We start from the raw sequence: 57671 nt of genomic DNA, 5'->3' as shown, positions 1-57671 counted from the left end.
GGCGTAGACGAAGCCGCTGCCTGCCGCGGTGATCTCGGCGAGGCGCGCGTCCCTGCTGCTGGGCGCGACCACGAAGACCGTGGCGAGCCCGTGCTTCTCGGCGTGCTCCCGCCACAGCGCCGACTCCTGCACCGGCAGGTCGGGCAGGATGCAGCCCGCGCCCCCGGCGTGGGCGAGTTCGGCGGTGAAGCGCTCGACGCCGTAGCGGTCGATGGGGTTCCAGTACGTCATCACGAGCACCGGCTTCCCGGTGGCCTCGTGGGCCTCCTTGACCGTGCGCATGACGTCCGCGATCTTGACGCCGCCGCGCAGGGCGATGTCGTCGGCGGTCTGGATGACGGGACCGTCGAGGACGGGGTCGCTGTGCGGCAGACCGACCTCCACGATGTCCGCGCCGCCGTCGAAGACGGCCTTGATCGCCTCGATGCCCCCGTCCACGGTCGGGAACCCGGCCGGGAGGTAGGCGATGAGCGCGGAGCGGCCCTCGGCCCTGGCGGCGGCGAGGGTGTCCGACAGCAGTTGGATGTTCCCGCTCACTTGGCGTCCCCCTCGATCTCCGCGCCGGTGCCGGCCTCGTCCGCGGCGACGGCCGCGTCGGTGTCGTAGAGCCCGAAGTAGCGTGCGGCGGTGTCCATGTCCTTGTCGCCGCGCCCTGACAGGTTGACGACGATCAGCCCGTCCTTGCCGAGCTCCCGGCCGACCTCCAGGGCACCGGCCAGCGCGTGCGCGCTCTCGATGGCCGGGATGATGCCCTCGGTGCGGGACAGCAGGCGCAGTGCCTGCATGGCCGCGTCGTCGGTGACCGCGCGGTACTCACCGCGCCCGGAGTCCTTGAGGTAGGAGTGCTCGGGGCCGATGCCGGGGTAGTCCAGACCGGCCGAGATGGAGTACGGCTCGGTGATCTGGCCCTCCTCGTCCTGGAGGACGTAGGAGCGGGAGCCGTGCAGGATGCCGGGCTCGCCCGCGGTGAGGGTGGCCGCGTGCTCGCCGGTCTCCACACCGTGCCCGGCGGGCTCGCAGCCGATGAGGCGTACGGCGGTGTCGGGGATGAAGGCGTGGAAGAGGCCGATGGCGTTGGAGCCGCCGCCGACGCAGGCGATGGCGGCGTCGGGCAGTCGGCCGGCCCGCTCCAGGAGCTGGCGGCGGGCCTCGACGCCGATCACGCGGTGGAAGTCGCGGACCATGGCGGGGAAGGGGTGCGGTCCCGCGACGGTGCCGAACAGGTAGTGGGTGCGGTCGACGTTGGCGACCCAGTCACGGAAGGCCTCGTTGATCGCGTCCTTGAGGGTGCGCGATCCCGACTTCACGGCGATGACCTCGGCGCCGAGCATCCGCATCCGGGCCACGTTGAGGGCCTGGCGCTGGGTGTCGATCTCGCCCATGTAGATCGTGCACTCGAGCCCGAACAGCGCGCAGGCCGTCGCGGTCGCGACGCCGTGCTGGCCGGCGCCGGTCTCGGCGATCACGCGGGTCTTGCCCATGCGCTGGGTGAGCAGGGCCTGACCGAGCACGTTGTTGATCTTGTGGGAGCCGGTGTGGTTGAGGTCCTCCCGCTTGAGGAAGATCCTCGCGCCGCCCGCGTGCTCCGCGAAGCGCGGGACCTCGGTGAGGGAGCTGGGGCGGCCGGTGTAGTTCACCAGCAGGTCGTCGAGTTCGCGCGCGAACTCGGGGTCGTGCTTGGCCTTGTCGTACTCGACGGCGACCTCGTCCACGGCGGCGACGAGGGCCTCCGGGATGAACTTGCCGCCGAAGGCGCCGAAGTAGCCTTCGGGGCTCGGGACCTGACCCTCCGGGTCGGGGATGAAGAACTCGCTGGGCATGACTGAACCTCACGGTGAGTGCGTATGAAAGACACTGAGCGCCGTGGGGGCCAGGGATTGACTGATCGACTGCGGGCCGTCAGTGGCTGGTCGCGCAGTTCCCCGCGCCCCTCACGGGGCGCTGCCATCGCATGCCGTTCACCTGGCCGGGTTCGTCTCCGATGACGTACCTCACCCTGCGGCCGTGCACCCTTCGCGCGGGCGCGCGACAACCACGGGGGCGGCAGCCGCGCGCGAGGCGGGCGTACCTGTCCGTGGTCGTCGTCGTGAGCGTCATCGGGGCAAGCCTACCGAAAGATCATCCGCGCCCGTGGCGCAGAGCCGGGTGCTCCCCCGCCGCCACCAGGTCGGCGACCGCCGTCTTCGGGTCCTTGCCGGTCACCAGGGACTCGCCGACCAGGACCGCGTCGGCGCCGGCGTTGGCGTAGGCGATCAGGTCGTGGGGGCCGCGGACGCCGGACTCGGCGATCTTGACCAGGTTGGCCGGGATCTCGGGGGCGACGCGCTCGAAGGTGCCGCGGTCGACCTCGAGGGTCTTGAGGTTACGCGCGTTGACGCCGATGATCTTCGCTCCGGCGTCCACCGCGCGCTCGACCTCGTCCTCGTCGTGGACCTCGACGAGCGGGGTGAGCCCGATGGACTCGGCACGCTCGATCAGGGACTCCAGAGCGGGCTGCTCCAGGGCCGCGACGATGAGCAGCGCGAGGTCGGCGCCGTAGGCCCGGGCCTCCCACAGCTGGTACGAGGTGACGATGAAGTCCTTGCGCAGGACCGGGATGTCCACGCGCGCGCGGACGGCCTCCAGGTCGGCAAGCGAGCCGCCGAAGCGGCGCTGTTCGGTGAGGACGGAGATGACGGCCGCGCCGCCCGCCTCGTAGTCGGCGGCGAGCCCGGCCGGGTCGGCGATCGCGGCCAGCGCGCCCTTGGAGGGGCTGGAACGCTTGACCTCGCAGATGACCTTGACGCCGTCGCCGCGCAGGGCGGCCACGCCGTCCTTGGCGGCGGGAGCCTTCGCCGCGCGCTCCTTGAGCTCGTCGAGGCTGACGCGCGCCTGCCGTTCCGCGAGGTCGGCACGGACTCCGTCGATGATCTCGTCGAGCACACTCACGCGAGCGGCCCCCTTCCAGACGGTTGGCGGTTCCATCGACCGATGAAAACAGTGGTCACTGCGATGGTATCCGCAGGAGGGCGTAGGCCTCGCATCCGGTTGACGTCGTTCCCACTACCTGGACATTCACCCGTTGATCAAGGATGAAGCCAGCCACCGAACGGCAGGTTCCGGACAACGGTGAAGACCAGCGCCAATGTCCCCACGGTCCACAGCTGGACGGGCCCGAGGGCGAGCCGCAGCGGCCGTCCGCGCGCCGCGCGGACCACCCAGACGGTCCACAGCACGGCGAAGCCCAGATAGCCCACGACGGCCATCGCGTTGTCCTGGAGCGCGGCGAGGAAGTCGCCGTGGATGAAGGCGTGCGCGCTGCGCAGTCCGCCGCAGCCGGGGCAGTACAGGCCGGTGAACCGGTAGAGCGGGCAGACCGGGTAGTGGCCGGGCTGGTTGGGGTCGACGGTCCCCACGTACGCGAAGGCCCCGGCGACGGCCGTGAGGATCCCGGCCGGGACGGCCAGCCGCCCCAGGAGTCCTTCGGGGGGCAGCGCTCGCTGCGTGTCGGCGTTCACGTCCGGCATTGTCCCCCGTCCGCTCCTCGAACGCGCGAGGGGCGGCCCCGGCGGTTTCCGCCGGGCCGCCCCATCACGCGGTGCGTGTCAGCTCTTGGCGTCCGCCGTCTCGGCCTTGGTGGTGACGAGCGGCTTGTGGGCGTCCTTGGGCATGCCCATCCCCATCGCGCTCATGATCCAGCCGATGATCCCGCCGATGACCACGATCGCCATACCGGCCCAGAACCCCGCCGGCTGGGCCATCACCATGAAGACGCCCGCGACGCAGAAACCGATGAAGGCGATAGTGACACCGGTCCAGGCGGCCGGGGTGTGACCGTGGCTGCTGCCCGCCATTGCTTGCTCCTAGGTGCTGAAGTACGTGATGTCGGGCCCATTCTTCCGTACGCGGGGGCCCGGTGTGTTCGGGGGTCGCTTTGGTGCGACGCTACGCCCCCGTCGGATCCTCTCCCCTGTCAAGCGCCTTCCAGATGTCCTCGGGCCGGTCGGGATCGACGGCGACAGCCTTGCGACGTGCCCGAGGCGCCCCGTCCCGCTCGTACCGCCCCGACATCGCGGGCCACAACCGCCCGTACCGCAGCGCCAGCAACCCGGCGACGAGAATCAGCACGCCGCCCACCACGGCCACATAGGGCCAGGCGGTGTGGCTGAGCGCGGCGACCGTCGCCGAGGTGTCGCCGGAGGCCTTCGCCGCCTGCTCGTCCAGTGCGGAGGAGTCCCCCGCACCGATCAGCGCCGCCGTCACGATGCCGGCTCCGGAGAGCGCGAGCACCCCGGCGACCAGCAGCCGCCCCGCCTTGCGTACGGCGAAGACGGCGACGAGCGCGGCGAGGCCCACTATGGCGAGCGCGGCCGGGACACCGGTCACGTCGCTGCCCTTGGCGGTCAGCGGAAACGCGCCGCCGGCCACCGTCGCGGTGCCCTCCGACCATCGCTGACGGGTCGCGAGCAGCGCCACGGCCGCGCCGAGGGCACCGGCGAGCAGCGCTACGGCAAGACTGAGGCGGCCGGCCCTGGCGGGTCCTGCGGCTTCGGAACGGGGGTGAGGTACGGCAGTCACGTACCCCACTATCACCCGAACCCCGGGCGAACGGTTACCCGGGGTTCCGTGAGAATCGCCCTACTTGCCCAAGCGGTTCGCGGTGTGTACGGCTCTGAGGACCGCCGCCGCCTTGTTGCGGCACTCGGTGTCCTCGGCGACCGGGTCGGAGTCGGCGACGATTCCGGCGCCTGCCTGGACGTAGGCCGTGCCGTTCCTCAGCAGTGCCGTACGGATGGCGATCGCGGTGTCGGAGTCGCCCGCGAAGTCGAGGTAGCCGACGCAGCCGCCGTACAACCCCCGCCGGGACGGCTCGAGTTCGTCGATGATCTGCATCGCGCGGGGCTTCGGCGCGCCGGAGAGGGTGCCGGCCGGGAAGCAGGCCGTGAGGACGTCGAAGGCGGTGCGGCCCTCGGCGACCTTGCCGGTGACCGTGGAGACGATGTGCATGACGTGGGAGTACCGCTCGACGGACATGAAGTCGACGACCTCGACCGAACCGGGCTCGCAGACCCGGCCGAGGTCGTTGCGCCCGAGGTCGACGAGCATGAGGTGCTCGGCGCGCTCCTTGGGGTCGGCGAGCAGCTCGTCGGCGAGGGCCTGGTCCTCCTGCGGGGTGGCCCCGCGCCAGCGGGTGCCGGCGATGGGGTGGACCAGGGCGTGCCCGTCCTCGACCTTGACCAGGGCCTCGGGGGAGGAACCGACGACGTCGAAGCCGTCGAAGCGGAAGAGGTACATGTACGGCGACGGGTTCGTGGCCCTGAGGACCCGGTAGACGTCCAGCGCGCCGGCCGTGCACGGCGTCTCGAAGCGCTGGGAGGGGACGACCTGGAAGGCCTCGCCTGCCCGGATGCGCTCCTTGATGTCCTCGACGGCCGCCTGGAAGTCGGGGCCGCCCCACAGTGCGGTGTACTCGGGCAGCTCGGAGGGCGGCAGGACGGCCGGGGGCTGCGCGACCGCGCGGGTGAGGTCGGCCTCCATGGCGTCGAGGCGGGCCACGGCGTCGGCGTAGGCCTCGTCGACGCCGGTGTCGAGGTCGTTGTGGTTGATCGCGTTGGCGATCAGCAGGACCGAGCCCTCCCAGTGGTCCATGACGGCGAGGTCGCTGGTCAGGAGCATGGTGAGCTCGGGGAGCTTCAGGTCGTCGCGCTCGCCGGGGCCGATCTTCTCCAGGCGGCGGACGATGTCGTAGCCGAGGTAGCCGACCATGCCGCCGGTGAAGGGCGGCAGGCCCTCCTGGTGGGGGGTGTGCAGGGTCTCGATGGTGGCGCGCAGGGCGGCGAGCGGGTCGCCCTCGACGGGGACGCCGACGGGTGGGGTGCCGAGCCAGTGGGCCTGGCCGTCGCGGGCGGTGAGGGTGGCGGCGGAGCGGACGCCCACGAAGGAGTACCGGGACCAGGAGCGGCCGTTCTCCGCGGACTCCAGCAGGAAGGTGCCGGGGCGCTCGGCGGCGAGCTTGCGGTAGAGCGCGACGGGGGTGTCGCCGTCGGCGAGGAGCTTGCGCGTGACCGGGATGACGCGCCGGTCGGTGGCGAGCTTGCGGAAGGTCTCGAGGTCCATGGCGGCTGACCTTACTGATCCGAGGTGGCGGTACCGGAACCGGCGCCGTCCTTGAGGAGTACGTCGGCGTCGAAGCAGGTGCGTGCGCCGGTGTGGCAGGCGGCGCCGACCTGGTCCACCTTCACCAGCACGGTGTCGGCGTCGCAGTCCAGGGCGACGGACTTGACCCACTGGAAGTGGCCGGAGGTGTCGCCCTTGACCCAGTACTCGCGGCGGCTGCGTGACCAGTAGGTGCAGCGGCCGGTGGTCAGCGTGCGGTGCAGCGCCTCGTCGTCCATCCAGCCGAGCATGAGCACCTCACCGGTGTCGTACTGCTGGGCGATCGCGGGGACGAGCCCGTCGGCGCTGCGCTTGAGGCGCGCGGCGATCTCCGGGTCGAGACTGCTGCGGGGCGGGGGCGTGCTGGTCATGACTGCCATTGTGCCGCGCGCCACTGACAGTGACCGTGGGGTGTCCACTGTGCGGACCGGTGACGCGGTCGTAGGCTGACTGCATGTCGACTTTCGCCAAGCGTGAACGACTTCTCCTCGCCGACCTGTTGGAGGCCGAGGGCCCGGAGGCCCCCACTCTCTGCGACGGCTGGCTCACCCGCGATCTCGCGGCGCACGTGGTGGTGCGCGAGCGCCGCCCCGACGCGGCCGGGGGCCTGGTGATCAAGCAGCTCGCGTCCCGTCTGGACCGGGTGATGGCCGAGTTCTCCGAGAAGCCCTACGAGGAGCTGATCCAGCTCATCCGCACGGGCCCGCCGCGTTTCTCGCCGTTCCAGCTCAAGCAGGTCGACGAGCTGTCGAACACGGTCGAGTTCTACGTCCACACGGAGGACGTCCGCCGCGCCCGCCCCGACTGGACGCCCCGCGAGCTGGACCCGGTCTTCCAGGACACCCTGTGGTCCCGCCTGGAACGCACGGCCCGCCTCATGGGCCGCAGCGTCCCCACCGGCCTGGTGCTCCGCCGCCCGGACGGCCAGACAGCGGTGGCCCACCGCGGCACCCCGGTGGTGACGGCCACCGGCGAGCCCTCCGAACTCCTCCTGTTCCTCTACGGCCGCCAGAGCGCAGCGAAGGTGGACCTGGAGGGCGACAAGGAAGCAATCGCCAAACTCCACGAGGCAAAGGAACTCGGAATCTGAGGGGGCGGGGCGGGCCAGGAGACCGGAAAGCCCCGGCCACCGAACCCGGCGACCGGGGCCGAAGCCGAGTCCGGTGTCACCTCACCGGGTGGCCCGCTTCCCTCAGCGTGTTCTTCACTTCTCCTATGCGCAGGTCGCCGAAGTGGAAGACCGAGGCTGCCAGGACCGCGTCCGCGCCCGCTTCGATGGCCGGGGGGAAGTGGTTCAGTCGGCCCGCGCCGCCGGAGGCGATCAGGGGGACCGTCACGTGCTTGCGGACGGCCTCGATCATCTCCAGGTCGTAGCCGTCCTTGGTGCCGTCCGCGTCCATCGAGTTGAGCAGGATCTCCCCGGCGCCCAGTTCGGCGGCCCGGTGCGCCCACTCGACGGCGTCGATGCCGGTGCCCTTGCGGCCGCCGTGGGTGGTCACCTCGAAGGAACCCGTCTCGGTGCGCCGCGCGTCCACCGACAGCACCAGCACCTGCCGGCCGAACCGCTCGGCGATCTCGCGGATCAGGTCGGGACGGGCGATGGCGGCGGTGTTCACGCCGACCTTGTCCGCGCCGGCCCGCAGCAGCTTGTCCACGTCCTCGGCCGTACGGACACCGCCGCCGACCGTGAGCGGAATGAAGACCTGCTCGGCGGTGCGGCGCACCACGTCGTACGTGGTCTCGCGGTTGCCCGAGGACGCGGTGATGTCCAGGAACGTCAGCTCGTCGGCGCCCTCGGCGTCGTACACCTTGGCCATCTCGACGGGGTCGCCCGCGTCGCGCAGGTTCTGGAAGTTGACGCCCTTGACGACCCTGCCGTTGTCCACGTCCAGGCAGGGGATCACTCGTACGGCGAGGGTCATGGCGCGCTCTCTCCTCGGAACGCCTCCACCTCGACCTCGACGACCAGGCTGGGGTCCACGAAGCCGGAGACGATGATCATGGATGCGGCGGGCCGGACGGCGTCGAACAGCTCCTTGTGAGCGCGTCCGACCTCCTCGACGTCCCGCGCGTGGGTGATGTACATGCGGGTCCGCACCACGTCGTCCCGGCCGAGCCCCAGCTCCTTCAGCGCCGCGAACGCGACGTTGAAGGCGTTGACGGTCTGCTCGTACGGGTCGCCCGCGACGATCTCGCCGTCGACCACCGAGGTGCAGCCGGAGACCAGCACCAGGCCGTTCGGCAGTTCCACGGCGCGGGAGTACCCGAAGGTCTCCTCCCAGGGCGCACCGGTCGCGACACGTCGCAGATCGCTCACTGAGCCACCGCCTCCAAAGCCTCTTCCAGGGTGAACGCCTTCGCGTACAGCGCCTTCCCGACGATGGAGCCCTCGACACCGAGGGGAACCAGTTCGGCGATGGCCCGCAGGTCGTCCAGCGAGGACACGCCACCGGAGGCCACCACGGGGCGGTCGGTCGCCGCGCAGACGTTGCGCAGCAGCTCCAGGTTGGGGCCCTGGAGGGTGCCGTCCTTGGCGATGTCGGTGACGACGTACCGGGCGCAGCCCTCCTTGTCGAGCCGCTCCAGCGCCTCGTAGAGGTCGCCGCCCTCACTGGTCCAGCCGCGGCCCTTGAGGGTCGTGCCGCGCACGTCGAGACCGACCGCGATCCTGTCGCCGTGCTCGGCGATGACCTTGGCGACCCACTCCGGGCTCTCCAGGGCGGCCGTGCCGAGGTTCACGCGGGTGCAGCCGGTGGCGAGCGCGGCGGCCAGGGAGGCGTCGTCGCGGATGCCGCCGGACAGCTCCACCTTGATGTCCATCGCCTCGGTGACCTGGCGGACCAGCTCCCGGTTGTCGCCGGTGCCGAAGGCCGCGTCCAGGTCGACCAGGTGCAGCCACTCGGCGCCCGACCGCTGCCAGGACAGCGCGGCCTCCAGCGGGGAGCCGTACGAGGTCTCCGTGCCGGACTCGCCGTGCACGAGACGGACGGCCTGGCCGTCACGGACGTCCACGGCGGGCAGGAGTTCGAGCCGTGAGAGCTTCGAAGGCATCAGAGGGTTCCGATCCAGTTGTTCAGCAGCTGCGCACCGGCGTCGCCGGACTTCTCGGGGTGGAACTGGGTGGCCCACAGGGCGCCGTTCTCCACGGCGGCCACGAAGGGCTTGCCGTGCGTCGACCAGGTGACCTTCGGCGCGGTCATCGACTTGTTGTGCGTCTCAAGGGACCAGTCGTGGACGGCGTAGGAGTGCACGAAGTAGAAGCGGGCGTCCGCGTCCAGGCCGGCGAACAGCTGGGAGTCGGCCGGCGCGTCGACGGTGTTCCAGCCCATGTGCGGCACGACGTCGGCCTGGAGCGGCTCGACCGAACCGGGCCACTCGTCGAGGCCCTCGGACTCCACGCCGTGCTCGATGCCGCGCGCGAAGAGGATCTGCATGCCGACGCAGATGCCCATGACGGGGCGCCCGCCGGACAGCCGGCGGTCGATGATCCAGTCGCCGCGCGCCTCGTGCAGGCCCTTGATGCAGGCGGCGAAGGCACCGACGCCCGGCACCAGCAGACCGTCGGCGTTCATGGCCTTGTCGTAGTCGCGGGTGATCTCGACCTCGGCCCCCGCGCGCGCGAGGGCCCGCTCGGCGGACCTCACGTTGCCGAAGCCGTAGTCGAAGACGACGACCTTCTTCGACGGGGAGGCGCTCAACTCCACACCTCCAGCCGCATGACGCCGGCGACCAGGCACATCCCGGCGGCGATGGAGAGCAGGACGATCAGGCTCCTGGGCATCTTCTGCTTGACGAAGGAGTAGATGCCGCCGGCCAGGAAGAGGCCGACGACGATCAGCAGGGTCGACAGGCCGTTCACAGCGCGCCCTTCGTGGAGGGGAGGATGCCGGCCGCGCGCGGGTCGCGCTCGGAGGCGTAGCGCAGGGCCCGGGCGAGCGCCTTGAACTGGCACTCCACGATGTGGTGCGCGTTGCGCCCGTACGGCACGTGCACGTGCAGCGCGATCTGGGCCTGCGCGACGAAGGACTCCAGGATGTGCCGGGTCATCGTGGTGTCGTACTCGCCGATCATCGGCGCCATCTTCTCGGGCTCGGTGTGCACGAGGTACGGGCGGCCGCTGAGGTCCACCGTCACCTGGGCGAGCGACTCGTCCAGCGGGACCGTGCAGTTGCCGAAGCGGTAGATGCCGACCTTGTCGCCGAGCGCCTGCTTGAAGGCGGCGCCGAGGGCGAGGGCGGTGTCCTCGATGGTGTGGTGCGAGTCGATGTGCAGATCGCCCTCGGTCTTCACGGTGAGGTCGAACAGACCGTGCCGGCCGAGCTGGTCGAGCATGTGGTCGTAGAAACCGACGCCTGTCGACACATCGACCTTTCCGCTGCCGTCGAGATCGATCTCGACGAGCACCGAGGTCTCCTTGGTCACTCGCTCCACGCGTCCCACGCGGCTCATGTGCTCTGCTCCTTCTTGACGTCACGGACCGCGTCGAGGAACGCGTCGTTCTCTTCGGGGGTTCCGGCGGACACCCGCAGCCACCCCGGAATGCCGTTGTCCCGGACCAGGACGCCCCGGTCGAGGATCTTCTGCCATGCGGCGTGCGAGCCGCCCTCGTCGTCGAAGCGCCCGAACTGCACGAAGTTCGCGTCCGACTCCACGACCTCGAACCCGAGCGCCCGCAGCTCGCTCACCAGCCGGTCCCGTTCGGCCTTGAGCTGCTCGACGTACTTCAGCAGCGTGTCGGTGTGCTCCAGGGCGGCCAGCGCGGTCGCCTGCGTGACGGCCGACAGGTGGTAGGGCAGCCGTACGAGCTGCACGGCGTCCACGACCGCCGGGTGCGCGGCGAGGTAGCCGAGCCGCAGCCCGGCGGCGCCGAACGCCTTCGACATGGTCCGCGAGACGACGAGATGCGGCCGCCCCTCGATGAGCGGCAGCAGCGAGTCGCCGTGGCTGAACTCGATGTACGCCTCGTCGACCACGACCATGGACGGCTTCGCCGCCTGGGCGGCCTCGTACAGGGCGAGGACCGTCTCGGGCGGGACGGAGTTGCCCGTCGGGTTGTTGGGGGTCGTGATGAAGACGACGTCGGGCCTGTGCTCGGCGATCGCCCGCACGGCCGCCTCGACGTCGATCGTGAAGTCAGCGTTGCGGGGACCCTGGATCCAGCCGGTGCCGGTGCCGCGCGAGATGAGCGCGTGCATCGAGTACGACGGCTCGAAGCCGATCGCCGTACGGCCGGGTCCGCCGAAGGTCTGGAGCAGCTGCTGGAGGACCTCGTTGGAGCCGTTGGCGGCCCACACGTTGGCCAGGCCCACCTCGTGCCCGGAGGTGTCGGTGAGGTACTCGGCGAGCCGTGTACGCAGTTCCACCGCGTCCCGGTCGGGGTAGCGGTTGAGGTCGCGGGCCGCCTCGCGGACGCGCTCGGCGATGCGCTCGACCAGCTCCTCGGGCAGTCGGTAGGGGTTCTCGTTGGTGTTCAGCCGTACGGGGACGTCCAGTTGGGGCGCGCCGTAGGGGGACTTGCCGCGCAGCTCGTCCCGTACGGGGAGATCGTCGATTCCGAAGCTCACTTGCTCGTCGGTACCTTCCAGTCGAACCGCGCCTTGATCGCCGCGCCGTGCGCGGGCAGGTCCTCCGCCTCCGCCAGCGTGACCACGTGCCGGGCGATGTCGGCCAGCGCGTCGCGCGTGTAGTCGACGATGTGGATGCCCCGCAGGAAGGACTGCACGGACAGTCCGGAGGAGTGGCAGGCGCAACCGCCGGTCGGGAGCACGTGGTTGGACCCGGCGGCGTAGTCGCCGAGGGACACCGGGGCCCATGGGCCGATGAAGATCGCGCCCGCGTTGCGCACCCGGTCGGCCACCGCGGCCGCGTCCGCGGTCTGGATCTCCAGGTGCTCGGCGCCGTAGGCGTTGACGACCCGGAGGCCCTCGTCGATGCCGTCGACCAGGACGATCGCGGACTGCCTGCCCTTCAGCGCGGGCACGATCCGGTCCTCGACGTGCCGGGTGGCCGCGACCTGCGGCTCCAGCTCCTTCTCCACCGCGTCCGCGAGTTCGACGGAGTCGGTGACGAGGACGGCGGCGGCCAGCGGGTCGTGCTCGGCCTGGCTGATCAGGTCCGAGGCCACGTGCACCGGGTCGGCGGTGGAGTCCGCGAGGACCGCGATCTCGGTCGGGCCGGCCTCGGCGTCGATGCCGATCTTGCCGGTGAAGTAGCGCTTGGCGGCGGCGACCCAGATGTTGCCGGGGCCGGTGACCATGTCGGCGGGCGGGCAGGACTCGGTACCGTACGCGAACATCGCGACGGCGGTGGCGCCACCGGCGGCGTAGACCTCGTCGACGCCGAGCAGCGCGCAGGCGGCGAGGATCGTGGGGTGCGGGAGGCCGTCGAACTCGGCCTGGGCCGGGGAGGCGAGGGCGATCGACGCGACGCCGGCCTCCTGGGCGGGCACCACGTTCATGATCACGGAGGACGGGTAGACGGAGCGGCCGCCCGGCGCGTACAGCCCGACCCGGTCGACCGGCACCCACTTCTCGGTCACGCTGCCGCCGGGCACGACCTGGGTCGTGTGGGTGGTCCGGCGCTGCTCGCGGTGGACGAGACGGGCGCGGCGGATGGACTCCTCCAGGGCCTCGCGCACGGCGGGGTCGAGCTCTTCGAGCGCCTTTTCGAGCGCCGCCACGGGCACCCGCACCCGCTCCAGGCGCACCCCGTCGAACTTCTCGGCGAAGTCGATCAGCGCCGCGTCGCCCCGATGATGCACGGCCTCGCAGATCGGACGCACCTTCTCCAGGGCGGCCGAGACGTCGAAGTCGGCTCGGGGCAGCAGGTCGCGCAGGGCGGGGCCCTCGGGGAGGGCGTCGCCGCGCAGATCGATTCGGGAGATCACTCGTCAATTCTCTCAGACCCGCATCAGGCCCTGTTCGCGCATTCCAATGGCTGATACGCAACCCGGAAGATCCCCTTCACGTCTAGCGTTCGAGGGGTTACTCACCGGGCATGAACGGTTGTACGAATCCCACGAACCGCAAGGAGCTGGAAGACCGTGACCGAGGGGGCCGGCATCCGGGGCATCCGCGACGGGGACCTGCCGGACGATCTGACCGCCGCCGAGGCCGGCATGTGGCAGGCCTTCCGCAACGGCACCGTGTACGACCTGAGCAGCGGCGACACCGTCGTCGACGATCCGCACGGCGGACATCCCTGGGGGCCCGAACGGACGGTGCGGGCGCGCATCATCTGCTGGCTGCTCCTGGACGGGCCGCCCGCGCTCGCGGGCCGGGTGGCGTCCCTCAAGCTCACCGGCGTGCAGGTCAGCGGCACCCTGGACCTGGCGGGCGGCACGATCGTGCCGTACCTGGAGATGAAGGGCTGCCGCTTCGAGCGGGAGATCCTGCTGCCCGAGGCCCGCTTCACCACCGCGCGGTTCGTGGACTGCTCGGTGCCGCGCCTGGAGGCGGCGCGGGTGCACACCGAGGGCGATCTGCATCTGCCGCGCTGCCGGTTCCACAACGGCGTACGGCTGACCGACGCGCAGATCGGCACCGATCTGCTGATGAACCAGGCGATCGTCTACCGCGACCGCAGCGGCCGTTCGATCGCCGCGGACGGCATGACCGTCGGCCAGGACCTCCAGGCCGAGCTCCTGGAGTCGCACGGCGAGCTGAGCCTGCGCAGCGCCACCATCGGTGTCTCGCTGAGCCTGCGCGGCGCCCGGCTGAACAACCCGTACACCCGGCTCGCGCTGAACGCCCCGCAGCTGACCGTCGAGCGCACCTTGTACCTGACCCCGGCGGGCGTCGGCGCGTCCATGCTGAGCGGGGCGACGCCCGCGCGCGGGACGCGGATCCAGCGCTTCGAGTGCCAGGGCGGGGTCCGCCTTGACGACGGGCGGTTCGGGGACGCGGTCGACCTGGAGCGGGCCCGGTTCACCTTCACCGACGAGCAGGAGCTGTCGCTGCGCCGGATCCAGGCCCCGGAGCTGCGCTTCCTCGGGGAGCGACCGCAGCGCGGCAAGGTGGTCCTGTCGGGGGCCCGGGTCGCCAACCTGGTGGACCGGGCGACCGCCTGGCCGGGGCCCGGCAACCTCCACATGGGCGGCTTCGTCTACGAGAACCTCGTGCCGCACGGCCCCTTCCCGCTGGCCGAGCGCCTGGACTGGGTGGCGGCGGCGACCGCCGAGTACAACCCGGAGCCGTACGAGAGGCTCGCCGCCGTGCTGCGGGCCGGGGGCGAGGACGAGGACGCGCGCGAGGTGCTGCTCGCCAAGCAGCGCCGGCGCCGGGAGACCCTGCCGCCCGCGGCCAAGTTCTGGGGCTATGTGCAGGACTGGACGGTCGCCTACGGCTACCGGCCGGGCCGGGCCGCCGTCTGGATGGCGGTGCTGTGGGCGGCGAGCTCGGTGGCGTTCGCACACGCGAGCCATCCCCCGCTCAAGGGCGGCGACCATCCGGCCTGGAATCCCGCCCTGTTCGCCCTGGACCTGCTGCTTCCGGTGATCGACCTGGGGCAGGTCGGCTTCTGGCAGCTGAGCGGCGGCTGGCAGTGGCTGGCGGCGGTGATGGTCCTCCTGGGCTGGATCCTGGCCACCACGGTCGCGGCCGGTGCGACCCGGCTGTTGCGGCGGAATTGAGGAGGTCCACGGTGCGTAACGTGAACGAGAGTCAGCTCTTTACCTCTCCTTGACCATCCGCCGTACAACTTTCCACGAGTTGCACGTGCGCACTGGCGCAACGCGGAACCGCGGTCTTTCAATGGTCGACACCATGGCTCTGCTGCCCCCCTTCCGCGCGTCGCGGATACCCCCCCACCTCACCGGCGGACTGATCGCCGACGACGAGGTACTGCTCGACGCGCCCGACGACCGGCTCGGACCCGCGCTGGTCGCCGCCGGACAGGGCTCGTACGAACGCGCGTCCGGGCTGCTCGCCGCGACCCGCCAGGACGCCGCCTGGGAGCTGCGCGACCGGTACGTCCGGCGGCTGGCCGCCTTCGCCCGCTCCCGCCCGGAGTGGTACGACACCTGGCGTGCCGAGGCCCCGCACAACGTGGACCAGCTGCTGCTGGGCGCCCAGCTCGCGGTGGACCGGGCCTGGGACTCACCGGCCCGTGCGGAGCTGCTGCGCGAGGTGAGCCCGCTGATCACGGCCGCCGCACGCGGCGAGGACCGCGACCCGGTGCCCTGGCGGCTCGCGCTGGACCACGCCCGGGGATCGCAGGCGGGCCCGACCTACTTCGGCGAGCTGTGGGCGGCCGCCGTGCGCCGCGCCCCGCTCCACTACGGCTGCCACGTGGCCGCCCTGCGCTATCTGGCCACCTCCTGGCGCGGCTCGCACCGGGAGTGCTTCGACTTCGCCGAGCGGGCCGCCCAGGACGCCCCGGCGGGCTCGCTCGTCCAGGCGCTGCCCGCGCGGGCCACGCTGGCCTGTCTGACCGAGGGCGCCGGCACCGCGGTGGCGCGCGAGCGGATGGACGCGGCGGCGGACCGGGCGATCGAACTGTCCGCCACGCTCGCGGCGGCCGACCCGTGGCCGGCCGAGATCCGCAACAAGCTGGTGTTCGTCCTGGTGCGCCTCGGCCGCTGGACGGACGCGCTGGACCAGCTGCGCATGATCGGCCCGTATGCCACCTCGTTCCCGTGGAGCAGGGAGTCCGAGGACCCGCTCGGCCGGTTCCTCGAGGTCCGTGAGGAGGTCCGTCGGCACGCCTTGATCCATCCACGGAGTGAGCACGGGGGACGTGTCCGCTCCGGAGGCCATTAGGCTTTGGCGCCGTGACCACCGTGCGGCTCCCGCTCTTCCCCCTGAACTCAGTGCTGTTCCCGGGGCTGGTGCTTCCTCTCAACGTCTTCGAGGAGCGCTATCGCGCCATGATGCGCGAACTGCTGAAGACGCCCGAGGAGGAGCCGCGCCGGTTCGCCGTCGTGGCGATCCGCGACGGCCACGAGGTGGCGGCCAGCGCACCGGGCATGCCGGACCCGACGGCCGTGCCCGAGCGTGGTCCCGCGTCCGGCTTCGGCGAGGACCCGATCAAGGCGTTCCACTCCACCGGCTGCGTGGCGGACGCGGCGACGGTACGGGAGCGTCCCGACGGCACGTTCGAGGTCCTGGCGACGGGCACGACCCGCGTCCGGCTGGTATCGGTCGACGCCTCGGGGCCGTATCTCACGGCCGAGCTGGAGGAACTGGAGGAGACGGCGGGCGACGAGTCGGGACCGCTGGCCGAAGGGGTGCTCAGGGCCTTCCGGCAGTACCAGAAGCGCCTGGCGGGGGCGCGGGAACGCTCCCTGTCGAGCGGTGCGGACCTGCCCGACGAGCCCTCGGTGCTGTCCTACCTGGTGGCGGCGGCGATGATGCTGGACACGCCCACGAAGCAGCGGCTGCTCCAGGCCCCCGACACCGCGTCCCGCCTCCGCGACGAACTGCGGATCCTGCGCGCGGAGACGGCGATCATCCGTAACCTTCCGTCGTTGCCCGCGTCGGAACTGACGCGCGGTCCGACGAGTCTGAACTGAGCCCGGGGAACCGCGAGATGCCGAAGAAGGCGAAGAAGCAGCAGCAGTCCGGAGGCACGCCCGCGACGGTGGCCCTGACCACCGCGGGAGTCTCCTTCACGGTCCACGCCTACGACCACGACCCCTCCCACCCGTCCTACGGCGAGGAGGCGGCCGAGGCGATGGGGGTCTCCCCCGACCGCGTCTTCAAGACACTGGTCGCGGACGTGGACGGCACCCTCACGGTGGCCGTGGTCCCGGTGGCGGGTTCCCTGGACCTGAAGGCACTGGCGACGGCGGTGTCCGGAAAGCGGGCCGCGATGGCCGACCCGACCCTCGCCGAACGCACCACGGGCTATGTCAGGGGCGGCATCTCCCCGCTAGGCCAGCGCAAGAAGCTCCCCACGGTCCTGGACGCCTCGGCCTCCGCCCACGCCACGATCTGCGTCTCGGCGGGCCGCAGGGGCCTGGAGGTCGAACTCTCCCCCACGGACCTCACCCACCTCACCGACGCCACCCTGGCCCCGATCGCCCGCGCCTGACCGCCCTTTTCAGGTACGGCGGCACTCCCCTACTGCACAGGCGTCCCGTACCCGCCGCCCTCCGGAGCCACCGCCCCGTACCCCGGCTCGGGGTCCCGAGGCCCGAACAGCGCCGTCAGCCCCAGATGCACGACCAGCCCCGCGAACGACCAGACCAGCAACGCCCCCTTCGCGCCCAACCGCAGCGGCGCGGAGAACGTCACCCCCTTGCCCACCGACTTCGCGTGCGCGAGCACGTCCGACGTGGGCCCCAGCCACATCCCCACCCGCCATGCGAGCAGCGACCCCAGCAGCCCGCCGACAGCCAGCCCCACCACCAACGGCACCCCGCCCCGCCGCCGCCAGAGGAACACGGCCAGCGCGCTCAGCAGGCCGAACGCGAGCGCCAGCAGCGTGAACGTTCCGTCCACCCCCACCGCCTGCTCGCCCTCGGTGTCCTTGAGATAGACGACCCAGCTCCCCCGCTCGTCGACGTCCCCCACGAGCGGCACGTGCGGAGCCAGCCACCACCACAGCACCCCGAGCAGCGCCCCGACGACCGCCACGCAGACCGTGATCACCGCGGCCTCCCGCAGCTCGGTCCTCATCCCGGGCCCGCCGTGCCCGTACCCGACGTCGGAAGGAGTCGCGTACCCGGCGTCAGGAGCCTGCCACGCGTCGTGCGAGGAGGGTTCGTGCGGCGGCGGAGGGGGAGTCAATGGTGCGGTCACCCTGACATCGTGCCAGGCCCGCCTGTGCGGCGCGTCACCGGACGGCCGCCCGACGGTAGGCCCAGGTGGCGACGGCCAGCGAGACCACGCCCACGCACCCGCACACCGCGAGGTCCCCGAGCACGAAGGCCCAGTCGGGATGCGGTCCGAAGGTCCGTGCGAAGGCCTCGACGCCGTAGGTCGACGGCAGCAGGTCCCGGGCGAACCGCACCACCTCCGGCATCCGGTCGGCGGGCAGCACCCCGAGCAGCAGCGCGGCGGACATCCCGAGCTGCCCCAGCAGCGTGGCCAGTTCCGGCCGGGGCGCGAGCAGCCCGAGGGCCGCCCCCAGCCCCGCCAGGGCCGCACCGGCCAGCGGGATCACCGCCACCAGCACCCACAGATGCGCCAGCGGCAGCCCGAACAGCACACACCCGAAGACGGCGGTCACCACGGTCCCGGGCACGGTGAAGGAGGCGTACGCGCCCGCGGCACCCAGCACCACGGCCGCGGGCGGCACCGGCAGGGTGGCGTAGTGGTCGAGCCCACCGCTCGCCCGCAGCTGCCCGAAGTACTGCGCGAGCAGGTTGAGCGCAACGAAGGCCACCACGAGCACCGAGGCACCCGCGACCACGGACTGCGCCTCGCCGCCGCCGTCCACGACCCCCCGCATCAGGATCATGATCCCGATGGACTGGAAGGTCGCCACGAACAGCAGCGGGATACGGGCGACCCGCGCACGGGACAGCTGCGCCCGGTACACGGCCGCCAGCGAGGGCCACAGCCGGGCGCGGGGCCCCAGCTCGGCGGCCCCGTCCCGGTCCGTCTCCTCGGCGGCCAGGGCGCCGCCGGACAGGATCCCGGCGGGTACGACACTCACGTGGCTCTGCTCCTCTTCGCTCCGGCGGTCGCCCTGAGACGTACGGATACGGCAGTCCGCGTACTCAACGTGCTCATGCCTTCACCAGCCCCTGCTGCGCGGCCCCGCCCAGCGCGAGGTACACGTCCTCCAGGCTGGGTGTGGCGAGCGTGAAGTCGTCCAGCGCGGCGAACGCGGCCCCTCCGGTGACGGTGGCGACGACCGCGCGGGCCTCCTCGGGGGCGAGCCGCAGGGTCCAGCGGCGTCCGGCGGCCACGGCCCGGTCCTGGAGGGCGGCGACCTCGGGGACGTGCAGCGGGGCCTCCGCGCGCCACACCAGGTCCACGCGGACCTCCCCGGCGACCTGTTCCTTGAGGCCGGAGGGCGTGTCGCAGGCGATCACACGGCCCTGGTCGAGGACGGCGACCCGGTCCAGGACGGTCTCCGCCTCGATGACGTTGTGGGTGACGAGCAGCACGGTGGTGCCGTGCTCGGCCCGCCGCCGGTCCACGGCGGACCACACCGCGCGGCGCGCCACGGGGTCCATCGCGGTGGTCGGCTCGTCGAGGACGAGCAGCGGCCGCTCCCCCACCAGCGCGGCCGCGAAGCACGCGAGCCGGCGCTGCCCGCCGGACAGCTTCTTCAGGGGCCGCCCGGCGATCGGCGTGAGCCCCAGCTCGTCGAGTACGGCGTCCCGCTCGGCCCGCGCCTGCCTGGCCTCCAGGCCCCGCAGCCGTCCGGTGGTCTCGGCGGCGAGGGAGACGGTCAGCTCGTCGAGGGCGCTGGACTCCTGGCCTAGGTAGGCGAGGATCCGTGAGGCCCGGTCGGGGTGGCGCACGATGTCGTGGCCGAGGATCTCGACACTGCCGCTGTCGGGCCGCATCAGCCCCGTGAGCTGCCGTACGAGGGTGGTCTTGCCGGCGCCGTTGGGCCCGAGCAGCCCGAAGATCTCACCGCGGCGGATGTCCAGTCGTACGTCGTCGGTGGCCCGTACCTCGGGTGTTCCCGGGGCCCCGCGCCGCCCGCGCACCGCGGGATAGGTCTTGGTCAGCCCGCGCACCGCGCACACGACATCACCACGGTGTCGAAGTGCCGGGGCAGCGCGCGTACTCACAAGGGACGAGACTACGGGGTCGGGAGCGCTCCGCCGTTCCCGGGGCGCCCCTCATACCGAAATACACCGCAAAACTCACTCACCGGCGGAGGCGTGTTCCGCGGCCGTCCGGGCGTCGATCTCCCGCCAGAACCCGGCCCGGATGGCGTAACGGTCGTGCTCGTCGATCTGGTCGTCCTTGTGCGCGAGCAGCCCGAACCGGGCCGCGTAGCGGAGCAGCTCGCCGTCGATCCGGTGCGGCACCCGCGGGTACATCCCGGACAGCCGCTGGAGGTGCGCCTGGTCGCCCAGCCGCTCCATCCACCGCCGGGCGAAGACCTGCCCGACCTCGAAGGGGTCCCCGCCGACCGTGGTGATGTCCTCCTCCCGGTCGGCCCACCGCTGCTCGGCGGAGGTCAGCTGGGCGAGGGTCGGCATGGACGCGACCTCGGGGGGCTCGGCGGCGGCTCCGGGCCGGTCCACCCAGCCCTTGTCGGAGGACCAGCGCAGGGTCGCGCTCGCGGGGTGCTGGGCGGGCTGGGTGCCGGGGGCCCGCAGCGCGGCGAGGTCCTTGGGGGTGGGCACCCCCTTGGGCGCGGGCACCCGATCCTGCGTGCCGTTCTCCGAAGGGGAGCCCGCCGGGGCGTGCTCGGTCTCCTCGTCGGTCCGCTCGGGGGCCCGGGAGAGAGCGGACTCGGGCAGCGGCGCCGAGAGGATCGCGGCGATCTCGGGGCGCGGCGCGGGCGGCGGCGCGCACACCCCGCCGAGGTCCTTCGCGCGGACGGCCTTGGTGATCCACGTGCGGTCGAGCACCCGCCGCTCGTCCGCCTCGGCGACCAGGTCCTCCGACTGGTTGTAGTCCCCGTCGGCGGCCTGCACGGCCCACAGGTGTACGGCGACCCCGTGCTCCTTGGCCGCCATCATGCCCGGCAGCAGGTCCCCGTCGCCGGTGACGAGGACGACGTCGGAGCAGGCGCGGTTGCGGGCCAGCTCGGTGAGTTCGGCGTGCATGGCGGCGTCCACGCCCTTCTGGGCCCAGCGTCCGTCGCTGCGGGTCAGGGCGCCGAGCCGGACGGTGACCCGGGGCATCACGCGCAGCCTGCGGTGCTCGGGCTGCGGGACGCGGTCGGGGGCGCCGTCGAACCAGTAGATGCGCAGCAGGGGCCGTTCCGTGTCGGACTCGGCCCGGTCGCGCAGCCCTTGGATCAGGGCGGCGTGATCGACGGTGATGCGGGATCGGGAGGGCTCCCCGGCAAGGAGACTGGCGGCGGCCCCCAGCAGATACCCGGCGTCCACCAGGACGATGCAGCGGTCCACGCTTTCCACCCTCTTTCCGGGAGGTTTGCTTCGGGCTTGCTTCGAGTCTGCCCGACCGCACGGGGGTTAACGGCCCGAACTCGATCTTCGGCGTGGCGTTTCGGGGCATCGCCGCGCGACATTCCCTGTCACACACGGTAATTATCCGAAATGCGTCTCTTGTCAGCCTATGTGAATCTGGTCCCGGCCCTGGCCCCTAGATCCCCCTCAGGAGGCAGATCCCCATGGCCAAGAACAAGAAGCAGAACCGCAAGCAGCCGCAGTCCGAGCGTGGCCCGCAGGCACCGCAGCACTCCACGATGGAGCCGCAGGGCGAGCAGCACGCCACGCAGGTGACTCCCGGCGATGTCGCCCGCAAGGGCCGGCAGAAAAGCTTCGGCCACAACTGACATGTGCATAAGGGGTTGTTGAGACCCGGATCCACCAAGGGCCGTTGAGGCCCGGGTACACGAAGGGGCGCACCCGATCGCGGGTGCGCCCCTTCGCACGGTCTCTCAGCCCGCCAGGCAGGACGGGCCCAGCAGCACCTTCAGATCGCCGAACAGCGCCGGATCCGGCTTGACGCGATGCCGGTCGAGCCGCAGGACCGTCGTCTTGCTCGGCCCCTGGAGCCTGATGCGGACCTCGCTCTCGCCCTTGTGGTGGCTGAGGATCTCCCCGAGCCTGCTGACCATCGGCGGGGTGACCTTCAGGGCCGGGATGGTGAGGATCACCGGCGCGTTGGTGCCCGCGTTGGACAGGTCCGGGACCTGGAGCTCCATGGCGACCAGCCGGGGCACGTCCTCCCGCTTGTCGAGGCGGCCCTTGACGAACACCACGGCGTCCTCGACGAGTTGGGTCGACACCAGCTGGTAGGTCGCCGGGAAGAACATGCACTCGATGGACCCGGCGAGGTCCTCGACGGTGGCGATGGCCCAGGCGTTGCCCTGCTTGGTCATCTTGCGCTGGAGGCCCGAGATGATGCCACCGATGGTGACGACCGCGCCGTCCGCGTGCTCACCGCCGGTGAGCTGGGCGATGCCCGCGTCGGCCTTGTCGGAGAGCACGTGCTCCAGACCGAAGAGCGGGTGGTCGGAGACGTAGAGACCGAGCATCTCCCGCTCCTGGGCGAGCAGATAGGTCTTGTCCCACTCGTCGGTGGTGAACTCCACGTCGAGTCCGAAGCCGGGCTCGCTGTTGTCCGCCTCGCCCATCCCGCCGAAGAGGTCGAACTGCCCCTCGGCTTCCTTGCGCTTGACCGCGACCACGTTGTCGATCATGGTGTCGAAGTGCGCGGTGAGGCCCTTGCGGGTGTGCCCCATGGTGTCGAACGCGCCCGCCTTGATCAGCGACTCGGTGGTGCGCTTGTTGCAGGCGACCGCCTCGACCTTGTCGAGGTAGTCGGGGAAGGAGGCGTACTTCCCCTTGGCCTTGCGGCTGCGGATGATCGACTCGACCACGTTGGTGCCGACGTTGCGCACCGCTTCGAGGCCGAAGAGGATCACGTCGTCGCCCTGGGCGGCGAAGTTGTGCTCGGACTCGTTGACGTTCGGCGGGAGCACCTTGATCTTCATGCGCCGGCACTCGTTGAGGTAGACGGCCGACTTGTCCTTGTCGTCCTTGACCGAGGTGAGCAGTGCGGCCATGTACTCGGCCGGGTAGTTGGCCTTGAGGTAGGCGGTCCAGTAGGAGACCAGTCCGTACGCGGCGGAGTGGGCCTTGTTGAAGGCGTAGCCGGCGAAGGGGACCAGGACGTCCCACAGGGCCTGGATGGCCTCGTCGCTGTAGCCGTTCTTCTGGGCGCCGGCCTGGAAGATGGTGAAGTTCTTGGCCAGTTCGTCGGGCTTCTTCTTGCCCATCACGCGGCGCAGGATGTCGGCCTCGCCGAGCGAGTACCCGGCGATGATCTGGGCGGCCTTCTGGACCTGCTCCTGGTAGACGATCAGGCCGTAGGTGACCGCGAGGACCTCCTCGAGCGGCTCCTCGAGCTCCTTGTGGATCGGGGTGATCTCCTGGCGGCCGTTCTTGCGCTCCGCGTAGTTGATGTGGGAGTTCATGCCCATCGGACCGGGCCGGTAGAGGGCCGAGACGGCGGAGATGTCCTCGAAGTTGTCGGGCTGCATCTGGCGGAGCAGCGAACGCATGGGGCCGCCGTCGAACTGGAAGACGCCGAGCGTGTCGCCGCGGCAGAGCAGTTCGAAGGTCTTGGGGTCGTCCAGCGGCAGGGCGAGCATCTCCAGGTCGATGCCCTTGTTGGCCTTCACCATCTTGATGGCGTCGTCCATGATCGTGAGGTTGCGCAGGCCCAGGAAGTCCATCTTCAGCAGGCCGAGCGACTCGCACTGCGGGTAGTCCCACTGCGTGATGGTCACGCCGTCGGTGTGCCGCACCCAGATCGGGGCGTGGTCCACGATGGGCTCGCTGGACATGATCACGCCGGCCGCGTGCACACCCATCTGCCGGACCAGGCCCTCGACGCCCTTGGCGGTGTCGATGACCTTCTTCACGTCCGGTTCGTTCTCGTACATCCCGCGGATCTCGCCGGCCTCGTTGTAGCGCGGGTGCGAGGGGTTGGTGATGCCGTCGAGGTCGATGCCCTTGCCGAGGACGTCGGCGGGCATGGCCTTGGTGAGCCGGTCGCCCATCGCGTACGGGTAGCCCAGCACGCGCGCGGAGTCCTTGATCGCGTTCTTGGCCTTGATCTTGCCGTAGGTGCCGATCATGGCGACCTTGTCGGCGCCGTACTTCTCCGTCACGTACCGGATCACCTCGACGCGCCGACGCTCGTCGAAGTCGATGTCGACATCGGGCATGGAGACGCGCTCGGGGTTGAGGAACCGCTCGAAGATCAGGCCGTGCGGGATCGGGTCGAGGTCGGTGATGCCCATGGCGTAGGCGACGATCGAGCCGGCCGCGGAGCCTCGGCCGGGGCCGACCGCGATGCCGTTGTTCTTGGCCCACATGATGAAGTCGGCCACCACGAGGAAGTAGCCGGGGAACCCCATCTGGATGATGACGTCCATCTCGTAGTCGGCCTGCTTCTGGCGGTCCTCGGGGACGCCGCCGGGGAAGCGGCGCTCCATGCCCCGGCGAACCTCCTCCTTGAACCAGGTGACCTCGGTGTAGCCGTCGGGGATGTCGAACTTCGGCATGAGGTTCTTGGCCTCGAACATGCCGGAGGTGTCGACCATCTCGGCGACCAGGAGGGTGTTGGCGCAGCCTTCCTGCCAGGCGTCCGAGGAGTCGACGGCGTACATCTCGTCCGTGGACTTCAGGTAGTAGCCGGTGCCGTCGAACTTGAAGCGGTCCGGGTCGGAGAGGTTCTTGCCGGTCTGGATGCACAGCAGGGCGTCGTGGGCGGTCGCCTCGTGCGCGTACGTGTAGTGCGAGTCGTTGGTGACCAGCGGGGGGATGCCGAGCTTCTTGCCGATCTCCAGGAGGCCGTCGCGGACCCGGTGCTCGATCTCGATGCCGTGGTCCATCAGCTCCAGGAAGTACCGGTCCTTGCCGAAGATGTCCTGGTAGTCGGCGGCCGCCTTCAGCGCCTCGTCGTACTGGCCGAGCCGCAGCCGGGTCTGGAGTTCGCCGGAGGGGCAGCCGGTGGAGGCGACGATCCCCTCGGACCACTGGGAGATCGTCTCCTTGTCCATCCGGGGCCACTTCTGGAGCCAGCCCTCGGCGTACGCGTCGGAGGAGAGCCTGAAGAGGTTGTGCAGGCCGGTCTTGTTCACGGCCCACATCGTCTTGTGGGTGTAACCACCCGAACCGGAGACGTCGTCCCGCTTCTGGTGCGGCTGGCCCCACTGGATCTTGCGCTTGTTGCGCCGGGACTCGGGGGCGACGTACGCCTCGATCCCGATGATCGGGGTGACCCCGGCCTTCTTCGCGGTGTGGAAGAAGTCGTACGCCCCGTGCAGGTTGCCGTGGTCGGACATGGCGATGTGGGTCATGCCCATCTCGTTGCACGCGTTGAACATGTCCTTGAGCCGCGCGGCACCGTCCAGCAGGGAGTACTGGGTGTGGACGTGCAGGTGCGTGAACGGCGGCTTTGACACGGCGTGGCCTCCATGGAAAACACTCGGCGACTGGCGGGCGGACAGTTCCGGGGACAGCTCGGAAGTCTATGCCTCGGCACTGACACTCAAGGGGCCGCCCCGCGTACCTTCACAACGAGGGTCGCGGGCACTTTCCCCCCGGCCCGCCCGTTGGACGGACGACAGAAACGCTGTCGTACACATGCACCAGGAGGCATTCCGCGATGTCGGTACCGCAGCTCAACGACGAGCACCGCGGCGAGGAGATCCTCGCCGTCTTCGACACCGCCTTCGGCGAGCTCCTGGCCGCCGACCCGGCCGCGTTCCGCGTGAAGTTCCGCAAGATGGCGGCCTCGGCGTTCGCGTTCTACCGCGGCACGGCGTGCCTCTTCTACCACGACCTGGACGCCGAGAAGCGGGGCGGCCCGTACCTGGACGAGCGCACCTCGCGCGTGTGGATCCACGGCGACCTGCACGCGGAGAACTTCGGCACGTACATGGACGCCAACGGCCGGCTGATCTTCAACGTCAACGACTTCGACGAGGCCTACGTCGGCCCCTTCACCTGGGACCTCAAGCGCTTCGCCGCCTCCGTGGCGCTGATCGGGTACGCCAAGGCGCTCGGCGACGACCAGATCAGCGAGCTGGTGCGGGTGTACGCGGGCGCGTACCGCGAGCGGATCCACGCGCTGGCCACCGGCGCCAAGAGCGACGAGGTCCCGCCGTTCACGCTGGACACCGCCGAGGGCCCGCTGCTGGGCGCGCTGCGCGAGGCCCGCGCGCTGACCCGGTTCGGGCTCCTGGAGTCGATGACGGAGATCCGTGACTTCGAGCGCCGGTTCGCCGAGGGCGGCGGCTCGGTCGAGCTGGACGCGGCCACCCGCTACAAGGTGCTGGCCGCGTTCGACGGCTATCTGGAGACCCTGCCGGAGGCCTCCCTGGACCGCCCGGACTCCTACCGCGTCAAGGACGTCGTCGGCCGCCGGGGCATCGGGATCGGCTCGGCCGGGCTGCCGTCGTACAACATCCTCCTGGAGGGCCACACCGACGCCCTGGAGAACGACGTCGTCATCTACATCAAGCAGGCCCAGACCCCGGCCGTCTCCCGGCACATCACCGACCCGGAGATCCGCGACTACTTCCAGCACGAGGGCCACCGCACGGTGATCTCCCAGCGCGCCCTCCAGCAGCACGCCGACCCGTGGCTGGGCTGGACCGAGCTGGGCGGCGCGGGCCAGCTGGTCGCCGAGATCTCGCCGTACGCCGTGGATCTGGACTGGAGCGACATCGACGACCCGGAGGAGATCGCGGCGGTCGTCGCCGACCTCGGCCGGGCGACCGCCACCATGCACGGCGCGGCGGACGACCAGTCCGGCGAGTCCCTGGTGCCCTTCTCGACGGAGCGGGCCATCGACGCGGCGATCGCCGCCGACGAGGACGGCTTCGCGGAGCTCCTGGTCGACTTCGCGCACAGCTACGGCGCACGCGCGCGTGCCGACCACCAGACCTTCGTCGACCTGTTCCGCAACGGCCGCATCCCCGGCCTGTGACCGGGGCCATACCACCGTCGATAACGATAGGGCCGCGCACAGGGACCCTTTAGGGGTCCCTTACAGGCCCGCGTGACACACTCTCCACGCTATGGACATATCCGGGACCCAGCTACGAGCGCTCCGCGCGGCGCTGTTCACGGCGCTCGTCGTGACGCTCAGCACCGCGTCGCACGTGCTGCTGTCCCGGGCTCCCCTGCCGTTGAACACGGTGGCGGCGGTCGGCGTCGCCGTGTTCGCGCTCGCCTACGCGCTGGCCGGCCGGGAGCGCGGCTTCGGGCGGATCGCCGCCGTGCTGATCCCGCTGGAGCTCGCCGCCGACACCGTCTTCACCACCGGCCAGCACGTCTGTTACGGCGCCGCGGGCGGCCCGGTCGCGGGTCCGCTGCGCTCGGTCGGCTGGGACGTGTTCTGCGGCGACGGCACCAGCGTCGGCTCGCCGCTGGCCCGGATGACCGGCACCGACACCGACCGGCTCGGCGGCCTGCTCGCCCACGCCGATCCGCAGACCGCGTGGCTGCTGCTCGCCGCCCACGTCTCGGTCGGCCTCCTCGCCGCCGCCTGGCTGCGCCGCGGTGAGCGGGCCCTGGCCCAGCTGCTGCGGGCCGTGGCCGCCACCACCTTCCGGCCGCTGCTGCTCGCGGCGGCCGCGCTGACCGTGCGTTCGGCTCCGGAGCCGGCCCGCCCGGCGCGCCCCGGCCGCCGTACGGCCGTCGCGCTCGACGAGCTTCTCGCGCACTCCCTGGGACGGCGTGGACCGCCGTGCCCGGTCGCTGCCGTCTGAGCCTCACCGCTCGCGCAGCACCCGAGCACCACCAGTCCCGACCCACGTATCCCCGCACACGACGTGTGCGCGTCCCCCTGATGGAGAACACCACCATGAGCAAGCGGAACAGCCAGCAGGCGAAGACCGCCGCCCGCGAGCGGCTGCGGCAGGAGCGCGAGCGCCAGGCCAAGCGCGACAAGATGAAGCGTCAGCTCATCGTCATCGGCTCCATAGTCGGCGTCCTGGCGATAGCCGGCGGCATCAGCTACGCGGTCGTCCAGGGCAACAAGCCCAGCTACTGGGAGGCGGCCAAGGACGACAAGCTCGTCAAGCCAGCTAACTCCACGGGCAGCAACGGCACCACGGTCGTCATCGGCAAGAGCACCGCCAAGAAGACCCTGGTGATGTACGAGGACCCGCGCTGTCCCGTCTGCGCGCAGTTCGAGCAGACCGTCGGCTCGACCGTCGACAAGGACGTCGAGGACGGCAAGTTCAAGATCCAGTACGTCGGCGCCACCTTCCTCGACGGCAACCTCGGCGGCGAGGGCTCCAAGAACGGTCTCAGCGCCCTCGGCGCCGCGCTGAACGTCAGCACCGACGCGTTCCTGAAGTACAAGACCGCGATGTACTCCACGAAGTGGCACCCGGAGGAGAGCGGCCCGGACAAGTTCAAGGACGACTCCTACCTGATCAAGATCGCGCAGACCGTCCCGGAGCTGAAGGACAACAAGACCTTCCAGGACGCCGTGAAGAACGGCACCTACGACAAGTGGGCCCTGGACATGTCCGACAAGTTCAACAAGGACGGCATCAGCGGCACGCCGACCCTGAAGATGGACGGCAAGACCCTGACCGGTCCCGACGGCAAGAGCGCCCCGATGACGGTCGCCGACTTCAACACCGCGCTCGACGCGGCGCTGAAGGGCTGAGTCCCGCACACTTCGGGAAAAGAGCGGGCGGACTTTAACGAGTTCGCCCGCTCTCGTTCATACCGATCAGTAACCTGATCGGCCGTGACTAGTAGACAGAGAACAGCCGACAGCAACTCCCTGTCCCCTCGCCGCCGTACGGTCGTCAAGGCCGCGGCGGCGACCGCTGTCCTGGCAGCCCCGCTCGCCGCCGCGATACCGGCCCGCGCCGCCGAGGCCCCGGCCTTCCTGCACGGCGTCGCCTCCGGCGACCCGCTCCCGGACGGCATCCTGCTGTGGACCCGGGTGACCCCGACCGCCGAGGCGGTCCCCGGCTCCGGGCTCGGCCCCGACACCGAGGTCGCCTGGACGGTGGCGAAGGACAAGGCCTTCACGAATGTGGTCGCCAAGGGTTCCGTGACCGCGACCGCCGCCTCCGACCACACCGTCAAGGCGGACGTGCGCGGTCTCGCCCCCGCGACCGACTACTGGTTCCGCTTCTCAGCCGGCGGCACCGACTCCCCGGCGGCGCGCACCCGCACCGCGCCGGCGGCGGACGCGGCCGTGCCGAACCTCCGCTTCGGCGTGGTCTCCTGCGCCAACTGGGAGGCCGGCTACTTCTCCTCGTACCGCCATCTCGCGGCCCGCGGCGACCTGGACGCCTGGCTGCACCTGGGCGACTACATCTACGAGTACGGCACCGGCGACTACGGCACCCGCGACACCGTCGTACGGCAGCACGCGCCGACCCACGAGATCCTCACCCTCGCCGACTACCGGATCCGGCACGGCAAGTACAAGACGGACCCGGACCTGAAGGCGCTGCACGCGGTCGCCCCGGTCGTCGCGATCTGGGACGACCACGAGTTCGCCAACGACGCCTGGTCGGGCGGGGCCGAGAACCACACCGAGGGCGCGGAGGGCGCCTGGACGGCCCGTCAGGCCGCCGCCAAGCAGGCCTACTTCGAGTGGATGCCGGTGCGCCCCGCGCTCGCCGGCACCACCTACCGCCGACTGCGCTTCGGCAAGCTCGCCGACCTCTCCCTGCTCGACCTGCGGTCCTTCCGCTCCCAGCAGGTCGCCGTGGGCAACGGCTCGGTCGACGACCCGGACCGTACGATCACCGGGCGCGCCCAGCTCGACTGGCTGAAGGCCGGCCTGAAGTCGAGCGACACCACCTGGCGGCTGGTCGGCAACTCCGTGATGATCTCGCCGTTCGCGATCGGCTCGCTCTCCGCCGACCTGCTGAGGCCGCTCGCCGAACTGCTCGGCCTGCCGAAGGAGGGCCTCGCCCTCAACACCGACCAGTGGGACGGCTACACCGACGACCGCCGCGAACTGCTGGCCCACCTGCGCTCCAACGCCATCCGCAACACCGTCTTCCTGACCGGCGACATCCACATGGCGTGGGCCAACGACGTACCCGTGGACGCCGGGACCTACCCGCTGTCGGCCTCGGCCGCCACCGAGTTCGTGGTGACCTCGGTGACCTCCGACAACCTCGACGACCTCGTGAAGGTCCCCGAGGGCACGGTCACCGCCCTCGCCGCGCCGGTCATCCAGCTCGCCAACCGGCACGTCCACTGGGTCGACACCGACCGCCACGGGTACGGCGTCCTCGACATCACCGCCGACCGGGCGCAGATGGACTACTACGTGCTGTCCGACAAGACGAACGCGAACGCGACCTCGTCCTGGGCGCGTTCGTACCGCACGCGGACCGGCACGCAGAAGGTCGAGCGGACGTACACCCCCGTCTAGAGCGTCTCCAGGAAGCCGAGGGCCACCCGCCAGGTGGCCTCGGCGGCCTCCTCGTCGTAGTCCGGCAGGTCGGGGTCGGTGTAGAGGTGACCGGCCCCGGCGTATCGGTAGACCTCGACGTCGGCGCCGGTGCGGCCCATCTGGAGGTACCAGGCGCTCAGCCAGTCGTCGGTCTCGAACGGGTCCGGCTCGGCCACGTGCAGCTGGACCGGCAGGTCGTCCGCGGTCGCGTTGGGCGCGATGTCCGAGGTGCCGTGCAGGAGCAGCAGGCCGCGGGCCCGCTCGTCGCCGAGGGCGAGGGTCTGCGCGATGGAGGCACCGAGCGAGAAACCGGCGTAGACGAGGCCGCGCTCGGAGTAGGGGGCGGCGGCCAGGACGGCTCGCTTGAGCAGTTCGTCCTTGCCGATCTCCTCGTTGAAGGCCATGCCCTCCTCGACCTTGTCGAACGTGCGTCCCTCGAAGAGGTCCGGCGTCCACACCTCGTGCCCGGCCTCCCGCAGCCGGTCGGCGGCCTGGCGGACGGCGGGCCTCAGTCCGTAGGTCGAGTGAAAGAGCATGATGTTCATGAGGCCATGGTGCCAGCCCGCCTCGGCAGTGCTGTCCCCCACATCGCGGCGGCCGTACCCACTTCGCGGCAGAAGTCACATGTTCATGCCCCGGCGGGGCCGGTTAGGTTCGGGGTCATGGAGAACGTACTCCGCCCACTGATCGTGGTCGGCGGCTCCGTGCTGCTCACCCTGCTGATCGGCTGGGCCACCGACCGACTGCTGCACAAGGCCGACGCCCGCCACAGCGAGACCCCCTTGTGGGGTCTGCTGCGCCGTGGCCGTATCCCCTACATGCTCGTGCTCTGCGCGGCCATGCTGAGAGGGTCGTACGACCAGGTGCGGACGCTGCAACGGCACGGCGCCGGCATCGGGCAGACGCTGACCCTGATCCTCATCGGGGCGACCGCCTGGCTGGTGATCCGGATCGCCGCCGCCGTCGTGGAGACGACCTACAGCCGCTACGCGCGCGCCCACCACGACGCAGCCCGGGTCCGCCGGGTGCGCACCCAGGTCACGCTGATCATGCGGGTGGTCGCCGCGACGGTGGGCGTGGTGGCGGTGGCCGCGATGCTGCTGACGTTCCCCGCGATGCGCGCGGCCGGCGCCTCGCTGCTGGCCTCCGCCGGAATCCTCGGCATCGTCGCCGGTGTGGCCGCCCAGTCCACGCTCAGCAACATGTTCGCCGGGCTCCAGATCGCCTTCGGCGACATGGTGCGCATAGGCGACACCGTGGTGGTGGACGGCGAGTGGGGCACCGTCGAGGAGATCACCCTGACCTTCCTGACGGTCCGCACCTGGGACGAGCGCCGGATCACCATGCCGGTGTCGTACTTCACCTCGAAGCCGTTCGAGAACTGGTCGCGCGGCACCCCGCAGATGACCGGCATCGTCTACTGGCACGTCGACCACACGGCCCCGGTGGAGCTGATGCGCGAGCGGCTGCGGGACATCCTGCGCGAGTGCCCGGCCTGGGACGGCCGCGACTACGGCCTCGCCGTCACCGACACCACCCCCAACACCATGCAGGTACGGGCCCTGGTGACCGCCAAGGACGCCGACGACATCTGGACGGTCCGTGTCACGGTCCGCGAACAGATGATCCGCTGGCTCACCGACCACCACCCGTACGCCCTCCCCCGGGTCAACACGGCGGACGCGACACTGGCACCGGGGTTCCACCGAGTGGACGGCAACACGAGGAACGGCGACAACCGAGCCTGGGAGGCACCACGAACGGGCCGCGGCTAGACGGTCCGTCGTGGTACCGGTGACCGGACTGGCTCAGGGGCGCGGGGCTGTATCGATGTGCGGCTCCGCCGCGTGGGCGCGACAAGCCACGACGCACCCGCACCCGCCGACGGCCGCGCAGCCCCCGTCACCTCCCGCGCTCAGCACCTCCATTGACCTGCACAACCTGAGAAGTCACATGCCCAGCCCCCACTGACGCCAGCCAGTGCAGCGTGGCGGCAACATCCCCAGGCGTCCCGGCCCGCCCGGTGGACGTGTCCCCGATGAGCCGCTCCCGCCGAGCGGGATCCATGGAGGCACCGAAGAACTCCGTGTCCTCGACATACCCCGGCGCCACCACGTTCGCCGTGATCCCCCGCGGCCCCAACTCCCGCGCCAGATCGTGCGCGTAGGGATGCAGCCCGGCCTTCGCCGCCCCGTACGCCCCGCTCCCGGACCCCCGGTACGCGGCGATGGAGCTGACGAACAGCACCCGCCCACCCGGCGAGGCGAGCCGCTCCTTCAACCCCTCGGTGAGCAACGCCGCGGTCAGCAGATTGAGCCGGAAGTTCACGGTCCAGTTGTGGGCGACGGCGTCGAGCGGATCGGAGACATCGGCGGCCGGTTCCAACTGCCCTGTCCCCCCGGCACTGTGGATCAGCACGTCCACGGTCCCCAGCTCACGCTGCACGAACCCGACGACCCCGCGCACCGCGTCGACGTCGGCGAGATCGGCGGCGTACGTCAACGCCCCCGGCACCGCAGCCTTCTCCAGCACCTCGGCGCGCCGCCCGAGCAGCAGCACCCGGTCCCCTTCCGCGGCGAACACCTGCGCCGCCGCGAGCCCGATCCCCGTACCGCCACCACTGATCACCACATTGCGAGCCATACCTGAACCCTACGAACACACCGCCCGTCGGCTCACCCCGATTTACGTGATCTTCGCGTCTGCGGTCACCGCAGACTGCGAACGTCCAGATGCCGCAACACCCGGTCCACGACCTCCGGGTCGGCCCCCGGCTCGCTCCGCGCCGCCAGCACCTCGTGCCGCGCGGCGCTCAGCATCTCCCCCTGGATCCGCCGCATCCGCTTGAGCCGCCGCCGCGCCTCACGGCGCTCCTCGTCCCCCATCTCGGGATGGATCCGCACACCGATCTCGAACGCCCGCCGCAGCATCTGCTCGGACAGTTCCTCCGGCAGCTCCTCGGCGTTCTCGATCTCCTTGAGCCGCCGCTTGGCGGCCTTCGCCGCCCGGACCGCCAGTGACTTCTCGAACTCCATCTCCCGCTCGGAGTCGGCCTTCACCCCCAGCCGTTTCACCAGCCACGGCAGGGTCAGGCCCTGGAGCACCAGGGTCGCCATGATCACCCCGAACGCGATGAAGATGATCTCGTCCCGGTCGGGGAACCCCGCCCCGGACTCGGTCTCCAGCGGAATGGCCAGGGCCAGCGCGACGGACGCCACGCCCCGCATCCCGGACCACCACATGATGACGGTCTCCCGCCACCCGACCGGGATCTCCTCCTCGTAGTCCCGCTTGGCGTGCATCCGTTTGGTGAGCGCGGTCGCCGGCAGCAGCCACGCGAGCCGTACGAACACGACCACGGCCACGATCACCCCGGCCCAGCCGAGCATCTCGGCCCAGCGCCCGGAGGCGGTCCTGATCGCGTTGTGCAGCTCCAGTCCGATGAGCCCGAAGGCCACCCCGGTGACGAGCGTGTCGACGATGTCCCAGAAGGTGTGGCCGGCGAGCCGGGTCATCACGTCGTCGGCGTCGGTGCCGTACTCGGCGAGGAACAGCGCGGTGGTCAGCACGGCGAGCACACCGGAGCCGTGCAGCTCCTCGGCGAGGACGTAGGAGGCGTACGGCACGAGGACCGTCAGCCCGATCTGGAGGGTCGCGTCGCCCAGCAGGTCCATCAGCTTGTTGGCGCCCCAGCCGAGCGCGAGCCCCACGGCGACGGCCACCACCGCCGAGAGCACCAGCTCGAGGGCGGCCTCGCCCGGGTGGAAGGAGCCGCTCACGGCGGCGGCGACGGCCACGTGGTACAGCACGATCGCCGTCACGTCGTTGAAGAGCCCCTCGCCCTCCAGGATGGACACCAGCCTGCGGGGCAGACCCAGTTGGCCCGCGACCGCGGTGGCGGCGACCGGGTCGGGCGGTGCGACGAGCGCGCCGAGCGCAACGGCGGCCGCGACCGGCAGCCCCGGCACGATGGTGTGGGCGACCGCGGCCACGGACAGGGTCGTGACGAAGACGAGGGCGACGGCCAGCAGGAAGATCGGCCGTTTGTTGGCCGTGAACTGCCGCCAGGAGGTGCGCCGGACGGCGGCGTAGAGCAGCGGCGGCAGCAGGATGGGCAGGATCAGCTCGGGCGGGATGTCGACGTTGGGCACGAAGTCCAGCACCGCGAGGACGATCCCGAGCAGCGTCATCAGCACGGGCGCCGGCAACCCGAACCGGTCCCCCACCGGGACGCTGATCAGAGCCCCCAGCAACAACACGAACAACAGGGCCAACTGATCCACGGTCAGAACTCCGGGCACCTCGACGAACCATCGGTCCCTTAAGTCTGCCCGCTCAACCCCGGGACCTGCCCGATCGCCGCCTGCGAGTACCGCCCGGACCCGGTCCGGAATCGGGCCCGGGATCCCGCCGAGCCGTCAGAGCACCCGCCGCATGGCCCGGTGGGGGATCCCCGCGTCCGGGAACTCCGGCCCGTACGCCACGTACCCCAGCCGCTCGTAGAACCCCAGCGCGTGGGTCTGCGCGTGCAGGTCCACCGCGGCCAGCCCACGCGCGCGTGCCGCGTCCTCGATGGCCCGGACCAGCGCGGCGCCCACCCCGAGGCTCCGCGCCGTCTGCGTCACCGCGAGCCGCCCCAGGGACCCCACCGAGGCGTCCCCGCCGGTCTTCGAGGCCGCGGCCTCGCCGAACAGCAGCCGCCCGGTCCCGAGCGGCGCACCGTCCTCCCGCACGGCCAGCACATGCAGCGCCACGGCGTCGTAGGCGTCGTACTCGATGTCCTCGGGCACGCCCTGCTCGCCGACGAAGACCTCCTTGCGGACCGTGAAGCAGGCCTCACGGTCGGCTGGGTCCTCGGCGACCCGTACCTCGTAGGCGGGCGTGCTCACCCGTAGGTCTCCTCGCGCACCAGGTCCAGCGCCTGCTGGAGGTCCTCGGGGTAGTCGCTCGCGAACTCGACCCACTCCCCGTCCCCGGGGTGCTCGAAGCCGAGCCGCACCGCGTGCAGCCACTGCCGGGTCAGCCGGAGCCGCTTGGCGAGCGTCGGGTCGGCGCCGTACGTCAGGTCGCCGACGCAGGGGTGGCGGTGGGCCGCCATGTGGACGCGGATCTGGTGGGTGCGCCCGGTCTCCAGCTTCACGTCGAGCAGGGAGGCCGCGCGGAACGCCTCGATGAGGTCGTAGTGCGTCACGGACGGCTTGCCCTCGGCGGTGACTGCCCACTTGTAGTCGTGCTGGGGGTGGCGGCCGATGGGCGCGTCGATGGTGCCGCTGGTCGGGTCCGGGTGGCCCTGGACGAGCGTGTGGTACCGCTTGTCGACCGTGCGCTCCTTGAACTGGCGCTTGAGCGAGGTGTACGCCCGCTCCGACTTGGCCACGACCATCAGCCCGGAGGTGCCCACGTCGAGCCGGTGCACGATGCCCTGGCGCTCCGCGGCGCCGGAGGTCGAGATCCGGTACCCGGCGGCGGCGAGCCCGCCGATCACGGTGGTCCCGGTCCAGCCCGGGGAGGGGTGCGCGGCCACGCCGACGGGCTTGACGATCACGACCACGTCGTCGTCGTCATGGACGATCTCCATGCCCTCGACCGGCTCGGCGACGATCTGCACCGGCGCGGGCGCCTGCGGCATCTCGACCTCGAGCCAGGCCCCGCCGTGCACCCGCTCGGACTTCCCGACCACCGACCCGTCGACCGTGACCTTCCCCGAGGCGGCGAGCTCGGCCGCCTTGGTGCGGGAGAAGCCGAACATGCGGGAGATGGCGGCGTCGACGCGCTCGCCCTCCAGTCCGTCGGGCACGGGCAGGGTACGGATCTCGGGAATCGTGCTCACCCGTCGAGTATGCCGGACCGCCCGGACCGCCCCGACCGGCCCTGTGGAAAACCGGAAGGCCGGGGCTGGGGCGGCGCTCAGCCCTTGTGGACGGTGCCGTCCGGGTCCAGCCCCTTGAAGGACAGCAGCACGATCAGGATGCCGCCGCACACGATCGCCGAGTCCGCGAGGTTGAAGACCGCGAAGTGCTTGGGCGCGATGAAGTCCACCACCGCCCCCTCGAACACGCCGGGCGAGCGGAACAGCCGGTCGGTGAGGTTGCCGAGGGCACCGCCCAGCAGCAGACCGAGCGCGATCGCCCAGGGCAGGCTGTAGAGCTTGCGGGCCAGCCGGGCGATGACCACGATGACGGCGGCCGCGATCACCGTGAAGATCACGGTGAAGGCCTCGCCGAAGCCGAAGGCCGCGCCCGCGTTGCGGATCGCCTCCAGCTTCAGCCAGTCACCGATGATCTCGATCGGCTCGTGGTGCTCCAGCTTGGCGACCACGATCATCTTGCTGATGAGGTCCAGGGCGTACGCGAAAGCGGCGACCGTGAACAGCACGGCGATGCGGCGCCTGCCCCGGGACCGCGCCTGCACGTCCTGCTCCGGCTCGGCCCCCGCCGCCTCTGGGGTATCCGGCGTACCGATGATGCGCTCCGCCTCTGCCACGTGAGTCCCTCGACCTAGGTACCTGACTGAGGACGAGGGTACGACACGCCCACAAGCACCCTCAGTACCGGCGTTCCTGCTTCTGCTTGCACTCCACGCACAGGGTCGCGCGCGGGAAGGCCTGCATGCGTGCCTTGCCGATGGGGTTGCCGCAGTTCTCGCACAGACCGTAGGTGCCGGCGTCGAGGCGTCCTAGGGCGCGCTCGGTCTGGGTGAGCATCTCGCGCGCGTTGGCCGCGAGGGCCATCTCGCTCTCCCGCGTGATGTTCTTCGTGCCGGTGTCGGCCTGGTCGTCGCCCGCGCCGTCACCGGAGTCCCGCATGAGCCCGACCAGGGACTCCTCGGAGGTGGTGATCTCGGTGCGCAGCCGCAGCACCTCGGCCGTCAGCTCCGCGCGGGCCTCCTCGACCTCCTCGGGCGTCCAGGGATCCTCGCCGGGGCGTACCGCGAGTTCGCCGGGTTCCGCCGCGGAGGCACGCGCGCCGGGTACGGCGTTCTTGTCCGCCGTGGCCGTGCCAGGAGTCTTCTTCGCAACCACCGTCGTGGCTCCCGTCTTCTTCGCGGCCTCGGCCGCGCCCGCCTTCTTGGCCGTGCTCTTCCTGGCCGCCCGCTTCTTGGGGGTGCCCTCCCCGGAGGTGCCCTGCGGAACACCGGCCTCCGTGGCGACCGTCCCCGTGACAGCGGTGTCCTTCGCGGCCGTCCTCTTCCCCGCGGCGGTGCTCTTCGCCGCGGCCTTCTTCGTGACCGCCTTCTTCTTCGCCTCCGAGGCCTTCTTCGCCTCCGAGGCCTTCTTCGTGACCGAGGCCTTCTTCGTGCCCGAAGTCCTCTTCGCGACCGCGGGCTCCTCGGCGGTCGCGGGCTGCCTGCCGACCGCCTTCTTGGAGACCGCGGCCTTCTTCGCGCCGGCGGCCTTCTTCGCGCTCGCTGCCTTCTTAGTGGCCGTGGATTTCTTCGAGGCCGCGGACGTCTTGGTGACCGAGGCCTTGCCGACGCCCTTGGTGGTCTCCTCCGGCCCCCCTACAGGCGCCTCCGCCGCCGTTCTCCCGCCCGATCTCCCGTCCTCCGCGGCCCCGCGCCCGCCGGAGGCCGCCGTGGCCTTCTTGGCACCGCCTGCCTTCCGGGGCACCGCCTTCCTGGCAGCCGCCCCGACCGCCTTGACGGCCTTGACCGCACTCCTGGCGGGCGCCCCCCGCGCACTCTTCTTCCCGCCTGTCTCCTTGGCCTCGCCGCCGGAGGCCCGGGCATCGGTGGACCGGCCCGACGCCGACTGCTGTACGGCGGTCTTCTTAGCCACCATGCCGCGGCCCCTTCACATATTGTGATCTTGCTCGCGAATCGTGCTGGGACGATAAATCGACTCGAGTCCCGCGGCAACGGGGCACGCCGCCCGATTCGCCCGCCCCCCGCGCGCGGAGCGGGAAGCATGCAAGCGTTGTGCCCAGCTCCCCGCCGGGTAATCCGCCGGAGCGGGCGTCCCGGAATGCGAACAGTCGTGCCGCTCCATTCGGGTCACTCCCCACCCCGCGGCGGCCTCGGCGCCCGGCCCCGGAAAACCGGTCGGTCACTGTCCTCGACGCGCCGTACACTGGGCGGAGCGAAAAGCGTGGATGGGGACGAGTAGCGGCGTACGCAGCCAGGAGCGACCCGGGGACGGTGGAAGCCCGGGGGCGAGCGCGACGCGAAGATCACCCCGGAGCCGCCGGAAGAAACCCCAGCAGGGGGCGTAGACCCGGCATCGCGACCCCAATGAGGGGGCTCACCGGCGCACACCCCGTGCCGGCGGGCCAAGGAGGGTGGTACCGCGGGAGCGCGCCGAGACCGGCGTACAGAAGAAGGCTCTCGTCCCTCCGGACGGAAGGCAGCACATCCGCCGGAGGAAGACTGATGACGCAGTACCGCCAGGTGCCCGCCCAGGTCGACCTGCCCGCGCTCGAGCACGCCGTGCTCGACTTCTGGCGCGAGCAGAAGATCTTCGCCAAGACCCTGGAGCAGTCCGAGGGCCGCCCCGAGTGGGTGTTCTACGAGGGCCCGCCCACCGCCAACGGCATGCCGGGCGCCCACCACATCGAGGCCCGCGTCTTCAAGGACGTCTTCCCCCGCTTCCGCACCATGCGCGGCTACCACGTGGCCCGCAAGGCCGGCTGGGACTGCCACGGCCTGCCGGTGGAGCTCGCGGTGGAGAAGGAGCTCGGCTTCACCGGCAAGAAGGACATCGAGGCGTACGGCATCGCCGAGTTCAACGCGAAGTGCCGCGAGTCGGTGACCCGCCACACCGACGCCTTCGAGGCGCTCACGACCCGCATGGGCTACTGGACCGACCTCCAGGACCCCTACCGCACGATGGACCCCGAGTACATCGAGTCGGTCTGGTGGTCGCTGAAGGAGATCTTCAACAAGGGCCTGCTGGTCCAGGACTACCGCGTGGCCCCCTGGTGCCCCCGTGACGAGACGGGCCTGTCGGACCACGAGCTGGCGCAGGGCTACGAGACGATCGTCGACCCTTCCGTGTACGTCCGTTTCCCGCTCACCTCCGGTCCGCTCGCCGGCGAGGCAGCGCTCCTGGTGTGGACGACGACCCCCTGGACCCTGGTGTCCAACACGGCGGTCGCCGCGCACCCGGAGGTCACCTACGTCGTCGCGACCGACGGCGAGGAGAAGCTCGTCGTCGCCGAGCCGCTGCTCGCCAAGGCGCTCGGAGAGGGCTGGGAGACCACCGGCCAGTCCTTCACCGGCGCCGAAATGGAGCGCTGGACGTATCAACGTCCGTTCGAGCTCGTGGAGTTCCCGGAGCCGGCCCACTACGTGGTCAACGCCGAGTACGTCACGACCGAGGACGGCACAGGTCTGGTCCACCAGTCCCCCGCGTTCGGTGAGGACGACCTCAAGGTCTGCCGCGCCTACGACCTGCCCGTCGTGAACCCCGTCCGCCGGGACGGCACCTTCGAGGAGAACGTCCCGCTGGTGGGCGGCGTCTTCTTCAAGAAGGCGGACGAACAGCTCACCGAGGACCTCCAGCAGCGCGGCCTCCTGTTCAAGCACATCCCGTACGAGCACAGCTACCCGCACTGCTGGCGCTGCCACACCGCGCTCCTCTACTACGCGCAGCCGTCCTGGTACATCCGCACCACCGCCGTCAAGGACCGTCTCCTCCAGGAGAACGAGAACACCAACTGGTTCCCGGAGACCGTCAAGCACGGCCGCTTCGGCGACTGGCTCCAGAACAACATCGACTGGGCGCTGTCCCGCAACCGCTACTGGGGCACCCCGCTGCCGATCTGGCGCTGCGAGGACGACCACCTCACCGTCGTCGGCTCCCGCGCGGAGCTCACCGAGCTGTCCGGCACGGACCAGTCCGACCTCGACCCGCACCGGCCGTACATCGACGCGGTCACCTTCGACTGCCCGCAGTGCCGGAAGACGGCCACGCGCGTGCCGGAGGTCATCGACGCCTGGTACGACTCGGGTTCGATGCCGTTCGCGCAGTGGGGCTACCCGTACAAGAACAAGGACCTGTTCGAGTCCCGCTACCCGGCGCAGTTCATCTCCGAGGCCATCGACCAGACACGCGGCTGGTTCTACACGCTGATGGCCGTCGGCACCCTGGTCTTCGACAAGTCGTCGTACGAGAACGTCGTCTGCCTCGGCCACATCCTCGCCGAGGACGGCCGCAAGATGTCCAAGCACCTGGGCAACACCCTGGAGCCGATCCCGCTGATGGACCGGCACGGCGCGGACGCGGTGCGCTGGTTCATGGCGGCCGGCGGTTCCCCGTGGGCGGCCCGCCGGGTGGGCCACGGCACCATCCAGGAGGTCGTCCGCAAGACGCTCCTGACGTACTGGAACACGGTCGCCTTCCAGGCCCTCTACGCCCGTACGTCGAACTGGGCGCCCAGCGCGGCGGACCCGGCCCCGGCCGACCGCCCGGTCCTGGACCGCTGGCTGCTGTCCGAACTCCACGCGCTCACCGACCAGGTGACGCAGGCTCTGGAGGCCTACGACACCCAGCGCGCCGGCAAGCTCCTGTCGGCGTTCGTCGACGACCTGTCCAACTGGTACGTACGACGGTCCCGGCGCCGTTTCTGGCAGGGCGACAAGGCCGCGCTGCGCACCCTGCACGAGGTCGTCGAGACGGTCACCAAGCTGATGGCCCCGCTGACCCCGTTCATCGCCGAGCGGGTCTGGCAGGACCTGGTGGTGCCGGTCACCGCGGGCGCCCCGGAGTCGGTGCACCTGGCCTCCTGGCCGGAGGCGGACCTCTCCGCCATCGACCCGGAGCTGTCGCGGCAGATGGTCCTGGTGCGCCGGCTGGTCGAGCTGGGCCGGGCCACGCGCGCGGAGTCGGGTGTGAAGACCCGTCAGCCGCTGTCCCGGGCACTGATCGCGGCGAACGGCTTCGACGCCCTCGACCGTGAACTGCACGCGCAGATCACCGAGGAGCTGAACGTGAGCTCGCTCGCGTCCCTGGCCGAGGTCGGCGGCAGCCTGGTCGACACCACCGCGAAGGCCAACTTCCGCGCCCTGGGCAAGCGGTTCGGCAAGCGAGTCCAGGACGTGGCCAAGGCCGTCGCGAACGCCGACGCGGCCGCGCTCTCCCTGGCCCTGCGCGAGGGCACCGCGTCGGTCGAGGTCGACGGCGAGACCGTCACCCTCGCGCCCGACGAGGTGATCATCACGGAGACCCCGCGCGAGGGCTGGTCGGTGGCGTCCGACTCCGGTGCCACGGTCGCCCTCGACCTGGAGATCACCGAGGAGCTCCGCCAGGCGGGCCTGGCCCGTGACGCGATCCGTCTGATCCAGGAGGCCCGCAAGAACAGCGGCCTCGACGTGGCCGACCGCATCGCGCTGCGCTGGACGTCCACGGACCCGGCGGTGACCGCGGCTCTCACCGAGCACGCGGGGCTGATCTCCGACGAGGTCCTGGCCACGGACTTCGCGCAGGGAGAGGCGGACGACACCTATGGCGAGCCCTTCACCGAAGAGGGCCTGTCCCTGACCTTCCGTCTGCGCAAGGCGTAAGGCAGAGCCCGAAGGCCCGGTCCCCTCGGGGACCGGGCCTTCTTCATGCCTACGACATTGTGATCAACACGCGTAAAAGGGCGGGACCCCGGATGAAAGATCCGGGGTCCCGCCCTGAACGCTGCCGACGCCTAAGGCGTACTAGAGGCCGTCAGTTGTCGTCCTCGTCGATCAGGAAGCCACGCATCGGCGACGGAGCCTGGCCCATCGGACCGGGGCCCTGCGGCCGTACCGGCGCCATCGGCTGGGTCATCGCGGGCGACATCTGCTGCTGACCGCCGTAGGACGGAGCGGCCGGCGAAGGACCGCCGCCCATGCCGCCGGGGTTGCCGCCGTACGACGGGGCGCTCGCGCCGGCCGGAGCCATGGAAGGCGCCGGGGACGGCGGCAGCGACGCGGTCGCCGGGGTGCGCGGCGGGGCCAGCGAGTCGTCGGCCTGGGTCTCCAGCTGACGCAGCTGCGACTCGAGGTACGACTTCAGACGCGTGCGGTACTCGCGCTCGAAGCCGCGCAGGTCCTCGACCTTGCGCTCCAGCGTGGCGCGGGCGGACTCCAGGGAGCCCATCGCGACGCGGTGCTTCTCCTGCGCGTCCCGCTCCAGGGCGTCGGCCTTGGCACGGGCGTCACGCTCGAGACCCTCGGCACGCGAACGCGCCTCGCCCACGATCTTGTTGGCCTCGGAACGGGCCTCGGCGATCGCCTGGTCGGCGGTCTGCTGGGCCAGCGAGAGGACGCGCGCGGCGCTGTCGCCACCGGGGCCCTGACCGGGGCCGCCCATCGGACCGCCCATGGGGCCGCCCATCGGGCCACCCATCTGCTGCATGGGCTGACCGCCCATGGTGCCCTGGCCCATCGGACCCTGACCCATAGGGCCTTGGCCCATCGGACCCTGACCCATCGGACCCTGACCCTGCGGGCCGCCCTGGCCGCTGGGGCCGGCGGGCAGCTGCGGCGCACCGCTCGGCAGCTGGGGAGGACCGCCCATGGGGCCACCCATCTGCTGCGGCGGCCCAGATATGCCGGCCGGTACGGGAGCGCCGGGACCGGGTCCGCGCATGCCCTGCTGCGGCATTCCCTGTCCGGGCATGCCGCCCTGCTGCTGCATACCGCCCTGCTGCATGCCGCCCTGCTGGTCCTGCTCCGGAGGCTTGCGCATGTTCTGCTGGTTCTGGGCAGCAGCGCGCGTGGCCGCGGCCAGCTTGGCGCGCAGGTCCTCGTTCTCGCGGAGCAGGCGGGTCAGTTCGGCTTCGACCTCGTCGAGGAAGGCATCGACCTCGTCCTCGTCATAGCCTTCTCGGAGGCGGACGGTCGTGAACTGCTTGTTCCGCACGTCCTCGGGGGTCAACGGCATCTCTTCACCTCAACGTAGTCGTCGGCATTCGGCAAGACCGTATCGTTCACAGCCGGCTCACGACGGAGATCAGGATGTAGACGATGATCATCAGTACGAAGAAGGACAGGTCGAGCGCCACGCCCCCGAGACGCAACGGCGGGATAACCCGCCGCAGAAGCTTGAGCGGTGGATCAGTGACAGTGTAGGTGGCCTCCAGAACGACCACCATCGCCTTGCCGGGTTGCCATGAGCGGGCGAACTGGAAGACGTAGTCCATGACCAACCGGAAGATGAGCACGATGAGGAAACACATCAGCGCGATGTAGATCACCTGAACGACCACGCTCATTGCTGGTGCTTCCCTCTCCCCTGTTTCCGTGCTGCTGGGTACTGCTGTTCCGGTCGTGCGTCTCAGCTCTGGTTGAAGAACCCGCCCTCTGCGATGCGGGCCTTGTCCTCCGCCGTGACATCGACGTTAGCAGGCGACAACAGGAACACCTTCTGCGTCACCCGCTCGATGCTGCCGTGAAGACCAAACACCAAACCGGCCGCAAAGTCGACAAGTCGCTTGGCGTCTGTGTCATCCATCTCAGTCAGATTCATGATCACCGGGGTGCCCTCACGGAAGTGTTCCCCGATGGTACGGGCCTCGTTGTAGGTCCGGGGGTGAAGTGTGGTGATCCGGTAAGGCTCTCGTTCCGACACGACCTTGGGCATGATCACCGGTGCGTTCTTCTCCAGGCTTGCGCGCTCTTGTGTGATGGATGCCACGGGCGCGATACGCGCGGGACGCACCGATTCCGCGGCCGGCGAAGAGGATCGGGGCAGCGGGTCGCGCGCCACCGACGGCTGCACGACCCTGACCGATTCGTCCCTTTCGGGCTGAAGTGCCTGATGTGACTGGTGAGACGGCTCATGCCGTCGCCGGTCCCGCTCGAGCTCCGGGTCGAGTTCGGGCTCGAAGTCGTCGTCGGGGTCAAACCCACGGCCGTCGTACCCGTCGTCCTCCACGAGGCCGAGGTAGACCGCCATCTTGCGCATCGCGCCGGCCATTCTCTGAGTCCTCCGCTCTGTGGTGGATCGACTGACTACTGCCAAGTGCCCGCGATCCACGAGGTCGTTATTGCCGCCTTTCGGCGGTAATGACCATATTTTCTGCTGTGGTCCGACTTCCTGGCGACGTTACCCGAGCCTGGGGCGGACTCCGAGTACCGCGGTGCCGACGCGCACATGTGTCGCCCCGGCCGCCACGGCCTGTTCGAGGTCCGCACTCATCCCTGCGGAGACCATGTTCGCAGCCGGATGGGCTCGGCGCAGGTCGGTCGACAAATCCATCAACCGCTCGAACGCCGCCTGTTCACGTCCCGCGTACTCACCGGTGAGCGGAGCGACGGTCATCAGACCGTCGAGCCGCAGTCCCGGAGCTCCGGCCACCAGGCCGGCCAACTCCTCGATTCCGCCCGGCGCCACGCCACCCCGCTCCCCTCGCTCGCTGGATCCGGCGTCGAGCGCGACCTGGATGAGGCACCCCAGCTCGCGCCCTGCCTTCACGGCCTCCCTGGAGAGAGCCGTCACCAGCTTGGAACGATCGACAGACTGCACGAGATCCGCGTAACCGACCACGGATCGCACCTTGTTGGTCTGCAACTGGCCAACGAAGTGCCAAGTGAGCGGCAGATCCGAGCATTCGGCGGCCTTGGGCGCCGCGTCCTGGTCCTTGTTCTCGGCGACGTGCCGCACCCCGAGCTCGCAGAGGGTCCGCACATCGCTCGCGGGGTAGGTCTTGGTGACCACGATGAGCGTCACCTCGTCCCGCCCGCGCCCGGCGGCAGCGCACGCGGCGGCGATGCGCTCCTCCACTTTCGCCAGATTCGCGGCGAGTTCGTCCTTACGGTCCGTCATGCCCCATCAACCCAGCCAGACATATCCCGCGAGTCGCCCCGTGGTGCGCTCGCGGCGGTAGGAGAAGTGGTCGCCCGACTCGATCGTGCACACCGGCGACTGCTGCCGGTCGCGCACCCCGAGCCGGTCGAGCTGCGCGTGCACTCCGGCGGTCACGTCGACCGCGGGGGTGCCCCACCTCGTCTCGGCGTGCGCCGCGGGTTCGACGGCGGCGACGTCGGCGCGCATCTCCTCGGGCACCTCGTAGCACTTTCCGCAGACGGCGGGTCCGGTGCGGACGACGATCCGGGCGGGTTCGGCGCCGAGTCCGGTCATCGCGCGTAGCGCTGCGGGGACGACTCCGGCGACCATGCCGGGCCGGCCGGCGTGGGCCGCCGCGACGATCCCGGCGACCGGGTCGGCGAGCAGCACCGGAGTGCAGTCCGCGGTCAGGACGGCGAGGGCGAGACCGCGTTCGGCGGTGACGATCGCGTCGACCTCGGGCACCGGGCGCTCGCCCCACGGCCCGGTGACCACCTCGACACCGGCTCCGTGCACCTGGTTCATCCAGACCACGCGCGCGGGGTCGAGCCCGAGCGACTTGGCGGCCAGGTCACGGTTGGTCGCCACGGCCTGGGGGTCGTCGCCGACCGCTCCGCCGAGGTTGAGCTCCGCATACGGAGCGGCGCTCACCCCGCCCCACCGGTCGGTGAAGGCGAAGTGCGCGCCGCTCACGCTCTCGCGCTGTCCTATCACTTCAGGAAGTCCGGCACGTCCAGTTCCTCGGCCGCGCTGTCGGAGTAGCTCCGCGACGGCGGGACCGGCGGGGCGACCGGGAGGTCGGCGACCGGCTCGGGCGCCGGCTCCGGGTCCTCCTTCGGCGTGACGCTGCCGAGCGAGCCGAAGGACGGACGGCTCTCGGTCTGCCGTGCCGGAGTGGGCTCGTCGCGGCGGGCCGAGGTGGAGGACGAGCCCATGACGGTCTCGCGTCGGGCCGGCGGCTGACCGCCGTCGAAGCCGGCGGCGATCACGGTGACGCGGACCTCGTCGCCGAGGGCGTCGTCGATGACCGCGCCGAAGATGATGTTGGCCTCGGGGTGGGCGGCCTCGCTGACCAGCTGGGCGGCTTCGTTGATCTCGAACAGGCCGAGGTCGGAGCCACCGGAGATGGAGAGCAGCACACCGCGGGCGCCGTCGATGGACGCCTCGAGGAGCGGCGAGGAGATCGCCATCTCGGCGGCGGCCACCGCGCGGTCGTCGCCGCGGGCCGAGCCGATGCCCATGAGGGCCGAACCGGCCTCGGACATGACCGACTTGACGTCGGCGAAGTCGAGGTTGATCAGGCCGGGCGTGGTGATGAGGTCGGTGATGCCCTGCACACCGGAGAGCAGGACCTGGTCGGCCGACTTGAAGGCGTCGAGCACCGAGACCTGGCGGTCCGAGATGGACAGCAGCCGGTCGTTGGGGATGACGATGAGGGTGTCGACCTCTTCGCGGAGTTCCGCGATGCCGTCCTCGGCCTGGTTGGCGCGTCGCCGGCCCTCGAAGGTGAAGGGGCGGGTGACCACGCCGATGGTGAGGGCGCCGAGCGAGCGGGCGATGTTGGCCACGACGGGCGCGCCGCCGGTGCCGGTGCCGCCGCCTTCACCGGCCGTCACGAAGACCATGTCGGCCCCCTTGAGGACCTCCTCGATCTCCTCGCGGTGGTCCTCGGCGGCCTTGCGGCCGACGGCCGGGTTGGCGCCGGCGCCGAGTCCGCGGGTGAGTTCGCGGCCGACGTCGAGCTTGACGTCGGCGTCGCTCATCAACAGCGCCTGCGCGTCGGTGTTGATGGCGATGAACTCGACGCCCTTGAGACCGACCTCGATCATCCGGTTGATGGCATTGACACCACCGCCGCCGACACCGATGACTTTGATGACTGCGAGGTAGTTCTGCGGTGCTGCCACGTCGAAGGCCTCTCGCCTCGAGTTACGTGTCGCCGAACCGATGTGGCACTGCTGCCAAGCGATCCGTCGACTGATGCCGAATGGGACGGTCCGTAGCGCCGACCCGAACCCTAACGCTGAAGTTTAGGGTTACCAGTGTGTCTGTTCCCTGGAGTCTTCTGAACAGGACACTAAGTCGACAAGTGGCGCACGTTCAACGAACACGCCGAACCTCCCGTTTTTCTTTTCACCCTATGTGATCAGCCGTAGCAGTGCCCAACCAGGGTGCTGGCCTGCGCTGATGTGCGTCAACTCCCCGATGACGCCGGGGCGGTGGGAACGCTGACGTCGAAGTGCCGCGCATCCGGGGTGGCTTTCATGAGAGCGCTGAGCGTACGGGCCTTGGCGGCGCCCTTCTCGCTGCTCCCCCAGGCGACGGTCCGGCCGTCGTTCAACTCCAGCGAGATGTCGTCGTACGAACGCACCTTGACGGCACGGGTGGCGTGCGCGACCGCGGCCGGAATGTCACCCGCCACGCGGACCGCCTCGCGCACCAGCCGCTCTTCCCCGAAGCGGCGCAGGCTCGCTGCGCGGGAGCCGGGCCGGGAGAGCGTCAATTGCAGTGCGGGGACGCCTTTCGGGGCTACGGAAACCGTGGCGAAACGGACACCGTCATCGTCCACTTCGACAAAGTTTCCGCCCTTTTGGACAAGCAGAACCGGAACACGCTCGGTCACTTTCAGCCCGATTCCATGAGGCCAGGAACGGCTGACGTCAACTGCGTCAATTCGGGGCAATTTCCGGCGCAGTCGGGCCTCAATGGCATCGGTGTCGAGGGAAATCAGGGGCGATCCGAGGGGCACGTCGGCGGCCTCGCGCACCTGCTGGGGAGTGAGCACGGTGGTCCCGGACACCGACACGCGCTCCACGCGCAGCCACTGGGAGCCGTACAACAGCCAGACGGTACCCGCGGAGAGCAGGACGAGCGCCACGGCCAGGATGATGATCACACGAAGGCGCCGGGCCCTCAACCGCCGGGCGGGAGGCGGGCCGGACGACTCCTGCTGGCGTTCACCGCGCTCGGCGGTCGTCGATCCGGCCACGCTTCCTGCCCTTCGTACACGGGTCCTAACGGCGCTGCGAGGCGATCGCCTCGTAGACCATGCCGACGAGGAGGTCGTCGGCGTCCCGGCGGCCGAACTCGGCGGCGGCGCGGGACATCTCGTACAGCCGGTGCGGGTCGGCGAGCACGGGCAGGACGTTGGCCCGTACCCAGTCGGGCGTCAGTTCCGCGTCGTCGACCAGCAGTCCGCCGCCGGCCTTGACCACCGGCTGGGCGTTCAGACGCTGTTCGCCGTTGCCGATGGGCAGCGGGACATAGGCGGCCGGGAGCCCGACGGCGGAGAGTTCGGCGACGGTCATCGCGCCCGCGCGGCAGAGCATCATGTCGGCAGCGGCGTACGCGAGGTCCATCCGGTCCAGGTAACTTACCGGGATGTAGGGGGGCATTCCCGGCATCTGCTGGACGTGCGGCAGTTCGTTCTTCGGGCCGACCGCGTGCAGGATCTGGATCCCGGCCTGCTGGAGCCAGGGCGCGACCTGCTGGACGACCTCGTTGAGGCGCCGGGCGCCCTGCGAGCCGCCGGAGACCAGCAGCGTGGGCAGGTTGGGGTCGAGGCCGAACATCGCGCGGGCCTCGGGACGGGCGGCGGCCCGGTCCAGGGTGGCGATGGTGTGGCGCAGCGGGATGCCGATGTAGCGGGAGTTGCGCAGCTTGCTGTCCGGCGTGGCTACGGCGACCTGGGCGGCGTACCGGGAGCCGATCTTGTTGGCGAGGCCGGGGCGGGCGTTGGCCTCGTGGATCACGATCGGCACGCCGAGCCGCTTGGCCGCGAGGTAGCCGGGCAGGGCGACGTAACCGCCGAAGCCGACGACCGCGTCGGCCTTGGTGCGCTCCAGGATCTGCTCGGTGGCCTTGATCGTGCCGCGCAGCCGGCCCGGGACGGTGATCAGCTCGGGAGTGGGCTTACGGGGCAGCGGGACGGCCGGGATGAGGGCGAGCTCGTAGCCACGCTGCGGGACGAGCTTGGTCTCCAGACCCCGTTCCGTGCCCAGGGCCGTGATCCCCACTCCCGGGTCCTGCCTGCGCAGGGCGTCCGCGAGGGCGAGCGCGGGCTCGATGTGGCCGGCGGTCCCCCCACCGGCGAGTACGACATGCACCGAAATTCACCGCTCTCCGGACGAGCGCGCCGATGAGGCACGCCGTCGCATCGTGTTCCATCTCCGAGGCCCCCGTGCCGGCACGGCGCCTCCCGCCCGCTTTTTACCAAAGCGAGGTTGCCGCATCGACAGCGCCGCCCGCGCAGCGGGGTCGTCACGCGCGAAGGCGATCAGCAGCCCGATGGCGAACATGGTCGGCAGCAGGGCGGACCCTCCGTAGGAGAACAGCGGGAGCGGGACACCGGCGATCGGCAGCAGACCGAGCACCGCACCGATGTTGATCACTGCCTGAGCGGTGATCCAGGTGGTCACGCCTCCCGCGGCATACCTCACGAAGGGGTCCTCCGTGCGTCCGGCCACGCGGATACCCGCATAGCCTAGAGCCGCGAAGAGGGCGAGCACCGACAGCGTCCCCGCGAGGCCCAGTTCCTCACCGGTGACGGCGAAGATGAAGTCGGTGTGGGCTTCCGGTAGTTGGCCCCATTTCTCCACACTCGCACCCAGCCCGGAACCGAAGATCCCGCCGGAGGCAAGGGCGTAGATCCCGTGCACGGCCTGCCAGCAGTCGGCGCCGCCCGACCGGGGCTCGGTGGCGCCGATGCAGGCGAGCCGGGCCATCCGGTTGGGGCTGGTCTTGATGAGGACGAACCCGATGAACGCGGCGACCGACAGCACCCCGACGAACAGCCGGGTGGGCGCCCCCGCGAGCCAGAGCAGCCCGAACAGGATCGCCGTCAGGATGATCGCCGTGCCCATGTCCCCGCCGAGCATGATCAGACCGAGCAGCAGGAAGGCGACCGGCACGAGCGGCACCAGCATGTGCTTCCACTGGGACAGCAGCTTGCGGTCCTGCTTGCGGGCGAGCAGGTCGGCCGCCCACAGCACGAGGGCCAGCTTGCCGAACTCACTGGGCTGGATCTGGAAGGAGCCGCCGAGCGAGATCCAGTTCTGGTTGCCGTTGACCGACATCCCTATCCCCGGCACCTGCACGAGGGCCATCAGGAAGACCGCGCCCGCGAGAATCGGGTAGGCGAGCGCCCGGTGCAGCTTGACCGGCATGCGCGAGGCCACCAGCAGCAGCACTCCGCCGATGACGGCGGCGAGCAACTGCTTGCGGAAGAAGTAGGAGCCGGGCAGGGACATCTGCAACGCCGTGATCTGGGAGGCCGAGTAGACCATCACCAGGCCGAGCACGGTGATCAGCAGGCTGCCGCCGAGGATCAGGTAGTAGGCGGTCAGCGGCCGGTCCCAGGCCTTGCGCGCGCGGCTGTAGAGCCGCAGGACGGGGTTCTCCCGGGCCTGCCGGGGGACGACGAGGCGCCGGGGCGCCCGCTGCACGGGCGGCCTGCCGGTCCGGCTACTGGGCATCAACGCCTCCGCTACGTCGGTCAGGAGCCGATTTCGCGAACCGCCTCCGCGAACGCCTCACCACGCTTGTTGTAATTGGCGAACATGTCCATCGACGCACAGGCGGGCGCCAGCAGCACCGTGTCCCCGGCCACGGCCAGGGCCTGCGCCTCGCGGACCGCCGCGAGCATCGCCCCAGTGTCGGTCCGGTCGAGGTCGACCACGGGTACTTCCGGGGCGTGTCGCGCGAGGGCTTCGCGGATCAGGGCACGGTCCTGGCCGATCAGGACGACCCCGCGAAGTCGCTTTGCCGACTTGGTGACCAGTTCGTCGAAGGTGGCCCCCTTGGCGAGCCCGCCCGCGATCCACACGATCGACTCGTAGGCCGCCAACGAGGCTTCCGCCGCGTGGGTGTTGGTGGCCTTGGAGTCGTCGACATAGGCGACCGAGCCCACGTCGGCCACGTGCGCGATGCGGTGCGCGTCCGGGGTGAAGTTCCGCAGCCCGTCCCGTACGGCCCTCGCGGGCACCCCGAAGGCGCGTGCGAGGGCCGCCGCGGCAAGGGCGTTGGCGATGTTGTGCGGGGCCGGCGGGTTGACGTCGGAGACCTCGGCGAGCTCCTGGGCGTTCTTGTGCCGGTCCTCCACGAAGGCGCGGTCGACCAGGATGCCCTCGACGACGCCGAGTTGGGACGGCCCGGGGGTGCCGAGGGTGAAGCCGATCGCCCGGCAGCCCTCCTCGACGTCCGCCGCGCGCACCAGGTCCTCGGTGGCCTTGTCGGCGACGTTGTAGACGCAGGCGACCCGATTGCCCTCGTAGACGCGGCCCTTGTCGGCGGCGTAGGCCTCCATGGAGCCGTGCCAGTCGAGGTGGTCCGGTGCGAGGTTCAGGACGGCGGCGGAGTGGGCGCGCAGCGAGGGCGCCCAGTGGAGCTGGTAGCTGGACAACTCCACGGCCAGGACGTCGTACTGCTCGTCGCCGAGCACCGCGTCCAGGACGGAGACGCCGATGTTGCCGACGGCGGCCGTCCGCAGGCCCGCGGCCTTGAGGATCGAGGCCAGCATCTGGGTGGTGGTCGTCTTGCCGTTGGTGCCGGTGACCGCGAGCCAGGGGGCCGCGTCAGGGCCCCTGAGCCGCCAGGCGAGTTCGACGTCGCCCCAGATCTCGACGCCGGCCGCGCGGGCCGCCGTGAAGAGCGGCTTGTCGGGCTTCCAGCCCGGCGCGGTGACGACGAGTTCGGTGCCTTCCGGCAGGGTCGCGCCGTCGCCGAGCCGGACGGTGACGCCCAGCGCCTCCAGCTCGGCGGCCTGCTCACGCGCGCGTGCGTCGTCGCCGTCGTTGACGACGGTGACGTGTGCCCCGCGCGCGTGCAGCACCTTGGCCGCCGGGATGCCGGAGACGCCGAGCCCGGCGACCGTGACGTGCGTGCCCTGCAGGTCGATCACTTCTCTGCTGCCCATCCCGCGTAGAAGAGGCCCAGTCCGACGATCACACAGATGCCCTGGATGATCCAGAAACGGACCACGACCAGGACCTCGGACCAGCCCTTGAGTTCGAAGTGGTGCTGGAGCGGTGCCATGCGGAAGACGCGCTTGCCGGTGAGCCGGAAGGAGCCGACCTGGATGACGACCGACATGGTGATGAGGACGAACAGACCGCCCATGATGGCGACCAGCAGCTCGGTGCGGGACAGGATCGCGAGACCGGTCAGGACACCGCCGAGCGCGAGCGAACCGGTGTCGCCCATGAAGATCTTGGCCGGCGAGGTGTTCCACCACAGGAAGCCCAGGCAGGCGCCCATCAGCGCGGAGGCGATCACCGCGAGGTCGAGCGGATCGCGCACCTCGTAGCAGGCGTTGGGGTTGGTCAGGGTGCCCGAGTTGGCGCAGGACTCCTGGAACTGCCAGACGCCGATGAACGTGTAGGCGCCGAAGACGAGGACGGAGGCGCCGGTGGCGAGGCCGTCCAGACCGTCGGTGAGGTTCACGCCGTTCGACATCGCGAGGATCATGAACAGCGCCCAGACCACGAACAGGATCGGGCCGATCTTCCAGCCGAAGTCGGTGATGAACGACAGCTTGGTGGAGGCCGGGGTGTTGCCGCGGGCGTCCGGGAACATCAGCGCAAGCACCGCGAAGCTGATGCCGACGATCAGCTGGCCGGCCATCTTCGCCTTGGCCCGCAGGCCCAGCGAGCGCCGCTTGACGATCTTGATGTAGTCGTCGAGGAAGCCGACCAGACCCATGCCGCACATCAGGCCGAGCACCAACAGGCCCGAGTAGGTGGGCGGGTAGCCGGTGATGACCTTGGACAGGAAGTAGGCGACGACGGTCGCCAGGATGAAGGCGATACCACCCATCGTCGGCGTACCGCGCTTGCTGGCGTGCTCGCGCGGGCCGTCGTCCCGGATGTACTGGCCGTAACCCTTGCGCGCGAGCAGCTTGATCAGCAGCGGGGTGCCGACCAGGGTCAGAAAGAGGCCGATGACTCCTGAGAACAGGATCTGCTTCATCATCGGGCAGCAACCTCACCCTCGGCGTCGATCAGCGCCTGGGCGACGCTCTCCAGGCCGACCGAACGGGACGCCTTCACGAGGACGACGTCTCCCGGGCGCAATTCACTGCGCAGCAGGTCGACCGCCGCCTGTGCGTCGGACACGTGCACCGACTCCTCACCCCACGAACCCTCGTTATATGCGCCCAGTTGCAGCCAGGACGCTTCCCTGCCCCCGACCGCGACGAGCTTGCCGACATTGAGCCGGACGGCGAGCCGTCCGACCGCGTCGTGCTCGGCGAGCGCCTCGTCCCCGAGCTCGGCCATCTTGCCGAGCACCGCCCAGGTCCGCCGCCCCTTGCCCATGGCCGCGAGCGCACGCAGGGCGGCTCGCATGGACTCGGGGTTCGCGTTGTAGGCGTCGTTGACGATGGTCACGCCGTCCGGGCGCTCGGTGACCTCCATACGCCAGCGGGAGAGGGAGCCCGCCTCGGAGAGCGCGGTGGCGATCTCGGTTGCGGACATGCCCAGCTCATGGGCGACGGCGGCCGCGGCGAGCGCGTTCGACACGTGGTGCTCACCGTACAGGCGCATGGTCACTTCGCTTGCACCGGAGGGTGTGTGGAGCATGAAGGCGGGCTGTCCGCTGTCCATGAGTCGCACGTTCTCGGCGCGTACGTCCGCTTCGCCGGACTCTCCGAAAAGGAGCACCTTCGCCTTCGTACGGGACGCCATGGCCCGTACGAGCGGATCGTCGGCGTTGAGGATCGCCGTGCCGCCCTCGCTCGCCGGGGGCAGCGCCTCCACCAACTCGCCCTTGGCCTGCGCGATCTGCTCGCGGCCGCCGAACTCGCCGATGTGGGCGGTGCCGACGTTCAGGACGAGGCCGATCTTCGGCGGCGTCAGATCCGTGAGGTAGCTGATGTGTCCGATGCCGCGGGCGCCCATCTCCAGGACGAGGAACCGGGTTTCGGCGGTGGCGGTGAGCGCGGTGAGCGGGAGCCCGATCTCGTTGTTGAGCGAGCCCGGTGTGAACACCGTCGGGGCCTTGCGCCGGAGCACCTGCGCGATCAGGTCCTTGGTGCTGGTCTTGCCGGCCGAGCCGGTGAGGCCGACGAGGGTCGCGCCGAGCAGTCGTACGACATGACGCGCGAGGGCGCCGAGGGCCGTCTGGACGTCCTCGACCACGATCGCGGGCACTCCGACCGGGCGTTGGGCCAGCACGGCCACCGCGCCCGCCCTGACGGCCTGGTCCGCGTAGTCGTGGCCGTCGACGCGCTCCCCCACGAAGGCGGCGAACAGACTGCCGTCCGCCACCTGCCGGGAGTCGATGACGACGGGCCCGTGCACCTGCACCGACGGATCCGGTATGTCGTGCGTCTGCCCGCCGACGACTGAGGCGATCTCGGCGAGAGAGAGGGCGATCACAAGTTCATCCCTGGGTCTTCTGGATGGCTTCTCGAAGCACCTGGCGGTCGTCGAAGGGACGGACCACCCCGGCGATGTCCTGGCCCTGCTCGTGGCCCTTGCCCGCGACGAGCACGGTGTCACCGGGCTGTGCGCGGGCGACGGCCGCGGCGATCGCGGCGGCCCGGTCCTCGAAGACCTGGACCTCGCCGCGTTCGTGCACGGGCACGGAGGCCGCGCCCTGGAGCATGGCCGCGAGGATCGCGAGCGGGTCCTCGGAGCGCGGGTTGTCGGAGGTCAGTACGGCGGTGTCGGCAAGACGGGCCACAGCGGCGCCCATGGGCCCGCGCTTGGTCGTGTCCCGGTCGCCCCCGCAGCCCAGCACGACGTGCACCTTGCCCTCGGTGACCTTGCGGAGGGCCTTGAGCACCGACTCGACGGCGTCCGTCTTGTGGGCGTAGTCCACGACCGCGAGGTAGGGCTGCCCGGCGTCCACGCGCTCCAGCCGGCCCGGCACGCCCGGCACCGCGGCGACGCCGTCGGCGGCGGTCTGCGGGTCGAGGCCCGCGGCGGCCAGGGCGACGATCGCGGCGAGGGTGTTCGCCACGTTGAAGGGGCCCGGCAGCGGCGACCTGGCGGTGATCCGCTCGTCCTTGGGGCCGAGCACGGTGAACGTGGAGTCCATCGGGCCGACCCGGACGTCCTCGGCACGCCAGTCGGCGTCCGGGTGCCCCTCGGCGGAGAAGGTGACGACCGGGACCGAGGCCTCCTTGACGAGCCGGCGGCCGTACTCGTCGTCGAGGTTGACGACGCCGAGACGGCTGCGTTCCGGCGTGAAGAGCTGCGCCTTGGCCTGGAAGTAGTCCTCCATGCCGGAGTGGAACTCCATGTGCTCCGGGCTGAGGTTGGTGAAGACGCCGATGTCGAAGACGCAGGCGTCCACGCGCCCGAGGACCAGCGCGTGGCTGGAGACCTCCATGGCGACCGCCTCGACGCCGCGCTCGCGCATGACCGCGAACAGGGCCTGGAGGTCGGTGGCCTCGGGCGTGGTGCGCTCGGACTTGATGCGCTCGTCGCCGATGCGCATCTCGACGGTGCCGATCAGCCCGGTGCTGCGGGAGGTCCGCAGACCGCCCTCGACGAGGTACGCCGTGGTGGTCTTGCCGGAGGTGCCGGTGATGCCGATCTGGAGCAGGTCCCGGCCGGGGTGGCCGTAGATCGTGGCCGCCAGTTCGCCCATCCGCCCGCGCGGGTCGTCGACCACCAGGGCCGGGAGCCCGCTCGCCGCGGCGCGCTCGGCTCCGGCCGGGTCGGTGAGGACGGCGACCGCGCCGAGGCTCGCGGCCTGGCCCGCGAAGTCGGCGCCGTGCAGGCGGGCGCCCGGGAGGGCGGCGTACAGGTCGCCGGGGCGGACGGCGCGCGAGTCATGGGTGATGCCCGTGATCTCGGCGGCGGCTGCCGGGGCTGCGGCGCCCAGCTGATCGGCGAGCTCCGCGAGGGGTGTTGCGGAGACCCGGACCGGCCTGGGCGGTCCCGGATAGGTCACGGGTGCGCCCTTCTGGGTGGTTTGGGACTGATCAGCGTGTGACACGGCGGTGAGCGTACCGGGCGTACCCGCCTCGGAGCGAAGTGAGGGGCGGGGCGTGCCCTGGTGGCCGGCTGCGGAGGTGATCGTCGTCACGAGGTGGTTCCTGGTGGCCTTTCCGGGATGCGGAGCAGGTGTGGAGGGCCGCTGGTCACGGCGTGTAGGAGACGGGCAGCTTCGCCGGCTTCGCTCCCGTGGGCGGGACCTGGAGGGTCTTCAGGGCGAACTCCATGACCTGCTTGTAGACGGGTCCGCAGATCTGGCCGCCGAAGTAGCTTCCCTTGGTGGCGTTCTGGATGGCGCAGTAGACCGTGATCCGGGGCTGGTCGGCGGGCGCGAACCCGGCGAACGACGAGGTGTAACCCTTGTACTTGCCGGTGGCCGGATCCACGCGGTTCGCGGTGCCCGTCTTCCCCGCGACCCGGTAGCCGGGGATGCGCGCTTTGGTGCCGGTGCCCTCCTGGTCGTCCACCACGGACTCCAGCATCTGGGCGAGGGTCTTCGCCGTCTTTGCGCTCACGACCCTTGTCTCCTTGGGCTTCGCGGCGGGTGTGAAGCGCCCGTCGGGCCCCGTCGTGCCGCGGACGAGCGTGGGTTCGATGCGGACCCCGCCGTTGGCGATCGTCGAGTAGACGGACGCGGCCTGCATCGCGTTGAGGGACACGCCCTGGCCGAAAGGAATCGTGTACTGCTGCGAGGTGGACCAGTCGGCGGGCTTGGCGAGGATGCCGGGGGTCTCGCCGGGGAAGTCGAGCCCGGAGTAGCTGCCGAGCCCGAACTTGCGCAGGTACGAGTAGAGGACCTGGTTGGCCTGCGCCTGGGTCTTGCCGAGCTGGCCGGTGGCCAGGATCGTGCCGATGTTCGAGGACTTGGCGAGCACGCCGTTGAGCGTGAGGTACCAGGTCTCGTGGTCGATGTCGTCCTTGAAGAGCCGGTCGCCGCGGTGCAGCCGGTTGGGCACGATGACATGCGTGAGCGGAGTGGCGACGCCCTGTTGCAGCACGGCGGCCATGGACATGATCTTGGCGGTGGAGCCGGGCTCGTAGGCGTCCTGGAGGGCCGCGTTGCCCATGTTCACCGAGCTCGCCTTGGACAGGTCGTTGGGGTCGAAGCCGGGCGCGTTGGCCATGGCGAGGACCTCGCCGGTCCGGGTGTCCTGCACTATCACGTACCCGCGGTCCGCCTTGGACTCCTTCACCTGGTCGGTGATGGCCTTCTGGGCGGCCCACTGGATGTCGCGGTCGATGGTGAGCTCGACGTCGCTGCCGGGCACCGCGGGCGTCTCGGTGGAGCCCACGGTGGGCACCTGCCGCCCCCCGGACTGGGCGTAGCGGATCTTGCCGTCCTTGCCGGCCAGCAGGGTGTTCAGCTCCTGCTCGACCCCGCCGCCGCCCTTGCCGTCGGCGTTGACCCAGCCCAGTATCCCGGCGGCGAGGTCGCCGTTCGGGTACACCCGCTTGGTGGTCGGCACGGACAGCACGCCCCCGAGGACGTTGGCCGTGCCCGGGTCGGTCTCCGACTTGGCCGCGAGCGCGCTCTTCAGGTCCTTGATCTGCTTCCAGACCTGCGGGGTCCGACGGCTCGCCAGCAGGACGTAGCGCAGCTTCTTGTCCTTGGGCCGCAGCTTCTGGACGATCGCCTCCTGGTCCTGTCCGAGGATGGGGGCGAGCAGCGCCGCGGCCTGCTCGGGGCCGTCGTCGATCTTCAGCTGCTTGCGGGTGAACAGCGTGGGGTCGGCCGTGATGTCGTACGCGTCCTCGCTGGTCGCGAGGGCCACCCCGTCGCGGTCGGTGATCCCGCCGCGCTCGGCGGCCAGGGTGTAGCCGACGTACCGG

Annotated in this window: 55 protein-coding genes (2 of these 55 running past the window's edge); 12 read left to right on the top strand and 43 right to left on the bottom strand. The window is 70.6% G+C overall.

Annotated elements, in window-relative coordinates:
• The 9 genes from trpA to hisI form a co-directional block, all read right to left on the bottom strand.
• Positions 1-537, bottom strand: partial view of a tryptophan synthase subunit alpha gene (trpA, locus tag H295_RS0121935; protein ID WP_020137503.1) — the 5' portion only. It extends 282 nt beyond the left edge of the window; only the first 537 of its 819 coding nucleotides appear in the window; it begins with the start codon at positions 535-537; its stop codon lies beyond the left edge, outside the window.
• Complete coding sequence (trpB, locus tag H295_RS0121930; RefSeq protein WP_020137502.1) at positions 534-1820, bottom strand: tryptophan synthase subunit beta; 1287 nt, start codon at positions 1818-1820, stop codon at positions 534-536. Before trpB ends, trpA begins: the two co-directional genes overlap by 4 nt.
• 79 nt (positions 1821-1899) lie before the next feature.
• Positions 1900-2097 (bottom strand): tryptophan biosynthesis modulator TrpM, encoded by a 198-nt coding sequence (gene trpM / locus H295_RS48750; protein WP_078616718.1) that lies wholly within the window; start codon positions 2095-2097, stop codon positions 1900-1902.
• 21 nt (positions 2098-2118) lie between these two features.
• Complete coding sequence (gene trpC, locus H295_RS0121925) at positions 2119-2928, bottom strand: indole-3-glycerol phosphate synthase TrpC (RefSeq protein WP_020137501.1); 810 nt, start codon at positions 2926-2928, stop codon at positions 2119-2121.
• A gap of 137 nt (positions 2929-3065) precedes the next feature.
• A complete protein-coding gene (locus H295_RS0121920) occupies positions 3066-3506 on the bottom strand; it encodes a DUF2752 domain-containing protein (RefSeq protein ID WP_020137500.1) in 441 nt (146 codons plus the stop codon).
• A gap of 78 nt (positions 3507-3584) precedes the next feature.
• Positions 3585-3833: an HGxxPAAW family protein gene (locus H295_RS0121915; protein WP_020137499.1), complete on the bottom strand. Its 249-nt coding sequence runs from the start codon at positions 3831-3833 to the stop codon at positions 3585-3587.
• A gap of 91 nt (positions 3834-3924) precedes the next feature.
• Entirely contained in the window at positions 3925-4566 is a 642-nt protein-coding gene (locus H295_RS0121910; protein WP_028809619.1) for a TIGR02234 family membrane protein, read from the bottom strand.
• Positions 4567-4617: 51 nt separating this feature from the next.
• Entirely contained in the window at positions 4618-6096 is a 1479-nt protein-coding gene (locus tag H295_RS0121905; RefSeq protein ID WP_020137497.1) for an anthranilate synthase component I, read from the bottom strand.
• Between the two features lie 11 nt (positions 6097-6107).
• Complete coding sequence (hisI, locus tag H295_RS0121900) at positions 6108-6506, bottom strand: phosphoribosyl-AMP cyclohydrolase (RefSeq protein ID WP_028809618.1); 399 nt, start codon at positions 6504-6506, stop codon at positions 6108-6110.
• An 83-nt stretch (positions 6507-6589) separates the two neighbouring features.
• Between hisI and H295_RS0121895 the strand changes: the two genes are divergently transcribed.
• The gene (locus tag H295_RS0121895; protein ID WP_020137495.1) at positions 6590-7225 is read left to right on the top strand and encodes a TIGR03085 family metal-binding protein; all 636 of its coding nucleotides are present in this window, start codon (positions 6590-6592) and stop codon (positions 7223-7225) included.
• A gap of 76 nt (positions 7226-7301) precedes the next feature.
• Here the strand turns inward: H295_RS0121895 and hisF are convergent, their stop codons facing one another.
• The 8 genes from hisF to hisD are packed head-to-tail and all read right to left on the bottom strand — an operon-like array spanning position 7302 to position 13021.
• Positions 7302-8057 (bottom strand): imidazole glycerol phosphate synthase subunit HisF, encoded by a 756-nt coding sequence (gene hisF / locus H295_RS0121890; RefSeq protein WP_020137494.1) that lies wholly within the window; start codon positions 8055-8057, stop codon positions 7302-7304.
• Positions 8054-8452 (bottom strand): RidA family protein, encoded by a 399-nt coding sequence (locus tag H295_RS0121885; RefSeq protein WP_020137493.1) that lies wholly within the window; start codon positions 8450-8452, stop codon positions 8054-8056. The genes hisF and H295_RS0121885 overlap by 4 nt, the downstream gene beginning before the upstream one ends.
• Complete coding sequence (gene priA, locus H295_RS0121880) at positions 8449-9186, bottom strand: bifunctional 1-(5-phosphoribosyl)-5-((5-phosphoribosylamino)methylideneamino)imidazole-4-carboxamide isomerase/phosphoribosylanthranilate isomerase PriA (protein ID WP_020137492.1); 738 nt, start codon at positions 9184-9186, stop codon at positions 8449-8451. The genes H295_RS0121885 and priA overlap by 4 nt, the downstream gene beginning before the upstream one ends.
• Positions 9186-9833, bottom strand: a complete 648-nt coding sequence (hisH, locus tag H295_RS0121875; RefSeq protein WP_028809617.1) for an imidazole glycerol phosphate synthase subunit HisH — start codon at positions 9831-9833, stop codon at positions 9186-9188. The genes priA and hisH overlap by 1 nt, the downstream gene beginning before the upstream one ends.
• Entirely contained in the window at positions 9830-9994 is a 165-nt protein-coding gene (locus H295_RS47565) for a hypothetical protein (RefSeq protein ID WP_020137490.1), read from the bottom strand. The genes hisH and H295_RS47565 overlap by 4 nt, the downstream gene beginning before the upstream one ends.
• Positions 9991-10584: an imidazoleglycerol-phosphate dehydratase HisB gene (gene hisB, locus H295_RS0121865; RefSeq protein ID WP_020137489.1), complete on the bottom strand. Its 594-nt coding sequence runs from the start codon at positions 10582-10584 to the stop codon at positions 9991-9993. The genes H295_RS47565 and hisB overlap by 4 nt, the downstream gene beginning before the upstream one ends.
• Entirely contained in the window at positions 10581-11699 is a 1119-nt protein-coding gene (locus H295_RS0121860) for a histidinol-phosphate transaminase (protein WP_020137488.1), read from the bottom strand. The genes hisB and H295_RS0121860 overlap by 4 nt, the downstream gene beginning before the upstream one ends.
• Positions 11696-13021, bottom strand: coding sequence for a histidinol dehydrogenase (gene hisD / locus H295_RS0121855; RefSeq protein WP_020137487.1), 1326 nt, complete (start codon positions 13019-13021; stop codon positions 11696-11698). The genes H295_RS0121860 and hisD overlap by 4 nt, the downstream gene beginning before the upstream one ends.
• 156 nt (positions 13022-13177) lie before the next feature.
• Between hisD and H295_RS0121850 the strand changes: the two genes are divergently transcribed.
• The 4 genes from H295_RS0121850 (at position 13178) to ybaK (ending at position 17166) form a co-directional block, all read left to right on the top strand.
• On the top strand, positions 13178-14764 hold the full coding sequence (locus H295_RS0121850; protein ID WP_020137486.1) for a hypothetical protein: 1587 nt from the start codon (positions 13178-13180) through the stop codon (positions 14762-14764).
• A 121-nt stretch (positions 14765-14885) separates the two neighbouring features.
• Positions 14886-15893: a hypothetical protein gene (locus tag H295_RS0121845; RefSeq protein WP_020137485.1), complete on the top strand. Its 1008-nt coding sequence runs from the start codon at positions 14886-14888 to the stop codon at positions 15891-15893.
• A gap of 11 nt (positions 15894-15904) precedes the next feature.
• Positions 15905-16645 carry an LON peptidase substrate-binding domain-containing protein gene (locus H295_RS0121840; RefSeq protein ID WP_020137484.1) on the top strand — a complete coding sequence of 247 codons (741 nt, stop codon included), beginning with the start codon at positions 15905-15907 and terminating at the stop codon, positions 16643-16645.
• Between the two features lie 17 nt (positions 16646-16662).
• Positions 16663-17166: a Cys-tRNA(Pro) deacylase gene (ybaK, locus tag H295_RS0121835; RefSeq protein WP_020137483.1), complete on the top strand. Its 504-nt coding sequence runs from the start codon at positions 16663-16665 to the stop codon at positions 17164-17166.
• Between the two features lie 29 nt (positions 17167-17195).
• Here the strand turns inward: ybaK and H295_RS0121830 are convergent, their stop codons facing one another.
• From H295_RS0121830 to H295_RS0121815, 4 genes are all read right to left on the bottom strand, one after another.
• The gene (locus H295_RS0121830; RefSeq protein ID WP_078616717.1) at positions 17196-17876 is read right to left on the bottom strand and encodes a DUF2567 domain-containing protein; all 681 of its coding nucleotides are present in this window, start codon (positions 17874-17876) and stop codon (positions 17196-17198) included.
• A gap of 34 nt (positions 17877-17910) precedes the next feature.
• The gene (locus H295_RS0121825; protein ID WP_020137481.1) at positions 17911-18735 is read right to left on the bottom strand and encodes an ABC transporter permease; all 825 of its coding nucleotides are present in this window, start codon (positions 18733-18735) and stop codon (positions 17911-17913) included.
• Positions 18736-18808: 73 nt separating this feature from the next.
• Positions 18809-19783, bottom strand: a complete 975-nt coding sequence (locus H295_RS0121820) for an ABC transporter ATP-binding protein (protein ID WP_020137480.1) — start codon at positions 19781-19783, stop codon at positions 18809-18811.
• Between the two features lie 120 nt (positions 19784-19903).
• A complete protein-coding gene (locus tag H295_RS0121815; protein ID WP_020137479.1) occupies positions 19904-21124 on the bottom strand; it encodes an NYN domain-containing protein in 1221 nt (406 codons plus the stop codon).
• A gap of 224 nt (positions 21125-21348) precedes the next feature.
• Here H295_RS0121815 and H295_RS47560 point away from each other — a divergent pair, with 224 nt between their 5' ends.
• Complete coding sequence (locus tag H295_RS47560; RefSeq protein ID WP_020137478.1) at positions 21349-21513, top strand: hypothetical protein; 165 nt, start codon at positions 21349-21351, stop codon at positions 21511-21513.
• Positions 21514-21618: 105 nt separating this feature from the next.
• Here H295_RS47560 and dnaE read toward each other — a convergent pair whose 3' ends face one another.
• Positions 21619-25158 (bottom strand): DNA polymerase III subunit alpha, encoded by a 3540-nt coding sequence (dnaE, locus tag H295_RS0121805; RefSeq protein WP_020137477.1) that lies wholly within the window; start codon positions 25156-25158, stop codon positions 21619-21621.
• A gap of 203 nt (positions 25159-25361) precedes the next feature.
• On the opposite strand from dnaE, the gene H295_RS0121800 reads away from it, so the two are divergent.
• The 4 genes from H295_RS0121800 to H295_RS0121785 all read left to right on the top strand — a co-directional run bounded on the left by H295_RS0121800 (position 25362) and on the right by H295_RS0121785 (position 30122).
• Positions 25362-26687 (top strand): DUF2252 domain-containing protein, encoded by a 1326-nt coding sequence (locus tag H295_RS0121800; RefSeq protein WP_020137476.1) that lies wholly within the window; start codon positions 25362-25364, stop codon positions 26685-26687.
• Positions 26688-26778: 91 nt separating this feature from the next.
• Positions 26779-27471: a hypothetical protein gene (locus H295_RS0121795; RefSeq protein WP_020137475.1), complete on the top strand. Its 693-nt coding sequence runs from the start codon at positions 26779-26781 to the stop codon at positions 27469-27471.
• A gap of 95 nt (positions 27472-27566) precedes the next feature.
• Complete coding sequence (locus H295_RS0121790) at positions 27567-28382, top strand: thioredoxin domain-containing protein (protein WP_028809616.1); 816 nt, start codon at positions 27567-27569, stop codon at positions 28380-28382.
• An 84-nt stretch (positions 28383-28466) separates the two neighbouring features.
• Positions 28467-30122 carry an alkaline phosphatase D family protein gene (locus H295_RS0121785; protein WP_020137473.1) on the top strand — a complete coding sequence of 552 codons (1656 nt, stop codon included), beginning with the start codon at positions 28467-28469 and terminating at the stop codon, positions 30120-30122.
• Here H295_RS0121785 and H295_RS0121780 read toward each other — a convergent pair.
• Positions 30119-30688, bottom strand: a complete 570-nt coding sequence (locus tag H295_RS0121780; RefSeq protein WP_020137472.1) for a dienelactone hydrolase family protein — start codon at positions 30686-30688, stop codon at positions 30119-30121. The genes H295_RS0121785 and H295_RS0121780 overlap by 4 nt on opposite strands.
• A gap of 117 nt (positions 30689-30805) precedes the next feature.
• Here H295_RS0121780 and H295_RS0121775 point away from each other — a divergent pair, with 117 nt between their 5' ends.
• Positions 30806-31918 (top strand): mechanosensitive ion channel family protein, encoded by a 1113-nt coding sequence (locus H295_RS0121775; RefSeq protein ID WP_020137471.1) that lies wholly within the window; start codon positions 30806-30808, stop codon positions 31916-31918.
• A 127-nt stretch (positions 31919-32045) separates the two neighbouring features.
• Here the strand turns inward: H295_RS0121775 and H295_RS0121770 are convergent, their stop codons facing one another.
• The 6 genes from H295_RS0121770 to H295_RS0121745 all read right to left on the bottom strand — a co-directional run bounded on the left by H295_RS0121770 (position 32046) and on the right by H295_RS0121745 (position 37923).
• On the bottom strand, positions 32046-32786 hold the full coding sequence (locus tag H295_RS0121770; RefSeq protein WP_028809615.1) for an SDR family NAD(P)-dependent oxidoreductase: 741 nt from the start codon (positions 32784-32786) through the stop codon (positions 32046-32048).
• A 65-nt stretch (positions 32787-32851) separates the two neighbouring features.
• Positions 32852-34426: a Na+/H+ antiporter gene (locus H295_RS0121765; RefSeq protein ID WP_020137469.1), complete on the bottom strand. Its 1575-nt coding sequence runs from the start codon at positions 34424-34426 to the stop codon at positions 32852-32854.
• Positions 34427-34561: 135 nt separating this feature from the next.
• The gene (locus H295_RS0121760; protein WP_020137468.1) at positions 34562-35032 is read right to left on the bottom strand and encodes a GNAT family N-acetyltransferase; all 471 of its coding nucleotides are present in this window, start codon (positions 35030-35032) and stop codon (positions 34562-34564) included.
• The gene (locus H295_RS0121755; RefSeq protein WP_020137467.1) at positions 35029-35973 is read right to left on the bottom strand and encodes an RluA family pseudouridine synthase; all 945 of its coding nucleotides are present in this window, start codon (positions 35971-35973) and stop codon (positions 35029-35031) included. The genes H295_RS0121760 and H295_RS0121755 overlap by 4 nt, the downstream gene beginning before the upstream one ends.
• Before the next feature lie 77 nt (positions 35974-36050).
• Positions 36051-36626: a signal peptidase II gene (gene lspA / locus H295_RS0121750; RefSeq protein ID WP_028809614.1), complete on the bottom strand. Its 576-nt coding sequence runs from the start codon at positions 36624-36626 to the stop codon at positions 36051-36053.
• Between the two features lie 61 nt (positions 36627-36687).
• Positions 36688-37923: a TraR/DksA family transcriptional regulator gene (locus H295_RS0121745; RefSeq protein WP_028809613.1), complete on the bottom strand. Its 1236-nt coding sequence runs from the start codon at positions 37921-37923 to the stop codon at positions 36688-36690.
• Positions 37924-38510: 587 nt separating this feature from the next.
• Between H295_RS0121745 and ileS the strand changes: the two genes are divergently transcribed.
• A complete protein-coding gene (gene ileS / locus H295_RS0121740; protein ID WP_020137463.1) occupies positions 38511-41642 on the top strand; it encodes an isoleucine--tRNA ligase in 3132 nt (1043 codons plus the stop codon).
• Between the two features lie 151 nt (positions 41643-41793).
• On the opposite strand, the gene H295_RS0121735 is transcribed toward ileS, so the two are convergent.
• From H295_RS0121735 to H295_RS0121670, 14 genes are all read right to left on the bottom strand, one after another.
• Positions 41794-42993, bottom strand: coding sequence for a DivIVA domain-containing protein (locus H295_RS0121735; RefSeq protein ID WP_028809612.1), 1200 nt, complete (start codon positions 42991-42993; stop codon positions 41794-41796).
• A gap of 46 nt (positions 42994-43039) precedes the next feature.
• On the bottom strand, positions 43040-43324 hold the full coding sequence (locus tag H295_RS0121730) for a YggT family protein (RefSeq protein WP_020137460.1): 285 nt from the start codon (positions 43322-43324) through the stop codon (positions 43040-43042).
• Between the two features lie 62 nt (positions 43325-43386).
• Positions 43387-44028, bottom strand: coding sequence for a cell division protein SepF (locus H295_RS0121725; protein ID WP_020137459.1), 642 nt, complete (start codon positions 44026-44028; stop codon positions 43387-43389).
• Between the two features lie 129 nt (positions 44029-44157).
• On the bottom strand, positions 44158-44877 hold the full coding sequence (locus tag H295_RS0121720) for a YggS family pyridoxal phosphate-dependent enzyme (protein WP_020137458.1): 720 nt from the start codon (positions 44875-44877) through the stop codon (positions 44158-44160).
• Between the two features lie 6 nt (positions 44878-44883).
• Positions 44884-45612, bottom strand: a complete 729-nt coding sequence (pgeF, locus tag H295_RS0121715) for a peptidoglycan editing factor PgeF (RefSeq protein WP_020137457.1) — start codon at positions 45610-45612, stop codon at positions 44884-44886.
• Entirely contained in the window at positions 45609-46805 is a 1197-nt protein-coding gene (gene ftsZ / locus H295_RS0121710) for a cell division protein FtsZ (RefSeq protein ID WP_020137456.1), read from the bottom strand. Before ftsZ ends, pgeF begins: the two co-directional genes overlap by 4 nt.
• 287 nt (positions 46806-47092) lie before the next feature.
• On the bottom strand, positions 47093-47887 hold the full coding sequence (locus tag H295_RS0121705; RefSeq protein WP_028809611.1) for a cell division protein FtsQ/DivIB: 795 nt from the start codon (positions 47885-47887) through the stop codon (positions 47093-47095).
• A gap of 25 nt (positions 47888-47912) precedes the next feature.
• Entirely contained in the window at positions 47913-49004 is a 1092-nt protein-coding gene (murG, locus tag H295_RS0121700; RefSeq protein WP_020137454.1) for an undecaprenyldiphospho-muramoylpentapeptide beta-N-acetylglucosaminyltransferase, read from the bottom strand.
• Between the two features lie 6 nt (positions 49005-49010).
• Positions 49011-50372 (bottom strand): putative lipid II flippase FtsW, encoded by a 1362-nt coding sequence (gene ftsW / locus H295_RS0121695; protein WP_028809610.1) that lies wholly within the window; start codon positions 50370-50372, stop codon positions 49011-49013.
• Positions 50373-50392: 20 nt separating this feature from the next.
• Positions 50393-51811 carry a UDP-N-acetylmuramoyl-L-alanine--D-glutamate ligase gene (gene murD, locus H295_RS0121690; protein WP_028809609.1) on the bottom strand — a complete coding sequence of 473 codons (1419 nt, stop codon included), beginning with the start codon at positions 51809-51811 and terminating at the stop codon, positions 50393-50395.
• Positions 51793-52866 carry a phospho-N-acetylmuramoyl-pentapeptide-transferase gene (mraY, locus tag H295_RS0121685; RefSeq protein WP_020137451.1) on the bottom strand — a complete coding sequence of 358 codons (1074 nt, stop codon included), beginning with the start codon at positions 52864-52866 and terminating at the stop codon, positions 51793-51795. The genes murD and mraY overlap by 19 nt, the downstream gene beginning before the upstream one ends.
• Complete coding sequence (locus tag H295_RS0121680) at positions 52863-54272, bottom strand: UDP-N-acetylmuramoyl-tripeptide--D-alanyl-D-alanine ligase (RefSeq protein WP_020137450.1); 1410 nt, start codon at positions 54270-54272, stop codon at positions 52863-52865. Before H295_RS0121680 ends, mraY begins: the two co-directional genes overlap by 4 nt.
• A gap of 4 nt (positions 54273-54276) precedes the next feature.
• Entirely contained in the window at positions 54277-55797 is a 1521-nt protein-coding gene (locus tag H295_RS0121675) for a UDP-N-acetylmuramoyl-L-alanyl-D-glutamate--2,6-diaminopimelate ligase (protein WP_028809607.1), read from the bottom strand.
• Positions 55798-55987: 190 nt separating this feature from the next.
• On the bottom strand, positions 55988-57671 hold the 3' portion of the coding sequence (locus H295_RS0121670; protein WP_020137448.1) for a peptidoglycan D,D-transpeptidase FtsI family protein. The gene runs 293 nt beyond the window's last position; 1684 of the gene's 1977 nt are visible here — the last part of the coding sequence; its start codon lies beyond the right edge, outside the window — the gene reads right to left on this strand; it ends in the stop codon at positions 55988-55990.

This window comes from Streptomyces sp. 351MFTsu5.1 (assembly GCF_000383655.1).
GTDB classification, from domain to species: domain Bacteria; phylum Actinomycetota; class Actinomycetes; order Streptomycetales; family Streptomycetaceae; genus Streptomyces; species Streptomyces griseorubiginosus.
This window is presented reverse-complemented; position numbering and strand designations above follow the sequence as displayed.

Excerpts from the sequence above, each read along its gene's own strand:
- H295_RS0121920 (WP_020137500.1), bottom strand. The coding sequence starts at position 3,506 with ATGCCGGACGTGAACGCCGACACGCAGCGAGCGCTGCCCCCCGAAGGA.
- H295_RS0121745 (WP_028809613.1), bottom strand. The coding sequence starts at position 37,923 with ATGGTGGCTAAGAAGACCGCCGTACAGCAGTCGGCGTCGGGCCGGTCC.
- ileS (WP_020137463.1), top strand. The coding sequence starts at position 38,511 with ATGACGCAGTACCGCCAGGTGCCCGCCCAGGTCGACCTGCCCGCGCTC.
- H295_RS0121895 (WP_020137495.1), top strand. The coding sequence starts at position 6,590 with ATGTCGACTTTCGCCAAGCGTGAACGACTTCTCCTCGCCGACCTGTTG.
- H295_RS0121915 (WP_020137499.1), bottom strand. The coding sequence starts at position 3,833 with ATGGCGGGCAGCAGCCACGGTCACACCCCGGCCGCCTGGACCGGTGTC.
- ybaK (WP_020137483.1), top strand. The coding sequence starts at position 16,663 with ATGCCGAAGAAGGCGAAGAAGCAGCAGCAGTCCGGAGGCACGCCCGCG.
- H295_RS0121730 (WP_020137460.1), bottom strand. The coding sequence starts at position 43,324 with ATGAGCGTGGTCGTTCAGGTGATCTACATCGCGCTGATGTGTTTCCTC.
- H295_RS0121725 (WP_020137459.1), bottom strand. The coding sequence starts at position 44,028 with ATGGCCGGCGCGATGCGCAAGATGGCGGTCTACCTCGGCCTCGTGGAG.
- trpB (WP_020137502.1), bottom strand. The coding sequence starts at position 1,820 with ATGCCCAGCGAGTTCTTCATCCCCGACCCGGAGGGTCAGGTCCCGAGC.
- H295_RS0121905 (WP_020137497.1), bottom strand. The coding sequence starts at position 6,096 with ATGGACCTCGAGACCTTCCGCAAGCTCGCCACCGACCGGCGCGTCATC.
- hisI (WP_028809618.1), bottom strand. The coding sequence starts at position 6,506 with ATGACCAGCACGCCCCCGCCCCGCAGCAGTCTCGACCCGGAGATCGCC.
- hisB (WP_020137489.1), bottom strand. The coding sequence starts at position 10,584 with ATGAGCCGCGTGGGACGCGTGGAGCGAGTGACCAAGGAGACCTCGGTG.
- H295_RS0121800 (WP_020137476.1), top strand. The coding sequence starts at position 25,362 with ATGTCGGTACCGCAGCTCAACGACGAGCACCGCGGCGAGGAGATCCTC.
- priA (WP_020137492.1), bottom strand. The coding sequence starts at position 9,186 with ATGCCTTCGAAGCTCTCACGGCTCGAACTCCTGCCCGCCGTGGACGTC.
- H295_RS0121790 (WP_028809616.1), top strand. The coding sequence starts at position 27,567 with ATGAGCAAGCGGAACAGCCAGCAGGCGAAGACCGCCGCCCGCGAGCGG.
- H295_RS0121775 (WP_020137471.1), top strand. The coding sequence starts at position 30,806 with ATGGAGAACGTACTCCGCCCACTGATCGTGGTCGGCGGCTCCGTGCTG.
- hisF (WP_020137494.1), bottom strand. The coding sequence starts at position 8,057 with ATGACCCTCGCCGTACGAGTGATCCCCTGCCTGGACGTGGACAACGGC.
- H295_RS0121720 (WP_020137458.1), bottom strand. The coding sequence starts at position 44,877 with ATGACGGACCGTAAGGACGAACTCGCCGCGAATCTGGCGAAAGTGGAG.
- H295_RS0121735 (WP_028809612.1), bottom strand. The coding sequence starts at position 42,993 with ATGCCGTTGACCCCCGAGGACGTGCGGAACAAGCAGTTCACGACCGTC.
- murD (WP_028809609.1), bottom strand. The coding sequence starts at position 51,811 with ATGGGCAGCAGAGAAGTGATCGACCTGCAGGGCACGCACGTCACGGTC.
- mraY (WP_020137451.1), bottom strand. The coding sequence starts at position 52,866 with ATGATGAAGCAGATCCTGTTCTCAGGAGTCATCGGCCTCTTTCTGACC.
- H295_RS0121845 (WP_020137485.1), top strand. The coding sequence starts at position 14,886 with ATGGTCGACACCATGGCTCTGCTGCCCCCCTTCCGCGCGTCGCGGATA.
- ftsW (WP_028809610.1), bottom strand. The coding sequence starts at position 50,372 with ATGCCCAGTAGCCGGACCGGCAGGCCGCCCGTGCAGCGGGCGCCCCGG.
- H295_RS0121770 (WP_028809615.1), bottom strand. The coding sequence starts at position 32,786 with ATGGCTCGCAATGTGGTGATCAGTGGTGGCGGTACGGGGATCGGGCTC.
- H295_RS0121795 (WP_020137475.1), top strand. The coding sequence starts at position 26,779 with ATGGACATATCCGGGACCCAGCTACGAGCGCTCCGCGCGGCGCTGTTC.
- H295_RS47560 (WP_020137478.1), top strand. The coding sequence starts at position 21,349 with ATGGCCAAGAACAAGAAGCAGAACCGCAAGCAGCCGCAGTCCGAGCGT.
- trpM (WP_078616718.1), bottom strand. The coding sequence starts at position 2,097 with ATGACGCTCACGACGACGACCACGGACAGGTACGCCCGCCTCGCGCGC.
- H295_RS0121780 (WP_020137472.1), bottom strand. The coding sequence starts at position 30,688 with ATGAACATCATGCTCTTTCACTCGACCTACGGACTGAGGCCCGCCGTC.